We start from the raw sequence: 48,761 nt of genomic DNA on the forward strand, positions 1-48,761 counted from the left end.
GGGTCACATACTTGTGTATGCTCCCCGCGATATCTTCGTTTGCCGCCTAGCGACAACTCAAACTATTTAGAGTATTGAGATTGGTGTATTGGAATTACTCGTCATATTTTGCGCTGTCGCGGTGTTGGCTACACTCAGCTACGCGGGTCACATACTTGTGTATGCTCCCCGCGATATCTTCGTTTGCCGCCTAGCGACAACTCAAACTATTTAGAGTATTGGAATTAAATGATCCATAAAAATAAAAGAACTATCGAATGGAAATTGATATTTTTTAGCGTATAACAAAGAGAGAATATATTGAGCTGCCAACGTGCAGCTTAATTTTTGGCCAAATTAGAGAGAAACAAACGAGGGGATCATGAAAGCGGCAACCGCATTGATAAACCGCCGCGCTCTGCGACACAACTTGCTACGGGTGAAAGAAATTGCCCCAAATAGCCAACTGATTGCAGTTGTTAAAGCAAACGCTTATGGTCATGGGTTAGTTGGAGTGGGAAGTGCAGTGGAAGCGTTGGTGGATGGCTTTGGCGTGGCAAGGTTGAATGAGGCTTTGCTACTGCGCCAACATGGCATCACAAAACCCGTTGTCTTGCTGGAAGGTTTTTTTGAGCAAGCAGACCTCGAGTTGATGGCTGAGCACAAAATTGACACTGTTATCCATTGTGTTGAACAGCTTGAAATGCTTGAAGCGGCTAAGTTACCGCATTCCCTCAAAGTTTGGATGAAATTGGATACTGGGATGCACCGCCTTGGTGTATTGCCAAAAGACGCTGAGGATTTTTATCAACGCCTACAACGCTGCCAAAACGTTGAATTACCTATCAATATAGTGAGCCACTTCTGCCAAGCAGATGCACCACACTTACCAACCACTCAGCATCAAATCGACTGTTTTAAACAGTTTATTGCAGGCAAAGAGGGTGAAAAGTCCATTGCGGCATCCGCTGGTATCCTATTATGGCCTGAAGCTCACTATGACTGGGTTCGTCCCGGCATCATGATGTACGGCGCTTCTCCTCAAGAAGGAAAAAGTGCAGCAGATTTCGGCTTACAGCCAGTCATGACTTTAAAATCCACCTTAATCGCAGTGAGAGAACATTCAGCAGGCCAATGTGTTGGCTATGGTGAAACGTGGTGTAGTGAGAAAGATACTCGCCTTGGGGTTGTTGCCATTGGTTATGGGGATGGCTATCCACGTAATGTGCCCTCTGGGACGCCAGTATTAATTAATGGGCGAAAAGTGCCGATTATTGGCCGTATTTCGATGGATATGACTGTCGTGGATTTAGGGCTAAACGCCACCGATAAAGTGGGTGATGACGTGGTTTTATGGGGGAATGGACTGCCAGTTGAAGAAATTGCCGCACAAACGGGCATTATCAACTATGAGTTACTCACCAAATTGACCTCACGTGTTGCGATGGAATATGTAGACGAATAGTCAACAAAGGGTTATTTTCAAGTAACAACGTAATAATCACGCTGAATAACGCAATGTGCGCTGACATTATCAGCGCCAAATAATGATTAGGAGATGTCCTGTGTTTGAACATGTTGATGCTTATCCGGGCGACCCAATTTTGTCGTTAATGGATGAATTTAATAAAGACACTCGCAATAACAAAATTAATTTGAGTATTGGTCTTTACTACGATGGCGAAGGTAAAACGCCTGAGCTGGCAACGGTGGGTACCGCTAAAGCGTCACTTAACAAGTTACCAGCAAGTGCCTCTTTGTATTTGCCAATGGAAGGTTTAAAAGATTACCGTCTTGAACTGCAAAAACTGGTATTTGGTGAAGATTGCCCGCTGATTGCACAAGAGCGTATTGCAACAGTGCAAACCATTGGCGGCTCAGGTGCATTAAAAATCGGCGCAGATTTCTTACATCAATATTATCCTGACTCAGAAGTTTGGTGCAGTGACCCAACGTGGGAAAACCATGCCTCTATTTTCTCAGGTGCGGGCACAAAAGTTCATTATTACCCATACTTTGATGAAAAAACTAAAGGCGTTAAATTCGATGAAATGCTCGCAACGTTCAAGAAATTGCCAGCAAATAGTATCATTTTAATGCACCCATGCTGCCATAACCCAACCGGTTCTGACTTAACGCCAGCGCAGTGGGATGAAGTCACGAAAGTGGCGATTGAACACAAACTGATCCCATTCTTAGACATTGCTTACCAAGGTTTTGCTGAAGGTATCAATGAAGATGCTTATGCGATTAGAGCGATGGTCAAAGCGGGCTTAACCGTATTTGTCAGCAATTCATTCTCTAAAATCTTTGGTATCTACGGCGAGCGTGCGGGTGGGTTATCGGTTATTTGTGAAAATACCGATGAGCGCGATCGCGTATTAGGCCAGCTTAAAGCGGGTGTACGCCGTTTATATTCTAGCCCGCCATCTAATGGGGCAAAAATTGTGGCTGCGGTGCTGACCAACAGTGCAGAAAAAGCAAAATGGTTAGCAGAAGTAGAAGAAATGCGTTTACGTATTTTAGACATGCGTACTGTGCTGGTGGATGAGCTGAAAAAAGCGTTACCAACCAAAAACTTCGACCATTTATTGAAACAACGCGGAATGTTCAGTTATACCGGTTTCACTAAAGAACAGGTGGCTCGCCTAAAAGATGAGTTTGCAGTGTATTTAGTGGGCACAGGCCGTGTATGTATGGCAGGCGTCAACCGTCATAATGTAAAACGTATCGTTGAGGCATTTGCTGCGGTTAGCCAGTAATTATCTGTTAATTGAATATGTTGTTGATTATCGAAACGCAGGTTAAGGCCTGCGTTTTTTTATGTCTAAGATTGCATGTTGCGACAAAATGTTGCATTTTGGTTTGGGTGATGTATGATTGACCTACCTGCAAGCGACACGATCTGTTGTCTGATATTGTTCAGGATATGAAAAGGTTGCAATATCATCATGACGTGAAACCCATTATGTTCAGTATCTAGTAACATAATGATATTTATAAAATAAACCTTTTGTGAGTAGGTGAAAAATTATGGCGATTTCAGTTCGATTAGATGATGATTTCGTATCTGAAGCTAAAATTCATGCAGAAGCGAAAAGCAGAAGTGTTCCAAAACAAATTGAACATTGGGCAAAAATAGGCCGGATAGCTGAAGATAACCCTGATTTGTCTTACCGCTTTATTGAAGAGATGTTATTGGCTCAGGTTGAGGTCGAGAACAACAAGGTATCTCGATATGTTCGAAAAACAAAACGAGATTGAAGTTTATCAATCAGCTCGGTTCGAAAAAGTACTCAAGAAAATGCCAGAGAACGATTTAAAAGTCGTTGAGGATGAAATCGATCGTATTATTGACAATCCATTGATTGGCGAGCTAAAAAAAGGTGACCTTGATTATTTACGTGTTCACAAATTTAGGCTCAATGAATTGGTGGTATTATTAGGATATTCGTGGGTTTCATCGCGGTTGGCGCTATACCTTTTGAGTATTGGCTCACATGAAAATTATTATGAAAAACAAAAGAAGCAGACAAAAAGTGATTTAAAATTAATCAAGTAAAAAGGAAGCCACTAATGACTTCCTTTTTGTTATTTTGTTTTAATAGCCGCGTTCTAAAATGGTTTTTAAGAACCTTGAAGTATGGGATTTCTCACATTCAGCCACTTCTTCTGGTGTACCTGCAATGAGAATTTCACCACCGCCACTGCCCCCTTCTGGGCCTAAATCAACAATCCAGTCTGCTGTTTTAATCACATCAAGGTTATGTTCAATGACCACAATGGTGTTGCCTTGGTCACGTAACTGATGCAGTACGACTAAAAGCTGTTGGATATCCGCAAAGTGCAGGCCTGTCGTTGGCTCATCTAGAATATAAATAGTTTGCCCAGTACCGCGTTTGGAAAGCTCCTTCGCCAGCTTAACACGCTGTGCTTCACCACCTGATAACGTGGTCGCTGATTGACCAAGGCGAATATAGGATAAACCCACATCCATCAAGGTTTGCAGCTTACGAGCAAGAGCAGGAACCGCATCAAAGAATTCACGAGATTCTTCGATAGTCATATCGAGAACTTCATGAATGCTCTTACCTTTGTATTTGATTTCTAAGGTTTCGCGGTTATAACGCTTGCCTTTACATTGGTCACACGGTACGTAGACATCGGGTAAGAAGTGCATCTCAACCTTGATAACGCCATCACCCTGACAGGCCTCACAGCGCCCACCTTTCACGTTGAAGCTAAAACGACCCGGGTTATAACCTCGAGTACGGGATTCTGGTACCCCTGCAAATAATTCACGAACTGGCGTAAACACACCGGTATAAGTCGCAGGGTTAGAACGCGGTGTTCGCCCGATTGGGCTTTGGTCAATATCGATGACTTTATCGAAATGTTCCAAGCCTTCAACATCTAAATAAGGTGCAGGGGTAATGGTGGTTGCCCCATTGAGTTGGCGCTGGGCAATTGGGAATAATGTGTCGTTAATCAGTGTCGATTTCCCTGAGCCAGATACGCCCGTAATACAGGTAAATAACCCGACTGGCACTTTTAATGTCACATTTTTCAGGTTGTTACCTTTTGCGCCAAATACCGTCAGCATTTTGTCCTTATTGACAGGAACACGCTGCTTCGGAATTTCAATTCGTCGCTCGCCACTTAAGAACTTACCTGTTAAGGAATCTGGGTTAGCCACGATATCTTCTAATGTACCTTGGGCAACAATTTGACCACCATGCACACCGGCACCTGGGCCGATATCAATCACATGATCGGCAGCGCGAATGGCGTCTTCATCGTGCTCTACGACGATCACGGTATTGCCTAAATCACGCAAGTGGATCAAGGTTTCTAGCAGGCGATCGTTATCCCGTTGATGCAGACCAATAGAAGGCTCATCAAGCACATACATCACACCGACTAAACCTGCACCAATTTGGCTGGCAAGGCGAATACGCTGGGCTTCACCACCCGACAAGGTATCGGCAGAGCGTGACAAACTTAAGTAGTTTAAGCCAACGTTAACTAAGAATTTAAGGCGGTCACCAATTTCTTTCAGTACTTTTTCGGCGATTTGTGCGCGTTGCCCACTGAGTTTTAAGTTTTGGAAAAACTCCATGGCATGGCCGATGCTGTAATCCGCGATTTCAGGTAACGTGGTGTTTTCAACAAACACAAAGCGCGCTTCTTTACGTAAACGCGTTCCATTACAGGAAACACAAGGGCGGTTACTGATGTATTTCGCCAGTTCTTCACGAACGGCGGTGGATTCCGTTTCTTTATAACGGCGCTCCATATTATTGAGAACACCTTCGAATGGATGGCGGCGAACGGTAATATCACCGCGATCATTACGATATTTAAACTCAATGGTTTCTTTGCCTGAGCCGTACAAAATAATTTTTTGCACTGCTGGGCCGAGTGAATCATAAGGGGCTTCAACATCAAACTTATAGTGTTCAGCCAATGACATCAGCATCTGAAAATAATAAAAGTTACGGCGATCCCAACCGCGAATAGCGCCGCCAGCTAAAGAAATTTCGGTATTTTGCAGTACGCGTTCAGGGTCAAAAAATTGCTGAACCCCTAAGCCATCACAGCTTGGGCAAGCACCTGCGGGGTTATTAAAGGAAAACAGGCGCGGTTCTAATTCCACCATGCTATAGCCACAAACGGAGCACGCGAAATTAGCAGAGAAGACCAGTTCTTCTGCTTGTGGGTCGTCCATATCGGCAACAACGGCGGTACCACCAGAAAGCTCTAGCGCAGTTTCAAATGACTCAGCTAAACGTTGGGCAATGTCATCACGAATTTTGAAACGATCCACCACGACTTCAATGGTGTGCTTTTTCTGTAATTCAAGTTTAGGGGGATCAGAAAGATCGCAAACTTCCCCGTCAATTCTTGCACGGATATAGCCTTGGCTCGCTAAGTTATCGAGTAATTTAACGTGTTCCCCTTTACGCTCTTTAACGACAGGCGCAAGCAGCATCATGCGGCGATCCGTTGGCTGCGCTAAAACATTATCAACCATTTGGCTGACGGTTTGTGCCGCTAATGGAATGTCATGATCAGGGCAACGAGGCTCACCTACCCGCGCAAACAATAACCGCAAGTAGTCATGAATTTCAGTGATTGTTCCCACTGTAGAACGTGGGTTATGAGAAGTGGATTTTTGCTCAATCGAAATCGCAGGAGATAGCCCTTCAATATGGTCTACGTCAGGCTTTTCCATTAAGGAGAGGAACTGCCGAGCGTAGGCTGATAGGGACTCAACATACCGGCGCTGACCCTCAGCATATAGGGTGTCAAAGGCTAAAGATGATTTTCCTGAGCCAGACAAACCCGTGATAACAATCAGCTTGTCACGAGGGATAACGAGATTGATGTTCTTCAGATTATGCGTGCGTGCGCCGCGGACTTCGATATTATCCATTTACCACTTCCCGGATGATTTGATATTGAACAATCGCAAGCGATCATTATCACATAATTTTCCCTGAATGGATATACAGTGGTCGTTATATTTTCCTACTCGTCAGATTTCAACCCACAGCGGTGTTGGCTGCGCTCAGCTACGCAGGTCACATACTTATGTATGCTCCCTGCGATATCTTTGCTTGCCGCCTAGCTGTGAATTGAACTATTTAGAGTAGGACGTTTTAATGATGAAATTGGAAAACAAAAGCCAGAATTTATCGAAAAGATAGATGCGGTGTGTATTATTTTTTGTCTATACTGGCAAAAGCACTCTAGAATTTCACTTAACTCTGGAAAGCGTTTCGCAAGTTTAGAGACGCAATTTCAATTGTTGGTGCAAATCGGCTCGGTCGTTGGTAAACTTCAGGGCTAATCCAGAGATTAAAATTCAATGCATCAGGAGTAATAAATGGCCAGCAGAGGCGTAAATAAAGTAATTCTTATCGGTAACCTAGGGCAAGATCCTGAAATCCGTTATATGCCTAACGGCGGAGCGGTGGCAAACCTGACTCTGGCAACTTCTGAAAGCTGGCGCGACAAGCAAACTAACGAGATGCGCGAAAAAACAGAATGGCATCGCGTGGTAATTTTCGGCAAATTAGCTGAAGTTGCAGGTGAATACCTGAAAAAAGGTTCACAAGTCTATATCGAAGGTTCTTTGCAAACGCGTAAATGGCAAGATCAAAGCGGTCAAGATCGCTACACAACTGAAGTGGTTGTGAACATTGGCGGCTCAATGCAAATGTTAGGTGGTCGTGGCGGTGATGCACCATCACAAGGTCAAGGTGGTCAAGGTGGTTGGGGCCAACCTCAGCAGCCACAAGCGGCACAACAATTCAGTGGCGGCGGGGCACCAGCACGCTCACAAGCACCAGCTCCACAAACTAATGAACCACCAATGGATTTCGATGACGATATTCCATTCTAATTCGTTACTGTAATAAGCTAACAATATTAAAGGCTTCCTAGAGAGGCCTTTATTTTATCTAAAAATCACATTTAAAATATTAGCTGATAATAAAGTTTTTTATTAGAATATTAAAATAAAAAAAATTTAAAACCTTAAGGAATTATTAATTTTAAATTAAGAAATTTTTAATTGGTAATTTAAATAATAAAAAAGCCCCAGTAATTAACTTACGTGGGGCTTTGTATTGAAGGTGGAATAAAAAGGGTAAGTGCAAATTGTATTTTCATATTGCGTATCAGGCTACTTTGGGTTCCAGTAGTAAAGGGTCATTTTGACTTTCACCGGAAATTCGGTAGATTGACGGCGATGTGCCTAAATAAGCACGGAATCGCTTTGCAAAAGATTGTTGGGAGTCAAATTGGTATTTTAATGCAATATCAATTACTTGTAGTTCTGTGGTGCAGAGGTCTTTTGCTGCCTCACAAATCCGTCTTCGGCGAATATATTCACCTAAGGGCATACCAACAACCTTACGAAATACTCTTTGTAAATGCCATTTTGTATATCCAGATTTTAGTGCGATGTCATCCAGTAATAGGCGACTAGTTAAGTTCATTTCAATCCAAACGATTATTTCATTAACAACTGTAGATTGAAACTCTGTGTATTTCCCATTATAGGGAACAGGGATTTCTTTATACATAATGTTTTTCCTACGAGTTACTTTTTAATCATATCCCTCATTAAGTAAACCGCCAATAAATAAATACTAAACAAGTGCAAATACAGGCTGTTAATTTGTTAAATGGCATTAATAGCGAATTTAAATTAATCTTTAACCAGTAGTGTTTGCCTTAAGATAATATATTTATCAATAAACGCGTAAATGAGTAATAATTGAGCTTCTATCCTACGGTAAACAAGATAATGATAAGGATCGAAGCTGTTTATGTTGATCAGTGTGTTGGGATATATTTTTTGAGGCCCCAAAAACTGATAAAGATAGCGAGTGAAACCACGATGGATAACATATTCATTGCTTGCCATCCGAAGGTGAAAAAGAGTACGCCAGCCGCTAAACTACCGACACCACCAAAAAAGTAGATTAGAAAATCGGTCATTCCTTGCACTTTTGCTCTTTCATGCGCTTCATAGCTGTGTGGCAGTAAATTAGTCGTACTGATTAAAATTAAATTCCAAGCCACGCCAACAAAAATACCAGATAACAAATAGTGATAAAAATCATTACCCAATAAGTTCATCACCGCAGATAAAATTAATAAAATGATGCCACATAAAATAATGCGTTTTGCTCCTAAATGGTGAATTAATGTCCCTGTAAAAAATGAGGGAGCAAACATACCCAATACGTGAAGCTGAAACACAATTGCGATTGATGAAAAAGGAAAACCATGTTGCTTCATCGATAGCGGAATAGAGGCAAAAGTAAAGACAACAATGGCATAGCCAATGGCACTGACAATTGCGATTAATTTCAGTATTGGCTGTGAATACAATGCTTTATAACTTCGTTTTATTACGTTTTCATCGTGTGGTGCTTTCACCACTTTTTTCAGGGGCACGATGAGCAATAAAATAAATGCGATAACATAAATACCCGCTAATGTGATGAAAGGGCCTGCAAACGGATACTTTGCAAAAAATCCTTGGGTCGTAATAGCCAGTGTTGGGCCAATTAAGGCAGCGGCAATACCGCCACTCATCACAAGGCCAATCGCTTTCGCCCGTAAGGAAACAGGGGCTTCTTCTATAGCGGCAAAACGAAATTGTTGTGCAGTTCCAATCGCAATGCCGGTGAAAAATAAGCCGACAGAGAAATAGAATAAATTACTTTCTAAAACACCAATAATGGACAGGCCTGCACCAATTAGCCCGCCAATATTCCCGATAATAAACCCAATTCTTCTCGAATATTTTTGCATCAAAAAGGCAATGGGAATTGTTGCCAGTATTAAGCCAACATACTGACTTAATAGGGGAATGGTTGCATGTTTTGGGTCGATTGCGAGGTTTTCACCAATGACCACGGCAACGGAAAGAACAATGGCATTCCCTGTTATAAATAATGCAAGTGTGATGGCTAACCACCAGACAGACCTTGGCATAGAAACCTCTTTCTTATAAAAAATAATAAAATCAATTTATTAGGTATGATTTTTGTTTGAGTACTGATGCTCTGAGCTTCTATGCTACAACTTCAAGTTGACTTGAAGTCAAGTGATAAAGTAAGCCTTAATGCAATAGTCGATAAAACTTAATTTTGGCTAAAATTGAGTTAATAGTGTTGATTTTATTGAGTGTGATGATGCTCTCATTTAAGAGGGATGAGGGCTGGAAAACGAAAAAATGATTGTCAGGATAAAAAAATTATGTTTTCTTAAAGGGAGTTAAGAAAACAACGAACAATTAAACAGACAGACTAAAACAGGAAAAACCCGTGAACATGACTTTTAATCACTCAAACCTACTACTAACCGCGCCACGTGCTGCGGTGGTCGTGCGTGTGGTGGTGGTCGTGGGCTTAGCGCCGTAACGGGTACAAATCAACGCAGATTTAGAAACCCCGCCGGCGCAAACCGAGCGGGGTTTTTTATTCACTCTCGCTCAAATCCGCAGGCTAGCAAAGGATAATTATGATGAGCGAATCGGGCAACACATCACCACAGAAAACCCGTTATACGGGCGCAGAATTAATAGTATATTTACTGGAAAAACATGGCATTACCACTGTTTCGGGTATTCCTGGCGGGGCAGCTTTGCCTTTTTACGACGCACTAGGAAAAAGTAAAAAAATTCGCCATATTCTTGCTCGTCATGAGCAAGGGGCTGGGTTTATTGCTCAAGGCATTGCTCGTACAACGGGTAAAGCTGCGGTGTGTATTTCGTCGAGTGGCCCTGGGGCAACCAATTTAGTGACTGCCATTGCCGACGCAAAATTAGATTCTATCCCGTTGGTTTGTATTACGGCGCAGGTACCCTCTTCAATGATAGGAACTGATGCATTCCAAGAAGTTGATACTTATGGTATTTCTATTCCAGTTACCAAACATAACTACTTGGTTCGCAGCATAAATGATTTGCCGCAGGTGATTTGTGATGCTTTTCGTATTGCTGAATCAGGTCGCCCGGGACCAGTTTGGATTGATATACCGAAAGATGTTCAAACCGCGACCATAGAATTAACTGAGATACCTGAAGTTTTACCGAAAGATAAAGCGCCAACATTTGATATGGAAAAAGTGATCCAAGCGGCACAGATGATCAACGAAGCCAAACGTCCAGTGTTGTATTTTGGTGGTGGTGTAATCAGCTCTGCATCGACAGAAACGGCGATTGCATTTGCGGAAAAAGCCTCTTTGCCTACAACCATGACCTTGATGGCATTGGGTACTGTCCCCATGCGACATCCATTGTACTTAGGGATGCTTGGGATGCATGCCGCAGCAAGTACCAATATGGTGATGGAAGAATCGGATTTACTGATTGTTATTGGGGCTCGTTTTGACGATAGAGCCATCGGAAAAGCCGAAAAATTTTGCCCTAATGCCAAAATTATTCACGTTGATATCGATAAAGCGGAAATCAGTAAAATTAAGCGCCCAGACATTGCTATCCATGCAGACGCAGGGCAAATTTTAGAATTATTGCTGCCATTGGTTGAGCGAAATACGCGAAGTGAATGGATCAAACGAGTTGATGAGCTAAAAGAAAAATACCCATTAAACTTGAGTGAAGCAGATAACCCATTAAACCACTATGGGCTGGTGTTAGCAGCCGCCCGCGCTGCGGGTGAGGATGCCATTGTCACGACAGATGTTGGCCAGCATCAAATGTGGGCTGCGCAGGTATATCCGTTATCTCGTCCCCGCCAATGGCTGACTTCAGGTGGCTTAGGGACGATGGGCTTTGGTTTACCTGCTGCGATTGGTGCTGCCTTGGCTGAGCCTGAAAAAACCATCGTTTGTTTTTCTGGTGATGGTAGCCTAATGATGAATATTCAGGAATTAGCGACAGCAGCTGAGCACCAATTAAATATCAAAATTGTTTTGATGAATAACCAAGCGCTGGGCATGGTTCATCAACAACAAGATTTATTTTTTGAAAATCGCATATTTGCTGCAGCTTATCCGTACCAAACTGACTTTATTAAGATAGCGGCAGGGTTTGGTTTACAAACCTGTGATTTGAATAATGAGGCAGACCCTGCAATGGCGCTGGAAGCAGTAATGAATACCAAAGGCCCTTGTTTAATTCATGCCCTGATCGATGTGAATCAGAAGGTATATCCAATGGTTCCACCGGGTGCCGCTAATATTGATATGATTGGAGCGTAATTATGGTACTTGAACATCACCCAATTGCTTTAGAGTTAATTGTTCGTAACCATCCAGGGGTTATGTCACATATTTGTGGCCTGTTTGCGCGCCGAGCATTTAACGTAGATGGTATTCTTTGTATGCCAATTAAGGATAAAGACGAGAGTCGTATTTGGTTATTAGTCCAAAAAGACGAACGCTTATCGCAAATGATTAACCAAGTTGAAAAGCTTGAAGATGTTAGGGAAGTTCGCTTTAGCGATAACCTACAGCTGTTTGAAACAATGCAAAATTATTTGCAGTAATTCTTAAGCTTAGATTATTTAAAAAAGCTCATACTTTGGTATGGGCTTATTTTTTAGCCAAATAATATCAAATTCAGGGTTTCTTAAAACGAACATCGGTGATATAACATCGAAAGATAAATAAAAAGTTTCTCAGTTTACGTTGAAGAATAAAAGGAACAAAAAAAGATGCAAAACAATATCTATCTTTCTAATACCTATCTATATGAAATAGAGACAAAGCTAGTTAACCAAGGGATTGATGAAGAAGGGCACTGGGTTGCACTTGAAGAAAATATTTTCCATCCTCAAGGTGGTGGTCAACCTGCGGATACGGCTTGGATTAATGAACACAGCGTTCGGATTAGGAAACAACCGAGTGGGCTAATCGTTGCTTATTTACCTGAAAGTGTCGCTTTCAATACTGAATACAGGGTCATTGCGAAAGTGGATAGTGAGAAACGCCAACGTTATGCTGCACTTCATACCGCAGGGCATTTGCTGAATTGGGAATTACGCCGTTTTGGCTGGATGGCACAAAAAGGGCACCACTTCCCAGATGAATCCAGAGTGGAATTTACCATGATGGAAAATCAGGTAACGCCTTTTGAAGAGCTTGATAGCGCGCAAATTGAAGGCATCATTAATGAAAGCTTACAGAGTGCTCGCAAGGTTGATATAAAGCAAAATGGCGAAATGCGAATAAGTTATATCGACCAAACGGAAGAGATGCCATGCGGGGGAACACATGTTTCTTCATTAGATAGTATTTGCCATTTTTCTATTAAGTCGATGAAATTTAAAAAAGGCACTTTGCGTATCAGCTATGATGCACAGCATGTAACTGCTTAAACACCGTCACTGATATGAGAGTATGTCATTACGACAGTTGCTTGAAGTTCACCGTCCATACATAAGTAGGTATGGGGAAAATCGCCGCTAAATGCATAAAAATCCCCTGCTTCTAAGACAACATTTTGCTCGTTGTTTAAGCGTAACATGAGCGAACCTGAGTTAACCATAATATGTTCATGGGTTCCCGTCATGTGAGCAGGGCTGTTAATAATTGCCCCCCGTTTCATTGTTAATTGCCAGATTTCTGAGATATTACCCATGCTGATGCGGAATTTAAATTGTTGAGAATATTCATCTTCATCACTTGGCATTGATTTTACTAAATAAGGGTAGGTCTCATGTTGTCGTGTGAATAAATCACTTAAGGGAAATCGCAGTGCAATCGCGATAGCTTCTAGTGTATCAATGCGTGGGTTTGAGTCACCAGATTCGAGTTTCGATAGTGCTGCTTTCGATATACCGGAAAGACGAGAAAGTTCGTTAAGCGAAAGGTTTCTCGCTTGTCGGAGTAAACGAACTTTTTGGCCGATTTTTATATTAATTTTTTTTTCCATGTTGCGCCTTTCCCTGAACAGTGGTTTATCGTGTTAATTCTACATCACTCAGAGAATCAAATCACATATTCTTGGTTATCCATGTTATTTCAATACGCTATCTGATTTTTTGATAGAGATTTGAATTTTAAAAAATTAAAAAAATAAAACTATTTAATAAATACGATAAAAACTATAGTTTGAGTGTTAAAAACTTTCGGAGTTTAGTGCTATGCCGTTTGAATTATTCGCACCAGAAATGGCGATTTGTTTTGCGACATTGTTGTTTGCTTATATTGTTTTTGGAATGGCGGGGTTTGGTTCAGCACTCATTGCTACGCCTGTATTAGCAATGTATTTGCCATTGAATATGATTGTTCCAATTTTGGCTTTAATTGACTTAACAGCTGCTGTGTTAAATTTATTTAAAGATGGAAAAAACGCGGATTATCAGGAAATAAAATGGATAATTCCACTCATGGTAGTGGGAAGTTTAATAGGTGCTGCCATTTTATTAAAAACACGACCCGATATTTTAGTTTTTTTATTAGGGATTTTTGTTATTGGTTATGTATTAAATGCTTTTTTTTCAAAAAAAGCCCAAAAACCCTTTTCAAAAGCACTGGTTGTGCCTTTTAGCCTGATTGGGGGCGTTTTTAGCGCATTATTTGGAAGCGGTGGTTTTATTTATGCAATGTATTTATCAAGCCGTATTGAAGATAAACAGCGCTTTCGTATTACCCAAATGACGTTAATTGGTTTTAGTACACTAACCCGCGTGGTGATTTTCCTCGTTATGGGGGTGTATCTTAATCTTGATATTTTATTGATTGCATTAGCATTTTGCCCTGCTATGTTGATTGGAACTTGGGTAGGAAGGCATATTACATTAAGAATCTCTCGTGAAGCCTTTTTGAAAATTATTAATCTCGTTATTTTAGTTTCAGGTATTGCCTTGTTATATCGATATTTCTTTGTTCTTTAATTATAAATTTCGCCTAATAACACAAGTTTATTTTTAAAGATAAATAGCGGAATATAAGCAACATGCTACAATCACCGCTGGCATTATTGGGTTCATACGTAATGCGGCGGTTTTTTATATTATTAATAATTAATTTTATGGAGTTAAAATCTAATTCGTTAATTAAGGATTTAGATTAATACCAAAATGAGCTCTGATAATCAGTGTTTGCAAAATTTTCGACATTCCCCTTCATTTGCTATTTTTACCATTACTACCAGTATTGCCGTTATCGGTATCGTCATTGGGCTAAGTATTCCAATGGTGGCATTGAGATTAAACAATTATGGCGTTAACGAACTCACGATAGGCATTATTTCAGCGGCGCCAGCTTTAGGAATGTTTCTAATAGCTCCTGTTGTACAACGCATTGTGCAATGGTCAGGCAAGCGCAAGGCAATGTTAATTGCCACTATTATTTCAGGTATTAGTTTATTGCCGTTATTAAGCACATTGCCTCTTTGGTTATTATTTCCTTTAAGGTTAATCACAGGGTTAGCAAGTGGTGTCATGATTTGTTTAGGTGAAACATGGATTAATGAGTTATCACCTGAAAATAAGCGGGGCCGAATTTTAGCGATTTACACCACGGTATTCACTGTGAGCCAGCTACTCGGGCCTTCTTTTATTGCTTATTATGGTGTGGAAGATAAATCCCCTTTACTTATCTGTACCCTGATCCACCTTATTTCCGTTGTGTTATTTATCTTAATGGATCAAAAAGTGGGTGATCGTATTGCTGCCTCAGCAGAAAAATCAAATTTTTCCATTATTCAATTTGTGAGAGTTGCTCCGGGAATTTGTGGCGGAATTTTATTTTTCGCTTTTTTTGATGGCACAATTTTGTCCATGTTCCCTATCTATGGAATGGGAATGGGGCACACGGAAGCGGTAGCTGCCTTAATGATTAGTGCGATTTTAGCGGGTGATGCAATTATGCAACTGCCTTTTGGCTGGTTGGCCGACCATATGAATCGAGAGAAACTCTATCGAATTTGTGGTGTTGTGACATTGGCTGCCAGTATTTTACTGCCTTTCACCATCACTCAGCCTTATTTAATTTGGGTATTATTATTTGTGTTGGGTGCAACGGCAGGTGCAATTTATACCATTGCATTGGTGCAAATTGGCCAATATTTTAAAGGGAATGAGCTGATTATTGCGAATGCAGCAGCAGCGATGTTGTGGGGGATTGGCAACTTATCTGGGCCTCTGCTCGCAGGGGTGGCGACATCAATTTCGCCGTCAGGCTTACCTATTTTACTGATTTTGTCTGCCGCTATTTTCTTGTGGTTTACCCGTGAGAAATATAGTGCCCAAGTTACTGAACAAACGACATATTAGTTTTTAGCGGGTGTTTTTGCACCCGCTTCAATTTATTCTGTGACTTTATAAACCACTAAATTTTCACGGTATTCATCAGGCCTATGGTTGTGCCAAAATAATCTCATGCCTTGTGGCGCTGGTTTTACCTCTTTTGATAACACGATTAGCCAGCGGCACTGTTCGGGTTTTTCGAACCTATCTTGCCTTTGATGCAAAACTTTTGTGTAGTAGTACAACATTGGAGCTTCAGATTCACCAATGTTATCGGAAGCCATGCAATCATTAGCAGTATATTGCCCTGCTAAATGTTGTTTTAAATCGACAAAGACCCCTTCGAAACCTTTTGTGTAATCAATCCAACCCAAAAATAACGTTAAGATCACGCCCCAAACAGTGCAGAGACCAAGCACCCAGTTTTTCATCATTTGAAACGCAGGGGAAAGGTTTGGGATGATCCGGTTACGCAAGAACCAAACAAGTGTAATAAATACCCCGCAGAAAAAAGTGATAGCGGAAAAAGGCATTTGGTAACTCATAGGAAGCCAGCGGCTAAACAGTGTTAAATATTCTTGATGGTGGCCCGTTAGTACAATGAAATAGCTGATCCACAAAAACACGACCACTAATGACCAAAATACCGCACAGAAACGCGAAAGCCCATTTAAGACTTTTTCAGGGATCGCTAACAGCACAGGGGTGCCAATAATGGCCATCGGTGCGATAAAAGGGAGAAGGTACAATGCCCGACCGGATGCTGAGATTTGCAAAAAAACGATACCTAAGAGTGGGAATAGCGTCAGTAAGTAGGCGTTGGAATTAGTTAAGCGTTGAATTGGGTGGCGTAAGAAGTAAGCCACAGCCAGCAAACCGGATGGAAGGGCAAACAATGAAACGGCCGCAGGAATACGTGTTAAATTTGCTTTTGCACCTAGTTTTTCAACAGAAAACCCAAAAAAGCGCCCGATATTATTTTCCCAAAACCATACCATAAATAAATCAGGGTGTTGCAAGTAAAGTAAAATAGGCCAAGGGAGAATAGCAAGAAGGGCGAGCAACCCAGCAGCAAAACTGTAGAGCCAAAATTGTTTTGTTCGGCATTGGGCTAAAAATACAGGGGCTAATAACAGACAGATCCACAGAACACCGGGGATAAAGACGCCCTTTGAGAGCATCGTTACAACGGTGCCTAGGCAAAGCCAAATGGCAGACATGCCCATTTTTTGTTGTTGGATCAAGCCTAATAACCCATAAAGCCCGATTGTTGCACCTGCTATTAGGGCGACGTCAGTAAACATATCATGGCTATGGCGGAGGATCCCTGGCGCACAAGCATACAGTGCAAATGCAATCCAAATACGGGTATCGGTAAAGTCTTTTGCAATAAAAAAGCGGCGAGCCAATAGAATAAAAAATGAAAAATTAACCACCGAGAAAAACAAACTGGCGGTTCGTGCCGCATCATAAAGTGGCATAACCCCTGAAAATAAATGGGAGGTTAGGGTCGCGACCCAATAATAAAGCGGGGGTTTTTCCATAAAGGGCTCGCCCGCGTTGGTTGGAACGAGCCACTGCCCTGTTTCATACATGGTTTGAATAATACCAAAACTGTAATTTTCATCTTGTTTCCATGGGCTATGGCTATAAATACCAGGGAGTAAATATAGAGCAAGAAAACAGATAAAAAGCAGCAAAACACCCTGTTGTAACGTGATTGATGGTGTATTTTTATTTGACATATTCATTTAAGACTTTAATTCGTTGTGATAAAAATAAAACAATAACCATGGTAAATAATAATTTAGTTTATATTTTTAAAAATAATATTTACTGAGTAACGGATATATTTACTCTGTTAAAAAATATTATTTTATAATGCATGTTTAAACTATTTTACCATGAAATAATAATGAGTTAGCTAAACGTTTTGTAAGCAAATATTCGGTGATTATACCAAAGAAAATAATCGTGCTATCTAAACAAAGTCTATATGAAACTGAATTAGTTATTTCCACTTATTTTATTATTAATAAAAGGTGAGTAAAAATCGGTATTATTCACATAACTGAATTTTTCTTTGGCGGGTATTCTATTTTTCTAGGTTGAAAATGGAATGAGATGCATGCAAAAAACTAAAAACACTTGATCATTTGCCCGTTTTCGAACGATAATTGCTCTCCTCACAATACGCCTTACTCTTATTTTTAAGCCAAACGATTGCGCAATTGTTTTTATTGAGGTTTTTTCCCTTAATTCATTTGGTTTTTATAAAAACGTAATCGTTTACGTCAGCGAATGTGTGATAAGTCAGCAAGATGGGCATACAAACTTACTGGCTTTTAAAATGTTCGATTACCATTAACAGCAGAGGTATACCATGTCAGGCCAACAGGCTTCATCCAACTGCAAATTGGATTCATTTTTTAAGATCACCGCGCGCGGCTCTTCCGTTCGTCGTGAAATCATCGCAGGGCTAACGACATTCTTAGCGATGGTTTATTCTGTTATCGTTGTGCCTGGTATGTTGGGGCAGGCCGGTTTCCCGCCTACTGCCGTGTTTATTGCAACGTGTTTAGTGGCGGGTTTTGGTTCATTACTCATGGGGTTATGGGCAAACTTGCCGATGGCCATTGGTTGTGCCATTTCACTTACCGCCTTTACCGCTTTCAGCTTAGTTTTAGGTCAGCAAATTAGTATTCCTGTTGCGTTAGGTGCGGTGTTCCTAATGGGGTGTCTGTTTACGATTATTTCTGTCACAGGCATTCGTAGCTGGATTTTACGCAACATGCCAATGGGGATTGCTCATGGGACGGGAATTGGTATTGGCCTGTTTTTATTACTGATCGCGGCAAATGGTGTCGGTTTAGTGATTAAAAACCCAAATGCAGGTTTACCTGTCGCGTTAGGTGAATTTACCTCTTTCCCTGTTTTAATGTCACTCGCGGGTCTCGCTGTTATTTTCGGATTGGAAAAACGCCGTGTGCCAGGTGGCGTGTTATTAGTGATTATTGCGATTTCAATCATTGGTTTGATTTTCGACCCTTCGGTGAAATATCAAGGCCTATTTAAATTACCATCACTGGGTGATGATGGCCTTTCGTTGGTGTTCAACATGGATATCATGGGGGCATTACAGCCAATGGTATTACCAAGTTTATTGGCATTGGTAATGACGGCAGTATTTGATGCGACGGGCACTATCCGCGCAGTAGCTGGGCAAGCTAACTTATTAGATAAAGACGGGCAAATCATTGACGGCGGAAAGGCATTAACCGCTGACTCTGTAAGCAGCATTTTTGCAGGTGCAATTGGTGCTTCACCCGCGGCGGTTTATATTGAGTCCGCTGCTGGTACCGCCGCAGGTGGTCGTACTGGTTTAACCGCCGTTGTTGTCGGTGTTTTATTCTTGTTAATCCTATTCTTATCTCCATTGTCATACCTCGTACCGGCTTATGCGACAGCACCTGCACTGATGTACGTTGGTTTGTTAATGTTAAGCAACGTTTCAAAATTAGATTTTGATGACTTTGTTGATTCAATGTCTGGCCTGTTGTGTGCAGTGTTTATTGTCCTGACGTGCAATATCGTAACGGGTATTATGCTTGGCTTCGCCGCGTTAGTGATTGGTCGTATTTGTGCAGGTGAATGGCGTAAACTGAATATCGGAACTGTTGTGATTGCGGTCCTTTTGGTGGCATTTTATGCTGCTGACTTAGCAATCTAAAGTTAATTCTAGTTACAAGGCGGGGGTTGTTACCGTCTTGTAACGCATTATTTTGATTAATCGCAATGTATAAATTTTTTTCCCATAGAACGGTGGCTAGCGATAGAATAGACATAGAGCGGTGAATTAAGTGGATGTGCTGTTTTCCACTCGTAGCCGCTTGATTGTCATAATCGAGGTCTGGACGGTGCTATCTCTTACTATGCGGCGGCAGGCAATTTTGAGTTCTGGTCGTCTGGTTAATCAGTAAGGGCAACATGGAAATTTTCTTTACTATTCTTATTTTGATTTTAGCCGTCTCTGTTTCAGGGGTTGCCGCTAAAATTCTTCCTATCCGTATTCCGCTTCCACTTATTCAAATCGCGATTGGTGCATTGTTGGCTTGGCCGCAATTTGGCTTGCATGTCACCTTTGATCCTGAATTGTTTATGGTTCTATTGATCCCACCTTTGCTGTTTGTTGATGGTTGGAAAACACCCACTCGCGAATTTTTCCAAAATGGCCGAGAAATTTTTATTCTCGTACTGGTTTTGGTCTTAGTTACTGTTGTGGGAATGGGGTTCCTCATTCACTGGTTACTACCTAGCATTCCATTGATTCCTGCCTTTGCACTTGCTGCGGTACTTTCGCCAACAGATGCGGTTGCGTTGTCTTCTATCGTTGGAAAAGGGCGAATTCCGAAGCGCATGATGAGTGTCCTTGAAGGTGAAGCATTGATGAACGATGCTTCCGGTCTGGTGGCATTGAAATTTGCTGTTGCTATTGCGATGGGAACTATGGTGTTTAGCGCTTCAGGGGTGACTATTGAGTTCTTCAAAGTTGCTGTAGGGGGCTTATTAGCAGGGATTATTGTAACGTGGTTGTACAGTAAATCCTTACGGTTAATGAGCCGCTGGAGTGGGGATGACCCTGCGACGCAAATTGTCTTTATGTTATTGCTGCCATTTGCCTCATACATGATTGCTGAACATATTGGTTTTTCTGGTATTTTAGCTGCCGTTGCGGCAGGGATGACAATCACTAAATCTGGCGTGATCCGCAATGCACCTCTCGCGATGCGTTTGCGGGCGGATAGCGTTTGGTCGATGTTAGAGTTTGTATTTAACGGTTTAGTTTTCATCATGTTAGGGCTACAGTTGCCTGGTATATGGGAAACATCGGTTATTCAAGCAGATCTCGACCCAAGTGTTGAGACATGGATGTTATTTACCGCGGTTGCTGCGATTTATTTTGCCTTGTTATTACTGCGTTTTTGTTGGCTGTGGCTGATGAAAAGGTTTAGCCGTTTGTTCTTAAAGAAAAAACCGCTGCAATTTGCGAATTATACTGTGCGTGAACTGTGGTTGGCGTCATTTGCGGGTGTGCGCGGGGCAATTACCTTAGCGGGTGTGCTCTCTATACCGCTATTTTTAACGGATGGGTCACCGTTCCCTGCCCGCTATCAGCTTGTGTTTATCGCTGCGGGAGTTATTTTGTTTTCCATTTTTGCAGGGGTGATAGCACTGCCATTATTACTGCGAAACTTTAAAGTGGGCGACAAAGAAGCGGATGCCAGCGAAATTCGGATGGCGAAGGCTAAAATGGCTGAAGTGGCGATTGTCAGTTTGAATAAAATGGAGGAGCGTTTATCTGCGGACGTGGATGAAAAGCTCGACTCAGAAGATATCAGTGAAGTCGCTTCTCGTGTAACGGGTTATTTGAGACGCCGTACGGCGGGGCAAGATGAAATTGAACATAATTTGCAAATTGAAGACCTTGAACGACGTTTTCGCCTGACGGCATTGCGTGCTGAACGTGGTGAACTTTATCACTTACGTGCGACGAAAAAAATCAGCAATGAAACCCTGCAATCTTTATTGGTCGACTTGGATTTATTAGAAGCCGTGCTGATCGAAAAAGAGCATTAAAACGAAAAACCGAGTATTCTACTCAACATTCTTTAGTTTGAGACAGAATACAGCATTATGTGGTTACTCGTTATCACGACGCTGCTTTGGGCAGCGTCTTTTAGTTTGATTGGTGAATATTTAGCAGGCCAAGTCGACAGCTGGTTTTCAGTGTTAGTGCGTGTTGGCCTTGCTTCAATGGTATTCCTACCTTTCCTACGTTGGCGTCAATTTAGCGCTAAAGTGATTTCACTCTATATGTTAGTGGGCGCTTGCCAGCTTGGGATCATGTACCTATTTGTTTTCCATGCCTATCAATACCTAACTGTGGCGGAATTTTTGCTATTCACAGTATTAACGCCACTGTATGTCACACTAATTTATGATTTATTAGAGCGTCAGCCACTGCGTAAAGGGTATTTATTTAGCTCTTTGTTGGCGGTGATTGGTGCGGCAATTATTCGCTATGATCATTTGAGTGAATCGTTCTGGCTAGGGCTTTTGTTCGTGCAATTAGCCAATATCTTTTTTGCTATCGGGCAGGTAGGGTATAAGCGTTTGATGGAGGTACATCCCATTCCTCAACATCAGGCTTTCTCGTGGTTCTATCTGGGCGCAACCTTAGTGGCACTCATTGGCTGGTTACTGTTTGGTAATAAATCCATGATGCCAACCACAAACCTCCAATGGGGAGTGCTACTGTGGCTTGGTGTTGCTGCATCCGGTATTGGTTATTTTATGTGGAACTATGGGGCGACAAAAGTAGATGCTGGAACCCTAGCTATCATGAATAACATGATGGTTCCAGCTGGTTTATTAGTGAATTTCGCCATTTGGCAGCAACATCCTAATTGGTTGAGTTTTACCATTGGATCGAGCCTAATAATTGCGTCTCTTTGGGTGCATAAGCGCTGGATACTTTCGCGGGCTTCACATACGAAAGGTTCTCCACAGCGTGATCCGTCGCGGTCTCAGTAAATGCCTCAATAGCTGGCTGGCGCTGTTCTCCTTCAGGGCATGCAGCGTACAGTCGGCTCCACAACCCACTTCCCAACGTTTTAGTTTTAATCAATCCTTGTTTTTCAAAGGAATCAACTGCCCAATGGGGTAATGCAGCGATACCCATTTTGGCCGCGACCATTTGAATTAGAATCAGCGTATTATCTACATTTTTTACGTTCGGTGAAACGCCCGCAGGTTGCAGAAAATGACGCCAAACATCAAAGCGTTCCCGTTGCACAGGGTAGAGCAATAAGGTTTCATCCGCTAAATCGTGGGGTGCTATTTGCGGTTTTTTCGCGAGCGGGTGGTCACTTGCCACAATCAGTTTCACTTCATAATCGAACATAGGCGTGTAATGAATACCTTGGTCAGGCAGGATATCGGATGTCATCACAAGGTCGAGCTCTCTTGAAAGCAATTCAGGTTGTGGGTCGAAAGTTACACCTGATTTGAAATCGACACTCACTTGCGGCCAAGTCTGCCTAAACTGCTGCAACGCAGGTGTTAGCCATTGGATGCAGCTGTGGCATTCGATAGCAATACGCAGCGCACAAACCCCCGGCTCATTACAGACACGAATGGCATCTTTGACCAATGGCAGTACTTGCTGTGCCAATTGCAGTAACACTTCCCCTTGTGGCGTAAAACGTAATGGCTGGCTTTTTCGCACAAATAAGCGAAAGCCTAACCGGTGCTCTAAATCACTAAACTGATGTGACAGAGCCGATTGTGTTTGGTGCAAGTGTGTTGCTGTTGCCGCTAATGAACCGTATTGGCTGAGCGCTTGCAATGTTTTTAAATGTTTTAATTCGATCATGAGAAACCTTCACGGTGACAATGAAATATTTGCGCTTGTGCTTTATACAGTACCTGTTGATTATGGATGTGTAAACATCTAGACGGCTAAATATTTTAAGGGGTCAATATGTCTGTTATAAATCATACACTTGGTTTTCCACGCGTCGGTCTGAAAAGAGAGCTAAAACGAGCACAAGAAGATTATTGGGCAGGCAAGATTGACCAATCTGCGCTTTTAGCTGTGGGTCATGAGTTGCGTGTTCGTCATTGGGAACAGCAAAAAAATGCGGGTGTTGAACTATTACCCGTTGGTGATTTTGCTTGGTATGACCAAATTCTGACAACCAGTTTATTATTAGGCAATGTGCCACCACGCCATCAAAATAAAGATGGTTCTATTGATTTAGATACCTTATTCAGAGTTGCCCGTGGTCGTGCGCCAACAGGAACTCCCGCACCAGCAGGTGAAATGACAAAGTGGTTTAACACGAACTACCACTACATTGTGCCTGAGTTCCAAAAAGGGCAAAAATTCGCCCTATCTTGGAATCAATTGTTTGATGAAGTTGATGAGGCACTTGCATTAGGGCACAAAATTAAGCCAGTTATTGTAGGGCCAATCACCTACCTATGGTTAGGAAAGGTCAAAGGTGAATCATTCGATCGTTTATCTCTGCTAAATGAATTATTGCCAGTTTACCAACAAATATTGGCGCGTTTAGCTGAAAAAGGCATTGATTGGGTGCAAATTGACGAACCTGCATTAGTGCTGGATTTACCCGTTGAATGGCAACAGGCTTACCAATCAACCTATCAAGCGCTATCTGGTCAAGTAAAACTACTACTTACCACGTATTTTGATGGCATTAGTCATCATTTAGATATCATCAAACAATTACCTGTGCAGGGCTTGCATGTAGATGTTGTGGCGGGGTCAGATGATATTAAAAAGCTGCACCAAGCGCTGCCTGCTGACTGGGTTTTATCACTAGGCGTGATTAATGGTCGTAATGTCTGGAAAGCGGATCTGGGTGAAAAATTTGCCCAAGTAAAACCGCTGCTAGGCCAGCGCTCAGTGTGGGTGGGAACCTCTTGTTCACTGTTGCACAGCCCCATTGATTTGAATGATGAAACGCGTTTAGATGCGGAAGTGAAAAGCTGGTTTGCGTTTGCATTACAAAAATGTGAAGAGCTTGCCCTACTGAGTAAAGCACTCAATCAACCCACAGAGACAAACATCGCATCGTTAGAAACATACAGCGCACCAATCCGTGCCCGCAAAACATCAACGCGAGTGAATAATGCCACCGTCGCGCAACGTTTAGCGGCAATTCGTGAGGGGGATGCAGAACGTACTAGCCCATATCCTCAACGTGCGCAGCTTCAGCGTGAGCGTTTCAACTTACCGTTATGGCCAACGACCACGATCGGTTCTTTCCCACAAACCAGCGAAATCAGAACATTACGGTTAGATTTTAAAAAAGGTAATGTGGATAAAAACAATTACCGGACAAATATTAGCGAGCACATCAAACAGGCGATTAAAGAACAAGAAATTTTGGACATCGACGTGCTGGTACACGGCGAAGCTGAACGTAACGACATGGTCGAGTATTTCGGCGAACATTTTGATGGTTATGTATTTACACAAAATGGTTGGGTACAAAGCTATGGCTCACGTTGTGTGAAGCCCCCAGTGATTATCGGCGATATTAGCCGTCCAGAGGCCATTACCGTTGAATGGGCTAAATATGCGCAATCACTGACGGAAAAACCCGTCAAAGGCATGTTGACGGGGCCTGTCACTATCTTGTGCTGGTCATTCCCACGTGAAGATGTCAGCCGTGAAACCATCGCAAAACAAATCGCACTTGCGCTGCGTGATGAGGTGGATGATTTACAAAAAGCGGGTATTGGTATCATTCAAATTGATGAACCTGCGTTACGTGAAGGCTTACCACTGCGTAGGAATGAGTGGGCGGCATACTTAACATGGGCTGTCGATGCTTTTAAACTGAGCGCCGCGATTGCTGAAGATGACACGCAAATTCATACGCATATGTGTTATTGCGAGTTCAATGACATCATGGATTCGATTGCCGCGCTAGATGCAGACGTGATTACCATTGAAACCTCACGCTCAGATATGGATTTATTGGATGCATTTGAAGATTTTGACTATCCAAATGAAATTGGGCCGGGTGTGTACGACATTCACTCGCCAAATGTACCTAACGTAGAGTGGATTGTTGCACTGCTCCGAAAAGCGGCAAAACGTGTTCCTGTTGAGCGTTTATGGGTCAACCCAGATTGTGGATTAAAAACCCGTGGTTGGACGGAAACTCGCCAAGCTTTAGCCAACATGGTTGAAGCTGCGAAATTGCTAAGAAATGAGCATACATCTTAAGTTAATGATAAAAGGTAGGGCTTCCTACCTTTTATCTTTTAGTTAGTTGGCAACTAATTGTTTTCTATCTTTCATTTTCATCACAAAAAACAGTAATGAGAGCGAGATTAAAACGTTTACTGCTGCCAAAATAGGTAAAATATGAATTGCATTAAGGTCAATGACAAGACCTCCAGCAATTGCACCAAATGCCATGCCAAACTGAATAAATGCGGTGTACAAGCTAAAAATAATATTTGTTGATTCAGGGGCTAAACTGATTAATTTATATTGTAATGCAGGTCCAGAAGACCACGCCGCCATTGACCAGACAAACAGGAGTAGGTAAATCGTACTAATACTAAAGCCAAGTAAAGCTAAGAAAATCAATGCACCCGCATGAAGTAAAAATCCACCAATAATCGCAGTACTATAACTAAATTTATCGGTTGCCCATCCCCCCATCTTGGAGCCAATTAAACTGGCTAAGCCGCATACCAGCAATATTTGGCTAATCTCATCAGCATTAACATGGGAAACCATCAGCAAGTAGGGTGAAATGTAAGAGTAAATAATGGAAAATGCGCTAATCCACAAGAAAGTGATTGCAAATAAAATCGCAATGTTTTTGTTTTTTAAAACCGCAAACTGCTGGGTAAGTGGAACGGGTTTGTCACCATGAACTGCGGGGATGGCATACAGAATTGCTAGCAAAAACAAAATAGCTAAGACACCAATGCCAAGGAAAATAAAGCGCCAATTAACAACGCTAGAAATTAAGCGACCGAGTGGAACACCAACCACTAATGCCATGCTAAAGCCAATGATAATCATAGCTATCGCACTGCCTTTTTTCTCTGGTGCAGCTAACTTGGCGGCAATAACTAATGCGATGACTTCAATGACACCTGCACTGACGCCTGAAATAGCGCGTGTAATGTTGATTGCCAAAAAGCTTTCCATCCATAAAGTAACAACATTGGCTAATGCAAAGATAATTAATGCGATGATAAGTAGCTGCTTTCTATCCCATTTACCTGTAATTGCAATAATCGCAGGTGTACCAACGGCAAAAGCAATAGAAAAAATGGTGATCATTTGCCCGACCATTGAAACGGATAAATGTAAATCCACAGAAATTTGGTCTAAAATTCCCGCAATTATATATTCTGCGGTTCCGACCAAAAAACTGATTGCTGCAAGTAAATATATTTTCATAATAGACTGAATAATCAAATTGATAATACCAAGATGCACCTTGAATTAACCTCTGTTTTTTTGAGTGATAAAAAGGGCACTTGAACGTGTTATCGATAACAATTAGATTATTAGCTAATTGTATTAACGAGTCAAGCCTCTGGCGAATGGAAAAGGTTTGAATTAAAGTAACTAATTCATATTTTAGAAAATTATTGATTTTTATTAATTGGTATTGAAGTGATGAGCAATCAACTGCTTATTTAGAGAGATGAATAGGTTCCATGATGAAACAGGTCGAAAATACACCACATTTAGAATCCGTGCTGATCAAATCAACGGCACTCGCTAATGATAAACGTCTTCAAATCCTTGCGTTACTGAAGGAACCTTCATTGTATTTTTCTGATGAGCAATGGGATCAAAATGAAGGTGTGTGCGGGTTGTACATTGCTGAAAAATTATTGATTTCGAAGCCGACGGCGTCATCACACCTCAAAATATTAGGACAGGCAGGCTTTTTAATACCGACAAGAATAGGTAAATACACCTATTTCAAGAGAAATGAGTTAGCATTAAATGCATTTTCCGAACTTATTCAAGAATTGTAATCAGATCACAATGAAATAAAAGGTAGAGTTACCTACCTTTTACTGTGTATTTGGCTATTGAATTAACCAAATAATTTTGACTTCAACAGATTCATGCCAATAGAAGCAAGGTCAAGGCTCTCTGGAAGTTCACCATTTGGTGTTGCACTATCAACCAGTTGAGGGAGATATTTAGCAACTAAATCTGACGTTGATTGTGTATCTAAACCCACTGATTGCGCGAGCTCTTGAATATTAACGTTACCAAAAATTTGCATTAATTGGCTTCCATCAATCGGTAAATTTGCCCCTTCGCTAATCCACGAAGTAATAATGCCACCTAAGCCTTGCTCGTTAAATTTATCAACGACACCAGACAGACCACCTTGGTTTTCAATCCACTTAATAACGGATTGAAACTGTTGCATTTTATCGCCTGCAACCATGCCTAACATTTGATCTAATAGCCCCATTTTTGACTCCTAGGTAACATACCAATTGATGCTCTCATTCATAGTATGGAGCATTATTCGAAAAATTGTAGGTCGCTATTTTGATCAATTTATTTTTCAGGTCAATGAAAATGAGGCATTGTCGATAACTAAATGTATAAAAACATAATTTAAATGTTTTGAATGGAAGCTATTAGTCCAAAATTATCAGGTAACTTATCAGTAAGAGGGCAGATTAAGTTCTCTTTAATACATTTTCGATAATCGCCTACATTCATCTATACTGATTGCATCTTAGCCCGAGTTTGGCTGTAAGGTGTATTTAATGTGATCAAAATCACGTTTTATTGAAAATAAAATGATGATGTTTTCATTAAAAGAGATACTCATCACTAAATTGACCTGTGCTTATCGCTATATTAATAGCAGCTAATTAATTCAATGATGCCATTGTGTAAAGGAGTTTGATATGTCTGACGTTTTCCACTTAGGTTTAAAGAAAAGTGACTTACAGGGTGCAACCGTAGCGATTGTTCCTGGGGATCCTAACCGTGTTGAAAAAATTGCACGTCTGATGGATAACCCTGTGCATCTTGCGTCATTGCGTGAATATACCTCTTGGCGTGGTGAGCTCGACGGTAAAGCCGTCATTATTTGCTCAACGGGTATTGGTGGTCCATCTACCTCTATTGCAGTTGAAGAGTTAGCACAATTAGGGATCCGTACTTTCCTACGTATTGGTACAACAGGTGCAATCCAAGAAGATATTAATGTGGGTGATGTATTAGTCACTACAGGTGCAGTACGTTTAGATGGTGCGAGCCAGCACTTTGCACCACTTGAATACCCAGCTGTGGCTGATTTTGACTGTACTAATGCATTATTTGCTGCGGCAAAAGATGCGGGTGCAACGGTTCATGTGGGTGTGACAGCATCTTCAGATACCTTCTACCCAGGTCAAGAGCGCTATGATACCTATACTGGCCGTGTTATGCGCCATTTCAGAGGCTCAATGAAAGAGTGGCAAGATATGGGCGTCATGAACTATGAAATGGAATCAGCAACGTTACTGACCATGTGCTCAAGCAGTAAAGGTCTACGTGCAGGCATGGTTGCAGGAGTTATTGTTAACCGTACACAACAAGAAATTCCAAATGAAACATTACTGAAGAAAACAGAAGGTAATGTGCTAAGTATTGTTGTTGAAGCAGCACGTCGCTTATCGTAGTCAATGATTTACTGGCTCGCCTATTTAAAAATTCACTCGGTTGTGGAAAGACAATAGGCGGGCTTAGTCTCGCTTCTAAGTTATTCACTCTAGATATAACCCCGTCAAATTTTTAACAATTTGTAATGAATTTCCAGAAAATATCCTGATCCTCTTATGCGTTAGATCTGTTATTGTCATAAAAACAATTATCAATATTATGTGCCCTTTAATCGTTTGGGTTGCATCTTTTTTATTCGCAACTTGAACGTGTGCTGTGGGCAAAAGGAATGATTATGTCAACAACACCTTATCTTCACCCCTCCGTCCTTCCACTCAAAGGTGGTATTAACTTCCGTGATTTAGGCGGGAAAAAGCTATCAAATGGCAATAAAATCAAGCCAGGCGTGCTGTTTCGCTCTGGGGCATTAGACCGCTTAACGCAAGATGATGAAACTGTTTTACAATCACAAAATCTTTTTCAAATCATTGATTATCGCGATGAAGTTGAAATTATTGCTAAGCCGGATGTGGTGTGGCAAGGGGCGCATTATGTCCATGCTCCAGCAAATCCATTAGCAAAAGAAGTTACCGCAAACTTAGATAAACTCACGCCAGAGATATTAGAACAGTTTGACCCACAAGCCTTTATGTTCCGTTTGTATGAATTATTACCACTGAACAACCCTGCATACCATCAGCTGGTGAGTATGCTACAACAACCAGAAAAAGGCGGGATTGTTCAGCACTGTGCAGTCGGGAAAGACCGTACTGGTGTCGGTTCGGCGCTGGTTTTATTTGCGTTAGGTGCTGACCTAGACACAGTAATGGAAGACTATTTACTCACTAACGAAACATTAGCGCCTTATCGTAAGCACCTACTTGAAGAACACGCAAAAACTATGAGTGAAAGTGTGGTGAAAAAGTTTGAGTATGTGTATTCAGTTCGTGAAGAGTTCTTACAAACAGCTCTAAAAAGTATTGAAAAACAATATGGTAATGTGGATAAGTGGTTGGAAGCTGATTTTGGCCTAGGCTTAAAACAGCGTGAAGAATTACAGCAACACTTCCTCGAATAATATGCACTAATTTTGCTGAGGCTGTGTAACTAAGGATTTTGTCACATAGCCAAGCTGAATTTATTGTTTTGTTTAATCTTGATTTATCAGTTTTTCGCTACTGTAATACATCAAACCATTGATGAAAGGAATGTGCTGTGACGCTCAATGAAATAGTGACCGTTGTGACGGACTTTACTCGCGAACATGAAGTATGGGCGCTACCAATTATTTTCTTTCTTGCATTTGGTGAATCTCTCGCTTTTCTATCACTCCTTTTACCTGCAACGGTGATTTTGCTCGCGCTTGGGGCTTTAATTGGCGAGAGTAATATCGTCTTCTGGCCTATTTGGCTAGCCGCTGCATTAGGCGCCTTCTTTGGTGACTGGCTTTCTTATTGGTTTGGTTTCCATTACAAAGAAAATGTTCGCAAGATGTGGCCAATTTCCCGTAACCCGCAGATGATTGATAAAGGGCAACGGTTTTTTGATCGTTGGGGTATTTGGGGAATTTTCTTTGGACGTTTTTTTGGGCCATTAAGAGCTGTTGTGCCTTTGGTCGCAGGGATTTGTGCGATGCCACAACGGCATTTCCAGCTTGCCAACATTGCTTCTGCGATGATCTGGGCATTTGGCATCCTTGCGCCGGGTGCGCTAGGCCTTAAATGGTTTGCGAGCTGGATAGGCTAAGCTTGCGAAGCGGCTCGCAAATAAACGGCTGTAAACGAAATTACCTCTGGACACTTATACAGTATCCCATTACCTTACACTAGATTTTGTAAAGTAAGGATTTAATCGTGGATACCTCTCTTTTATATGCTGTTATTGGTGCGTTGAGTGGCATTTTGGTCGGTGGTTTAGTGACGTGGTTTTCTATTGCCCAAAAAATTACGCATAAAGATCAAGAACTGCAACAGGCTTACCGTCAACTTGCAGCCAGCGATGAAAAAAATGTGCATCTTGCTCAGTGGAAAGAGGAGTATGACAGGCTTGATCAAGAGCTTCGTACACAACGTGATATTAATCGAGAGCAAGAGGCTGAATTACGTGAAGTCATCACTCGATTAGAGCAAAATCAACTCGCTAATGAAGAAAAACAGCGCATTTTACAGAACAGCGAGCAGCGCTTAACGACTCAGTTTGAAAACTTAGCGAATCGTATTTTTGAGCAAAATGAACGTCGAGCCTCAGAACAGCAGCAAAAAAGCTTATTAGCCATGTTATCGCCATTTCGTGAACAATTAGACGGCTTTCGCCAACAAGTTCAACAAAGCTTTGGTGAAGAAGCAAAAGAAAGGCATACACTAGCTTATGAAATTAGGCAGTTGCAGCAACTCAACAATCAGATGACCAAAGAGGCCGTTAACCTAACGCGTGCGCTAAAAGGGGATAACAAAATACAGGGTAATTGGGGGGAAACTATCCTAACCCGTATCTTAGAAGTTTCTGGTTTGCGCGAAGGCAGTGAATTTGAAACCCAAGTTAGCATCAATACGGGGTATAATAGCCGCTATCAACCTGATGTCATTATCCATCTTCCAGAAGGCAAAGATGTGGTAGTTGATGCGAAAATGTCTTTGGTGTCTTACGAGCACTATTTCAATAGTGAAGATCCACATGAGCAACAACAAGCATTAAAAAACCATGTCGCTTCCATTCGTAATCATATGCGAATGCTGAGCCGAAAGGATTATCATCAGTTACCGGGAATCCGTTCGTTAGATTACGTTTTAATGTTTATTCCTATTGAACCAGCCTATTTGCTAGCGTTGAAAGAAGCACCTGAGTTACTTGATGAGGGGATAAGGCAAAATATCATGTTAGTTTGCCCATCCACCTTGCTAGTGGCGGTTCGAACAATTAATAATATATGGCGCTATGAGCGGCAAGGGCAAAATGCCCAAGAAATTGCGGATAAAGCAGCAAAAATGTACGACAAGCTGCGTTTATTTGTGGATGATATGCAAGTTTTAGGCTCCAGCCTTGATAAAGCGAATAATACTTACCATTCGGCGATGAAACGTCTTGCTCAAGGGCGAGGCAATTTAATTAGCCAAGCGGAAAGTTTTAAGGAGCTAGGGGTAGAGATAAAACAACCTATTGAGCCTCAACTTGTTGAGCGGTCGGATTCGCCTAATTGTGCGGAATCGTAGACTTCTGATAGGGTTTTACCTCAAAGGCTGTTACACTTCCTACAAAGTTTGAATTATAAGCAGGCATAAGAGAAATGACTGAACCAACTAAAGAAACCATCGATTTTGGTTTCCGCACTGTCGGCAAAGAGGATAAAGCTGGCTTAGTAGCGAATGTATTTCACTCTGTAGCATCAAAATATGACTTAATGAATGACCTGATGTCATTCGGTATTCATCGTATCTGGAAACGTTTCACGATTGAAGCAAGTGGTGTACGCCGTAATCAGCGTGTATTGGACCTTGCTGGTGGAACCGGTGACTTAACCGCGAAATTTTCACGTTTAGTCGGTGAAAAAGGGGAAGTCGTTCTGGCAGATATTAACGATTCTATGCTAAAAATGGGACGCGAAAAATTACGTGACCTAGGCATTGTCGGTAACGTTAATTATGTTCAGGCCAATGCGGAAGAACTCCCATTCCCAGACAACTATTTTGATTGCATTACCATTTCTTTTGGCCTGCGTAACGTGACGGATAAAGATAAAGCATTGCGTTCAATGTTCCGCGTGTTAAAGCCAGGTGGCCGTTTGTTGGTATTAGAATTTTCAAAACCTGTCATTGAACCACTGAATAAAGCCTATGATGCTTATTCTTTCCATATTTTACCGCGTATTGGTCAAGCTATCGTCAACGACCCAGATAGCTACCGCTATTTAGCTGAGTCAATCCGCATGCACCCTAATCAAGAAACCTTGAAAGGGATGATGGAAAATGCAGGGTTTGAACAGGTATCTTATACCAATATGACTGGTGGTATTGTTGCATTGCATAAAGGATTTAAATTCTAAGATGGAAGCACCATCAGCACATAGCGAAACTCAACATACTGTTTTGTATTCTTTAATAACAGCAATGATGGAAACCTCTCTTAATCATATGCTGTTTAAAGAAAAAGTGTTGCAGCCTGCAAGAATGCGTTTGGCAGGCAAAGTGATGTCCATTGAACTAAAAGAGCTCAATAAAACACTGACTCTGATTTTTGCTGAAAATCATGTTGATGTACTGAGTGAATGGACTGAAGCGGCAGATTGCACCATTAAAACGTCATTGTTTACGTTAGTGAAGCTTAAAGATAAGCAGCAGCTATCTCAACTCATCAATCGTGGTGATATCGTGATTGAAGGGGATATGCAGATTGTCCAACATTGGTCCTCTTTGTTAGATTTGGCGATTTGGAACCCTGCTCATTATCTATCCCCTTATATTGGTGATGTTGCCGCTGAAGGGCTAAGTAAGCTGCTGAATAAAGGTGTTTGCCTTGCATCTCATTTGGTCAAGCGCCAAAAGACTTATGTAAAAGACGCACTGATTGAAGAGTGGAAAATGGCACCGAGCCAACTCGAACTTGCCCACTTTAGTGATGAAGTTGAGCAAATTGATAGCGCGATGAGTATGCTGGAACAACGTCTAAGCCAGCTGGAGGAGAAGAATGACACCCGGTGAATTAAAACGACTTTACTTCATTGTTCGGGTTTTTCTCTCTTACGGATTAGATGAGTTAATCCCCAAAATTAAACTTACGCTACCGCTTCGAATTGGCCGCTTAGGTTTTTTTTGGATCAGAAATAAACATAAAGACAAAAGTTTAGGTGAAAGGCTGCGCCTTGCATTGCAAGAATTAGGTCCTGTCTGGATCAAATTTGGGCAAATGTTATCGACGCGTCGAGATCTCTTCCCTCCTGCAATCGCAGACCAACTTTCTCTATTACAAGACAAAGTTGCTAGTTTTGATGGTAAATTAGCGCGTGGTTATATTGAAGAGTCTTTAGGTGGGCCGCTTGAGCAATGGTTCGATGATTTTGATGAGCAAGCACTTGCCTCAGCCTCTATTGCTCAAGTTCATACAGCTACGTTAAAAGAAAATGGCAAAGACATTGTTATCAAAGTTATTCGTCCAGATATTCTACCCATAATCAAAGCTGACATTAAATTAATGTACCGCATCGCGAACTGGGTACCATTGTTACCTGATGGGCGTCGTTTGCGACCAAAAGAAGTTGTTCGTGAATATGAAAAAACATTGATTGATGAACTGAATCTTTTGCGCGAATCGGCGAATGCTATCCAGCTGCGCCGCAACTTTGAAAACAGCTCTATGCTATATATCCCAGAAGTTTACCCTGATTATTGCCGTGAAAATGTCATGGTAATGGAACGTATTTATGGGATCCCAGTTTCAGATATTACTGCACTAAAAGCGCAGGGAACTAATATGAAACTGTTAGCTGAGCGTGGCGTTAAAGTCTTCTTCACTCAAGTATTTCGCGATAGCTTCTTCCATGCGGATATGCACCCGGGGAATATTTTTGTTAGTTATGAACACCCTGAAGATCCGCTGTACATCGGTATTGACTGCGGCATCGTCGGTTCATTAAATAAAGAAGACAAGCGTTATTTGGCTGAAAACTTTATCGCATTTTTCAATCGAGATTATCGTAAAGTCGCTGAGCTTCATGTGGATTCTGGTTGGGTTCCACAAGATACGAATGTGGAAGATTTTGAATTTGCCATTCGAACTGTGTGTGAGCCTATCTTTGAAAAACCACTGGCAGAAATTTCTTTTGGTCATGTACTACTGAATTTATTTAACACAGCACGCCGTTTTAATATGGAAGTACAGCCTCAGTTAGTACTATTGCAAAAAACACTACTGTATGTAGAAGGCCTAGGCCGGCAGCTCTATCCTCAACTGGATTTATGGAAAACAGCAAAACCATTTTTAGAGGATTGGGTGCATAGCCAAGTTGGCTTACCTGCAATTACACAGGCACTAAAAGAAAAAGCACCTTATTGGGCAGAAAAAATGCCTGAGCTACCCGATTTAATTTATGGTGCGTTGAAACAACACAAATACTTGCAGTCAAATATTGAACAACTAGCACAGCAATTGAAAGATCAGCGAAGCAAACAACGCAAGTCGCAATATCTATTAGGAATAGGGGCTACATTTATCCTTTGTGGTAGTTTATTCTTTATTTCTGATTTAACACGCCTTTCTGCAGTATTTATGGCTGCGGGCGCTTTATCTTGGTTGTTTGGTTGGTGTAAAGCAGGCGAAAATTAAGTAAACTTTGTTTTGCGACAAGTTTATGAGGCTGTGAACATTTCCGTATTTTGTGTTGGTTGTATATAATAGACCTAATAACACTTGATCCCAAAACTATAGAGGTATTAACAATGGAATCAACTATTGCAATGGCTGCTTTTGGTAGTCCTTGGCAACTAATTATTATTGCTTTGCTTATTATTTTAATTTTCGGCACCAAAAAATTACGTTCTTTAGGTTCTGATTTAGGTGAATCACTCAAAGGCTTTAAAAAAGCGATGAGCGATGACGAAAAAGCGAAAGCAGAACAAGAAAAGCAAGATGCTGATTTTGCTACCAAAAATATTACTGAACAACAGGCTGCTGAGAAAAAAGAAAGCCCAGTTGAGAGCAAAAACAAAGAGCAGGGTTAAACCGTGTTTGACATAGGTTTTAGTGAACTGTTGCTTGTTGCTGTAATTGGTCTTGTTGTTTTAGGCCCCGAGCGCTTACCTGTGGCAGTGAGAACTGTCGCTGGGTGGATCCGTGCCATGCGCTCGATGGCTGCTAATGTACAAAATGAGTTATCGCAAGAGCTGAAATTGCAGGAACTGCAAGAGACGCTGAAAAAGGTTGAGGAGAAAGCTAATTTAGAAGCGCTTTCACCGGAACTAAAGCAGTCTATGGAAGAACTGCGCACAGCGGCTCAGTCGTTAAAAAGCGGTTATCAAGCAACAACAAATGATATTGAAACAGAGTTAAACAAAGCTAAAGAAATCACTGATAGCTATGATACAGCTGTCAAAGATGCGAAAAACAGCCCTGAACAGGCGCAGGAATCGGATCCAGATCCAGAGTATGCGGCTAAAATGGCTGCTGTTGTTGAGGAAGTAAAAACTGAGGAATCAGCAAAAACTGAAGAGCCAGTCGTTTTAGAAACAACAGATCCGCAAGATACTAAAGCAAAAAACTCTAATCAAACCGAAAGTGAAAAATAACACATGGCTGTAAATGATACACAACCACTTATTAGCCACCTCATTGAACTTCGCAAACGGCTATTAAACTGTTTAATTACAGTTTTAATTGTCTTTGCAGCACTCGCTTATTTTTCAAATGATATTTATCGGCTCGTTGCGGCCCCTTTGATTGATAAGCTGCCTGTGGGTTCGCAAATGAGTGCGACTGATGTGGCATCAACATTTTTTACCCCGATTAAATTAACAATGATGGTTTCGGTTTTTGTATCGATTCCTGTTATTCTTTATCAAATCTGGGCATTTATTGCACCTGCACTATATAAGCACGAGCGTAAGTTGATGTTACCTCTGCTGGTTTCAAGTAGCTTCTTGTTTTATCTTGGAATGGCATTTGCTTATTTTGTCGTCTTCCCATTAGCATTTGGCTTCTTTGTTAAAACAACGCCAGATAGCGTTAACTTTATTCCTGACATCAGTAAGTATCTCAGCTTCGTTATGACCTTATTTATGGCTTTTGGTGCTGCTTTTGAAGTACCTATCGCCATTATTTTACTGTGTTGGACTGGGGTCACGACTCCTGAGTCACTTAAACGTAAGCGCCCATATATTCTTGTAGGGGCATTTATCGTCGGGATGTTCTTAACGCCTCCAGATGTTTTATCTCAAACGCTACTCGCGGTTCCGATGTACTTACTCTTTGAGTTAGGTGTTTTACTGTCTAATTTCTATGTAGGTAAAGGAAGGAAACGACAGGAAGAAGGCGAAGAGGACGAAGAAAAAGAAGAGTCTTAAGCTTAATAAAAGTATTGAGGTTCTGATTTTACTGACAATAAAAAGCCCATTATATATGGGCTTTTTATTGTCTCGAACTACAGCTCTGATGATTTCTTGAATTGCGTATTTTCAACCACTTTTGGAACGCTTTTGTTGAGAATATTCAACAGAAGAATTGAACGATACTCTCCATTAGGTTCATCAAAAATTGCTTGAACCCCTGCAAAAATACCTTCAGTAATTGTGACTATATCACCTGATTTTGGGAGATCTGGCGCGGCAGCATGGCCAATAGGTGCTTGCTGCAATAATTCAATAACTTCTTCAGGTACTTCAGTTGGTAATTGACCAAAACGAATGAAATGACTAACACCACGAGTAGACTGAATCGTTGTGGTATGAATTTCGTTATGATCAAACTTCACAAACAGATAGTTAGGGAATAATGCTTCCTGCACGGTTATTCTTTTGCCCTTAACAATTTTTTCCATCTCAGTCATGGGTGTCATGCAAATCACACTTTGCCTATTTAAATGCTCAATAGCACGTTCAATTTGGCCTCGTTTGCAATAAACCAGATACCATTTTTCCATTTTTTTGAATCTCACATGACAATAATATGTTTATGATAACAAATTACAACAGAACAATGTGACTAATGAACCTCTGCACAATATTATTCATACTTGTAGTCTAAAGTCATTAAGCTGCGGTGTGTATAATTGTAATTTAGAACCTAAGTATGTAGGAGACACAATGGATATCTTTTTGTTGAGCAATGGTAAGTTGCCAGGAAACCCTGTTTGGCTAAGCTATGCTTTACCTCGTATTCAAGAAACACTTGCTCGTAAAAATATTAAATCGGCCGTTCTTGTCCCGTATGCTGTTTTACGGGGCTCTCATGATGAGCGTGCAGAACAACTCTCAGAAGCGCTAGGCATAAAGGTGACAACAATAGAGCACTTTTCTAGCCCAGTAGAGGCCATTGAACAAGCAGAGTGCATTCTTGTTAGCGGTGGTAATACGTGGTGGTTAAACAAGTGCTTACATGAAAATGGTTTAATTGTTGCAATTCAACGCGCTGTTAGAGAACGTGGCGTGCCATATATTGGTTGGAGTGCGGGTTGTAATGTGGCAACTCCAAGTATTCGTACAACAAATGATATGCCAGTGAGTAATGCAGCGATCATGCCATCACTGGGGCTATTTCCATTACAAATTAACCCTCATTATATTGATGCGCATATCTCTGGACATATGGGGGAAACCCGTGACGAAAGATTACAAGAATTTTGTGTGATTAATCCTCACGAAGTGGTTGTTGCACTTAGAGAAGGCAGTGGCTTACAAATTAAAGGTAACGAAATTCATTACTTCAGTGGAAAAAATGAAGGCTTTAAATTATTTCAGCACAACAAAACATTCCCTGAACAATACGATACATTATTATTAGAAAAGTTAGTCCCTTTTGATTGCCAGTAAAATGGTATACTAAACCAGAAAAAGATTGATTTTTAAGTAATTTAAGCAGTAACTTGTAACCTTGGCCGGACGTCTTATAATGAGACTCCCTCTGTAATAGTAAAGAAGATAATGAAATATCGTGACCTTAGAGATTTTATCGCGCAGCTGGAAAAGCAAGGCGAGTTAAAACGCATAACAATGGAAGTCGATCCTTATTTGGAAATGACTGAAATTGCAGATCGCACCCTAAGAGCAGGGGGACCGGCCTTATTATTTGAAAACCCAAAAGGTTACGACATGCCTGTTCTGTGTAATTTGTTTGGGACAACCAAACGAGTTGCGATGGGAATGGGGCAAGAAGATATCAAAGCCCTCCATGATGTTGGCAAATTATTGGCATTTCTGAAAGAGCCAGATCCTCCGAAAGGTTTTCGTGATTTATTCGATAAATTACCTAAATTTAAGCAAGTGCTGAATATGCCCGCTAAACGCTTAAGTTCTGCGCCTTGCCAAGAACAAATTTGGGCTGGTGAAGATGTCGATCTGACTAAAATTCCTGTAATGCACTGCTGGCCAGAAGATGCTGCGCCACTCATTACGTGGGGGCTGACTGTCACCAGAGGGCCTCACAAAGAGCGTCAAAACCTTGGCATTTATCGCCAGCAAGTTCTGGGTAAAAATAAAGTTATTATGCGCTGGCTATCTCATCGAGGTGGTGCGCTAGATTTCCAAGAATGGTGCCAAGCGCACCCAGGTGAAAAATTCCCTGTGGCTGTAGCATTAGGTGCTGACCCTGCAACAATTTTAGGTGCGGTTACTCCCGTCCCGGACACCTTATCTGAATATGCTTTTGCTGGTTTATTGCGCGGTAATAAAACGGAAGTTGTTAAATGTATTTCTAATGATCTTGAAGTGCCTGCGGGTGCAGAAATTATCCTCGAAGGCTATATTGAGCCCGGTGAGATGGCACCTGAAGGGCCTTATGGTGACCACACTGGTTATTATAATGAAATCGATAACTTCCCTGTGTTCACCGTCACTCACGTGACTCAACGCCGTGATGCAATTTATCATTCGACATATACAGGCCGTCCGCCTGATGAACCTGCGGTACTTGGTGAAGCATTAAATGAAGTTCTAGTGCCAATTTTACAAAAACAATTCCCAGAAATTGTCGACTTTTACTTACCACCTGAAGGTTGCTCATATCGCTTAGCTGTTGTGACAATGAAAAAGCAATATGCAGGACATGCAAAAAGAGTCATGATGGGAGTCTGGTCATACCTGCGCCAATTCATGTACACTAAATTTGTTATTGTTTGCGATGATGATATCAATGCACGCGACTGGAAAGATGTGATTTGGGCGATCACGACACGAATGGATCCCGCGCGGGATACGGTTATGATGGAAAACACCCCAATTGACTACCTTGATTTCGCTTCCCCAGTATCGGGTTTAGGTTCAAAAATGGGGCTAGATGCAACAAATAAGTGGCCGGGTGAAACTGACCGAGAGTGGGGGCGCCCAATTGTCATGACTGAAAGTGTTAAATCTCGCATTGATGATATCTGGGAACAATTGAAAATTTTTGAAAAATAAGAGGGAAAGCATGGCAACTTTAAGCTGTAAAGTCACATCTGTCGAATCTATCACGGATACGGTTTATCGGGTTATCTTGTTGCCAGATGGTCCCTTTCATTTTAAAGCAGGGCAATATTTAATGGTCGTGATGGATGAGCGTGATAAGCGACCATTTTCAATGGCATCCACTCTCTGCACTAAAGGTACCATCGAATTGCATATTGGCGCTTCTGAAATTAATTTATATGCAATGGCGGTAATGGATAGAATTTTAGATCAGCAACGCATTGATATCGACATTCCTCATGGTAAAGCGTGGTTTCGTGAAGACAGCCACAATCCAATGATTTTAATTGCAGGGGGGACGGGGTTCTCTTACACCCATTCAATATTGCTTGCAGCTTTAGCAGAAAACCCTCAACGGGATATCACATTTTATTGGGGGGGGCGCCAGTTAGAACATTTATATGATCTTGGTGAACTTCAAGCTCTTAGTGAAAAATATCCAAGTTTAAAAGTGGTTCCTGTTGTTGAACAGCCAGATGAATTGTGGCGAGGTAGAACTGGAACGGTTCTTAGTGCAGTATTAGAAGACTTTGGCGATCTTTCAGAGCACGATATTTATATTGCAGGTCGTTTTGAGATGGCGAAAAGTGCGAGAGATCGTTTTTGTAATGAGCGGGGAGCTAAAGCTGAACGGTTGTTTGGTGATGCTTATGAATTCATTTAATCTGCGCTAGTACAAATTGTAGGGGGCTTCACTCTGCTCCCTTTGTTATCCTATATTACATAACTCCTAGGGATCTTCGCACTTTCTGTTGTTTATAACCCTAAAACTTGTCGAGGTCATCAGGTTAGAGAAAGGTAAAAAAACCCGCCCCTGACTAGGCGGGAACATCGACAAAAACGCAACGTTTTACGAAAAGCGACATTAAACTCGTTCAATAATTGTGGCGATCCCCTGACCAAAACCAATACACATTGTAGCTAAACCAAATTGCTTATCTTTGTGCTCTAGCTGATTCAGTAGCGCAGTTGTGATCCGTGCGCCAGAACAACCAAGTGGATGACCCAGCGCAATAGCCCCCCCGTTTAGGTTTACTTTCTCATCAATAAGGCTTTCAGCGATATTTAACCCTTTTAAACATGCGATGGATTGAGCCGCGAATGCTTCATTTAACTCAATAATATCAATATCATTTAAAGATAAACCTGCTCGTTTTAGCGCCATTTCAGTCGCAGGCACTGGGCCAAAGCCCATAATAGAAGGATCACAACCGACAACCGCCATTGCTCTAACTTTCGCTCTCGGTTTAATACCATGTTGCTTAGCATAGCTTTCGCTACTGAGTAACATGGCGGATGCACCATCTGATAACGCAGATGAATTCCCAGCGGTTACTGTGCCACTCACAGGATCAAAAGCAGGGCGAAGGGCAGCTAAGCCTTGGAGACTTGCATCTAAACGAATGACTTCGTCATAATTTACGGAAATAAGATTCCCATCAGCATCATGCCCTTCAGTAGCAACGATCTCATTAGCGAACTTGCCATTTTTTGTGGCAGCAGCAGCAAGTTGGTGAGACCTAAGCGCAAAGGCGTCTTGTTCTTCGCGGCTAATTTTGTACATTTTGGCTAGCATTTCTGCGGTTAGCCCCATAGCTCCAGCGGCTTTAGCCACTCTCAGTGTGAGTTTTGGGTTAAAGTCGATGCCATGTGTCATAGGAACGTGACCCATATGTTCCACACCACCAATTAAAACTGAATTAGCATCACCCGTCATAATTAATCGGCTCGCATCATGTACCGCCTGCATTGATGAACCACAAAGGCGGTTGACCGTGACTGCGGGTACGGTATGGGGAATATCAGTTAATAAAGCGGCATTTTTTGCAATATTAAAACCTTGTTCTAATGTTTGCTGCACACATCCCCAGATAATGTCATTCAAATCTTTTTTACTTGCATTAGGGTTACGTTCAAAAATTGCATTCATAAGGTGCGCAGAAAGGTCTTCAGCTCTAACATGGCGAAATACTCCACCCTTTGAACGGCCCATTGGTGTGCGTATTCCATCAATAATGACGACGTTTTCCATAGAATTAACCCCTCGCAACTTTTTTGAGATCAATAGCCACAACAGGAGGTTGTGGGTAATAGGTAGCATTGGTAGCCGCTTTTGCTTTTAAGCCTTCAGGTGCTTGGTACAGCGGACTTAATGATGCATATGTATCCGTCATTTTTACGTATGATTGGCTACCGAGAGTGTCTAAATAGCAGAACACCCCCCCTCTAAATGGTGGGAAACCTAAACCATAAACCAGAGCAATATCAGCATCAGATGGACTTTGAATAATGCCTTCCTCCAGACAACGAACAACTTCGTTTATCATGGGAGCCATCATTCGAGTGATAATCTCTTCTTTCGTAAATGAACGCTTAACTTTGCAGATAGAATTCAGTAGCTCATCGGTTTGCGGGTCATTAATTTTTTTAGGCTTTCCTTTTTTATCTTTTTCATATTGATAAAAACCTTTTCCATTCTTTTGGCCAAAGCGTTGCTGTTCATACATCACATCAATTGCATTTTTACCCATTTTACTCATCCGCTCAGGGAAACCTTGAGCCATCACTTGTTCGGCATGGAAGGCAGTATCGATACCAACAACATCAAGTAAGTAAGCTGGGCCCATTGGCCAGCCAAATTCTTTCTCCATGATTTTATCGATTTCTCTGAAATCAGCACCGTCTTGGAGTAACAAATTGAAACCTGCAAAATAAGGAAATAGAACGCGATTCACAAAGAAACCAGGGCAATCATTCACCACGATTGGTGTTTTACCCATTTTATTTGCGTAAGCAACGACTTGTGCGACTGTATCGTCAGATGTTTGTGCACCACGAATCACTTCCACTAATGGCATGCGGTGTACAGGGTTGAAGAAATGCATTCCACAGAATTTTTCAGGACGTTTTAGTGACTTGGCCAATATGGAAATTGGAATTGTTGAAGTGTTAGAGGCCAATATCGTCTCAGGTGAAACAAGTGATTCCACTTCAGATAAAACTGCGGCTTTTATTTTAGGATTTTCAACGACTGCTTCGACAATGATTTGGCTATTCTCAATGCCACTATAAGAAAGTGATGGATGAATCGCAGCTAAAGTTGTTGCCATTTTAGCTGCGCTAATCCGCCCTCGCTCAAATTGGTTATTCAGCAGTTTTTGTGCTTCTTCGATACCGAGGTCTAAAGATTTCTCATTGATATCTTTCATCAAAACAGGGACGCCTTTACTGGCTGATTGGTAGGCAATACCGCCTCCCATAATACCAGCACCTAAAACGGCAGCTTGTGTTGGTGTTTTAACATTTTGAGCAAGCTTTTTGCTATTAGATTTAATATGTTGATCATTAAGAAAAATACTTACTAATGCGCGGGCAACATCACTGTGGGCGAGAGGAACAAAAGCGGCTGTTTCATGCTTTAATGCTTCATCACGAGTACAATTTGCCGCTTTTTCGATGGTATTGACTGCCACCATGGGGGCTGGGTAATGTTTTCCTGCGACTTGATATACCATGCCTTTTGCCACATTAAAGCTCATGGTTTGCTCAAGTGGGCCTAATTGAAGAGGGGCTAGTTTAGGCTGGCGTTTCTTCTGCCAGTTAATATTCCCAGCTATAGCTGATTCGATAACGGCTAAAGCCGATTGCGGTAGTTTTTCAGTTTCAACTACGGCATCAACTAAACCTAATTTGAGAGCTTGGGGCCCGCTGACATCTTTACCCGCCGTAATAATTTCCAGCGCGCTATCTAAGCCAATTAGCCTTGGTAAACGAACGGAGCCCCCAAATCCTGGCATGATACCGAGTTTTGTTTCGGGTAGGCCTATACGTGCATCAGGGGATGCAATACGAAAATCTGTCGATAAAATACACTCACAGCCTCCGCCAAGCGCATAGCCATTGATTGCACAAATCGTCGGAACGGGGAGATCTTCAATGCGATTAAATATGCTATTAGCGTATTGTAGCCATTCACTGAGGGTTTCTTTTGGTGCTTCAAATAATGAGAGAAATTCTTTGATATCGGCGCCAACGATAAAAGCTGGTTTATCAGAGCGGAAAATAACACCTTGCAGATCAGATTGTTGCTCAAGAACAGACACAGCTTCATCCAGTGAAGCAACGGTGTGGGTATCCAATTTATTGATTGGCCCTAGCGAGTTAAAAACCAGTTCTGCAATACCGTTTTTCAACCATTGAATATAGATTGTTTCACTTTGATAAAGCATTCTGTTCTCCTTTATATGATAAAGTTATCTGGTATGACCAGATGATTTGAGTGTGACTAGAATGTTAATTAATTGCAAACGGTTAATAACAAAACTGGAATCTTGGTCACAGCAATTAAGTGAAATAATGTTGCTTTGAAATGATATTTTAATTATTAATCAATAGATTAATGTGGGTTTGCAACAGAGTGCATATCCGTTAAGAACAGAACGTGATAAGCTTGGATTTTCTAATTAATGCTGAAAGGTTGAAGGAAATGGAAAAACTGACTGCACTCTACGCTGATCATATTAAAACGTTACAAAACAGAACTCAGCAAGTCTTACAGCGCAGCAAATTAGATGCCATATTGATTCATTCGGGTGAACCACTTCGCGTCTTTCTTGATGATAGTGACTACCCATTTAAGGTTAATCCACACTTTAAAGCTTGGGTTCCTGTTACCGATGTTCCCCATTCTTGGTTATTAGTCGATGGCGTTAATAAGCCTAAATTATGGTTTTACTCACCCGTTGATTATTGGCACAGTGTTGAGCCATTACCAAATGGCTTTTGGACGAAAGATGTCGAACTGATTCATTTAAAAAATGCTGATGATATCAAAGGGTTTCTTGCTAGCTTACCAAAAGAGAATGTTGCTTATATTGGTTCAGCAGCGGCAAGGGCCGAATCTTTAGGCATCTCATTAAATAATATCAATCCGAAGCCAGTTCTAGACTATTACCATTTCCATCGCGCCTATAAAACGGACTATGAGCTGTATTGTATGCGTGAAGCGCAAAAAATGGCGGTAAATGGCCACCTTGCCGCATTGGAAGCATTCCGTGCAGGAATGAGTGAGTTTGATATTAATGTCAGCTATTTACAATCAACAGGCCACCGCGATACTAACGTACCGTATGGCAATATTGTTGCGTTAAATGAAAATGCAGCGGTGCTCCATTACACTAAATTACAGCAATCCGTTCCTGCTGAATTGCGGAGTTTCTTGATTGATGCAGGGGCTGAATATAACGGTTACGCTGCTGATATCACGAGAACATATGCAGCAAAAGGCAAAGATGAATTTGCTGAATTGGTCGCAGATGTAAACAAAGAACAGCTTTCTCTCATTGATACCATTAAACCGGGTGTCCGTTATACTGATTACCACGTAGATATGCATCACCGTATAGCCAAAATTCTTGCGAAACATGACATTATTAATGGTATTAGCGAAGAATCAATGGTCGAGAATGGTTTAACAACACCATTTTTACCTCATGGTTTAGGGCATCCATTAGGTCTGCAAGTTCATGATGCGGCTGGCTTTATGCAAGATGATAGCGGAACACACCTTGCGGCACCAAAAATGTATCCTTTCTTGCGTTGCACTCGGGTTCTAGAGCCTAAAATGGTGTTAACTATTGAGCCGGGCCTTTACTTCATTGAATCACTGCTTTCATCGTGGAGAACGGGTGAGTTTAGTCAGCATTTTAATTGGGATAAAATTGAGTTCTTTAAGCCATACGGCGGTATTCGCATCGAAGACAATATCGTGATCCATGCGAATCGTATTGAAAATATGACTCGAGACCTGCATTTACGTTAATGAAACCTTATTTAATACCGGCAGAAACGATTTCTTTTACCGAAGAAATAAAGAAAAGCCGATTTATTACTTATTTAGCTCATACCGAGGGTATTGATGCGGCAAAAGATTATATTCAATCGATTAAAGCGCAATACCCCGATGCCCGGCACCATTGCTGGGCATTTGTCGCTGGCCGCCCTGATGATTCTCAGCAATTGGGCTTTTCTGATGACGGAGAACCAACAGGAACGGCAGGCAAACCTATTATGGCGCAACTGTTAGGAAGCCAATTAGGTGAGGTCACCTGCGTTGTTGTGCGCTATTTTGGTGGGATCAAATTGGGAACAGGCGGATTGGTAAAAGCCTATGGTAACGGTGCGCAACAAGCGTTGAAAATATTACCGACTCAAACCAAAGTCCCACAAAAAGTGTTTAATTTAGTGTGTGATTATTCGCTGATTAATGCAATAGAGCTGCTACTTGCTCAGGTCAATGGCGTGATTTTGCACAGTGATTATAATGAAGCTGTCGCTTTGCAAATTGCAATTCCTGCTACCCTTGAGCAGGAGGTCAATGATAGATTACGCGATATAAGCCGTGGTGCTTTAACGCTCACACCAGAATCTGAATAGTCAACCGCTTTAGCAAGGAACCTGCCGAATGCATTTTCGTGCAATAACCCGTATTGTCGGGCTGCTTGTCATCATTTTTTCTTTTACCATGGTTATTCCAGGTATTGTCGCGTTAATTTACCGTGATGGAGCGGGGCGCGCCTTCAGTCAGACATTTGTGACGGCGCTATTAATTGGCTTGTTTTTATGGCTACCTACGCGCAACAGTAAACACGAATTAAAAGCAAAAGAAGGCTTCCTGATTGTTGTCTTATTTTGGACTGTACTTGGTAGCGTAGGAGCATTACCGTTTATCTTTTCTGAAAAGCCGAATCTTTCTGTTACAGATGCCTTTTTTGAATCCTTTTCTGGCTTAACCACGACAGGCGCAACAACGCTAACGGGGCTTGATTCTTTACCTAAAGCGATTTTGTTTTATCGGCAAATGCTACAGTGGCTTGGGGGGATGGGGATCATTGTGTTGGCAGTTGCTATCCTTCCGCTGTTAGGTGTTGGGGGAATGCAGCTCTACCGTGCGGAAATGCCGGGGCCATTGAAAGACAACAAAATGCGCCCCAGAATTGCAGAAACAGCAAAAACCTTGTGGCTTATTTATGTGTTATTGACTATTGCCTGTGCAATAGCATTATGGATAGCCGGGATGGATGTGTTTGATGCCATTTCTCACAGTTTTTCGACGATAGCCATTGGCGGGTTTTCTACCCATGACGCGAGCGTCGGTTATTTTAATAGTCCAGCAATTAATACCATTATCGGGGTATTCCTCATCATATCAGGGTGTAACTTTGGTTTGCACTTTGCGGTTTTAACTGGGCGAAGCCTTGGGATTTATTGGCGCGACCCTGAATTTAGAATGTTTATCAGCTTCCAATTTGTTTTAGTGGTGGTTTGTACTGCGGTATTGATGTACCACTCTGTATATGGTGGTTTTGGTCAAACGCTTGATCAAGCCTTTTTCCAAGTCGTATCGATGGCCACAACGGCTGGGTTTACGACAGATAGTTTCTCTGGCTGGCCGCTATTTTTACCGATGCTTTTATTGTGTGCGGCGTTTGTTGGTGGATGTGCTGGTTCAACTGGGGGCGGGTTAAAAGTTATCCGTATCTTATTATTGTTCTTACAAGGTTCCCGAGAATTAAAACGGCTTGTTCACCCAAATGCAGTTTACACTATCAAGCTAGGGCAGAGGGCACTTCCAGAGCGCATCATTGAAGCGGTTTGGGGGTTCTTTTCTGCATATGCGTTAGTTTTTGTGGTTAGTTTATTATTGTTAATCGCAACGGGCGTTGATGAGTTTTCAGCGTTTTCGGCGATTGCCACTACATTGAACAATTTAGGGCCAGGGTTAGGGACTGTAGCGGACAACTTCACGAGCATGAATCCTGCTGGTAAATGGATTTTAGTTGTTACCATGTTATTTGGCCGTTTAGAAGTGTTTACCTTATTAGTGTTACTGACCCCAACGTTTTGGCGTGAGTAATTCAGTACAATTTTGTTATATATAGAAATGATAAAAATCTAGGAACGATAATGAGCTATTTACTTCTACACTCCAGCACTGATGGGCAGACTAAAAAAATTGTTTTGAAAATGGCGGAGCAATTGCGGAGCTTAGGCAGAGAGTGCGATATTCGTGACTTAAATACAGAGCAAAGTTTTAATTTAGCTGCTTATGATAAGGTTTTGGTGGGAGCTTCTATCCGTTATGGGCATTTCAATAAAAAACTTCAGCGTTTCGTTGTTTCCCATCAAAGCCAATTGAATTCAATGGCGAGTGCTTTTTTTGCTGTAAACCTTACGGCAAGAAAAGAAGGTAAGAATACCGTAGAGACAAATGCTTACACACGTAAATTCTTAGAAGCCTGTCCTTGGAAGCCAACATTGAAGTCTGTTTTTGCTGGTGCATTGTTTTATCCACGTTATAAATGGTTTGATAGAATGATGATCCGTCTAATTATGAAAATGACGGATGGGCCAACTGATCCTAATACAGAGATTGAATACACTAATTGGGCAAATGTTTCACAATTCGCAGTTGAATTTGATAACTTATAGTCCCTTTTTTCAACAGAACATACTTTTTTTACACGATTTGTTTAATAATTCAGCTGTTGAATAAAAAAATGCAAAAAAGGGGTTGCCAGATTTTTCTGACTCCCTATAATGCGCATCCACTGACCGGGAACAAGACAACGCAAAGCGCGATGAACACTG

44 protein-coding genes are annotated in these 48,761 nt (G+C 41.6%); 33 read left to right on the top strand and 11 right to left on the bottom strand.

Features of this window, described 5'->3' with window-relative positions; genetic code table 11:
* The first annotated feature begins 361 nt into the window (after positions 1-361).
* The 4 genes from alr (at position 362) to AC4IFO_RS18945 (ending at position 3,541) form a co-directional block, all read left to right on the top strand.
* The gene (alr, locus tag AC4IFO_RS18930) at positions 362-1,444 is read left to right on the top strand and encodes an alanine racemase (RefSeq protein WP_490736747.1); all 1,083 of its coding nucleotides are present in this window, start codon (positions 362-364) and stop codon (positions 1,442-1,444) included.
* Between the two features lie 100 nt (positions 1,445-1,544).
* Positions 1,545-2,741, top strand: coding sequence for an amino acid aminotransferase (locus AC4IFO_RS18935; RefSeq protein ID WP_490736749.1), 1,197 nt, complete (start codon positions 1,545-1,547; stop codon positions 2,739-2,741).
* 271 nt (positions 2,742-3,012) lie between these two features.
* Entirely contained in the window at positions 3,013-3,243 is a 231-nt protein-coding gene (locus AC4IFO_RS18940; protein ID WP_225820729.1) for a ParD-like family protein, read from the top strand.
* On the top strand, positions 3,218-3,541 hold the full coding sequence (locus tag AC4IFO_RS18945; RefSeq protein ID WP_490736751.1) for a type II toxin-antitoxin system RelE/ParE family toxin: 324 nt from the start codon (positions 3,218-3,220) through the stop codon (positions 3,539-3,541). Before AC4IFO_RS18940 ends, AC4IFO_RS18945 begins: the two co-directional genes overlap by 26 nt.
* Positions 3,542-3,580: 39 nt before the next feature.
* Here the strand turns inward: AC4IFO_RS18945 and uvrA are convergent, their stop codons facing one another.
* A complete protein-coding gene (gene uvrA / locus AC4IFO_RS18950) occupies positions 3,581-6,415 on the bottom strand; it encodes an excinuclease ABC subunit UvrA (protein WP_490736753.1) in 2,835 nt (944 codons plus the stop codon).
* A 453-nt stretch (positions 6,416-6,868) separates the two neighbouring features.
* Between uvrA and AC4IFO_RS18955 the strand changes: the two genes are divergently transcribed.
* A complete protein-coding gene (locus tag AC4IFO_RS18955) occupies positions 6,869-7,387 on the top strand; it encodes a single-stranded DNA-binding protein (RefSeq protein ID WP_490736755.1) in 519 nt (172 codons plus the stop codon).
* A gap of 277 nt (positions 7,388-7,664) precedes the next feature.
* On the opposite strand, the gene AC4IFO_RS18960 is transcribed toward AC4IFO_RS18955, so the two are convergent.
* Entirely contained in the window at positions 7,665-8,072 is a 408-nt protein-coding gene (locus tag AC4IFO_RS18960; protein ID WP_219245580.1) for a helix-turn-helix domain-containing protein, read from the bottom strand.
* Positions 8,073-8,325: 253 nt separating this feature from the next.
* Entirely contained in the window at positions 8,326-9,495 is a 1,170-nt protein-coding gene (locus AC4IFO_RS18965; RefSeq protein ID WP_490736757.1) for an MFS transporter, read from the bottom strand.
* 338 nt (positions 9,496-9,833) lie between these two features.
* On the opposite strand from AC4IFO_RS18965, the gene ivbL reads away from it, so the two are divergent.
* From ivbL to AC4IFO_RS18985, 4 genes are all read left to right on the top strand, one after another.
* Entirely contained in the window at positions 9,834-9,923 is a 90-nt protein-coding gene (ivbL, locus tag AC4IFO_RS18970) for an ilvB operon leader peptide IvbL (protein ID WP_219249565.1), read from the top strand.
* A 103-nt stretch (positions 9,924-10,026) separates the two neighbouring features.
* A complete protein-coding gene (gene ilvB / locus AC4IFO_RS18975) occupies positions 10,027-11,724 on the top strand; it encodes an acetolactate synthase large subunit (protein ID WP_275076685.1) in 1,698 nt (565 codons plus the stop codon).
* Between the two features lie 2 nt (positions 11,725-11,726).
* Entirely contained in the window at positions 11,727-12,011 is a 285-nt protein-coding gene (gene ilvN / locus AC4IFO_RS18980) for an acetolactate synthase small subunit (RefSeq protein ID WP_047756595.1), read from the top strand.
* Between the two features lie 168 nt (positions 12,012-12,179).
* The gene (locus AC4IFO_RS18985; RefSeq protein WP_490736759.1) at positions 12,180-12,842 is read left to right on the top strand and encodes an alanyl-tRNA editing protein; all 663 of its coding nucleotides are present in this window, start codon (positions 12,180-12,182) and stop codon (positions 12,840-12,842) included.
* Here AC4IFO_RS18985 and AC4IFO_RS18990 read toward each other — a convergent pair.
* Positions 12,839-13,399, bottom strand: coding sequence for a helix-turn-helix domain-containing protein (locus AC4IFO_RS18990; RefSeq protein ID WP_490736761.1), 561 nt, complete (start codon positions 13,397-13,399; stop codon positions 12,839-12,841). The genes AC4IFO_RS18985 and AC4IFO_RS18990 overlap by 4 nt on opposite strands.
* Positions 13,400-13,610: 211 nt before the next feature.
* On the opposite strand from AC4IFO_RS18990, the gene AC4IFO_RS18995 reads away from it, so the two are divergent.
* Both AC4IFO_RS18995 and AC4IFO_RS19000 read left to right on the top strand, forming a co-directional pair.
* Positions 13,611-14,363: a sulfite exporter TauE/SafE family protein gene (locus tag AC4IFO_RS18995; RefSeq protein ID WP_490736763.1), complete on the top strand. Its 753-nt coding sequence runs from the start codon at positions 13,611-13,613 to the stop codon at positions 14,361-14,363.
* 186 nt (positions 14,364-14,549) lie between these two features.
* Positions 14,550-15,746 carry an MFS transporter gene (locus AC4IFO_RS19000; protein ID WP_490736765.1) on the top strand — a complete coding sequence of 399 codons (1,197 nt, stop codon included), beginning with the start codon at positions 14,550-14,552 and terminating at the stop codon, positions 15,744-15,746.
* A 32-nt stretch (positions 15,747-15,778) separates the two neighbouring features.
* Here AC4IFO_RS19000 and AC4IFO_RS19005 read toward each other — a convergent pair whose 3' ends face one another.
* Positions 15,779-17,464 carry an ArnT family glycosyltransferase gene (locus tag AC4IFO_RS19005; protein ID WP_490736816.1) on the bottom strand — a complete coding sequence of 562 codons (1,686 nt, stop codon included), beginning with the start codon at positions 17,462-17,464 and terminating at the stop codon, positions 15,779-15,781.
* Between the two features lie 638 nt (positions 17,465-18,102).
* Here AC4IFO_RS19005 and AC4IFO_RS19010 point away from each other — a divergent pair.
* The 3 genes from AC4IFO_RS19010 (at position 18,103) to AC4IFO_RS19020 (ending at position 22,313) form a co-directional block, all read left to right on the top strand.
* Positions 18,103-19,449: an NCS2 family permease gene (locus AC4IFO_RS19010; protein ID WP_490736767.1), complete on the top strand. Its 1,347-nt coding sequence runs from the start codon at positions 18,103-18,105 to the stop codon at positions 19,447-19,449.
* Positions 19,450-19,706: 257 nt separating this feature from the next.
* Positions 19,707-21,356, top strand: coding sequence for a Na+/H+ antiporter (locus tag AC4IFO_RS19015; protein ID WP_490736769.1), 1,650 nt, complete (start codon positions 19,707-19,709; stop codon positions 21,354-21,356).
* Between the two features lie 57 nt (positions 21,357-21,413).
* A complete protein-coding gene (locus AC4IFO_RS19020) occupies positions 21,414-22,313 on the top strand; it encodes a carboxylate/amino acid/amine transporter (RefSeq protein WP_490736771.1) in 900 nt (299 codons plus the stop codon).
* On the opposite strand, the gene metR is transcribed toward AC4IFO_RS19020, so the two are convergent.
* Positions 22,198-23,154, bottom strand: coding sequence for an HTH-type transcriptional regulator MetR (metR, locus tag AC4IFO_RS19025; RefSeq protein ID WP_490736773.1), 957 nt, complete (start codon positions 23,152-23,154; stop codon positions 22,198-22,200). The two genes, AC4IFO_RS19020 and metR, sit on opposite strands and share 116 nt — an antisense overlap.
* A gap of 108 nt (positions 23,155-23,262) precedes the next feature.
* Here metR and metE point away from each other — a divergent pair, with 108 nt between their 5' ends.
* Positions 23,263-25,542: a 5-methyltetrahydropteroyltriglutamate--homocysteine S-methyltransferase gene (metE, locus tag AC4IFO_RS19030; RefSeq protein WP_490736775.1), complete on the top strand. Its 2,280-nt coding sequence runs from the start codon at positions 23,263-23,265 to the stop codon at positions 25,540-25,542.
* 42 nt (positions 25,543-25,584) lie between these two features.
* On the opposite strand, the gene AC4IFO_RS19035 is transcribed toward metE, so the two are convergent.
* Positions 25,585-26,739, bottom strand: a complete 1,155-nt coding sequence (locus tag AC4IFO_RS19035; RefSeq protein WP_490736777.1) for an MFS transporter — start codon at positions 26,737-26,739, stop codon at positions 25,585-25,587.
* Between the two features lie 263 nt (positions 26,740-27,002).
* On the opposite strand from AC4IFO_RS19035, the gene AC4IFO_RS19040 reads away from it, so the two are divergent.
* Positions 27,003-27,329, top strand: coding sequence for an ArsR/SmtB family transcription factor (locus tag AC4IFO_RS19040; RefSeq protein ID WP_490736779.1), 327 nt, complete (start codon positions 27,003-27,005; stop codon positions 27,327-27,329).
* A 62-nt stretch (positions 27,330-27,391) separates the two neighbouring features.
* Here AC4IFO_RS19040 and AC4IFO_RS19045 read toward each other — a convergent pair whose 3' ends face one another.
* Entirely contained in the window at positions 27,392-27,781 is a 390-nt protein-coding gene (locus AC4IFO_RS19045; RefSeq protein WP_490736781.1) for a YidB family protein, read from the bottom strand.
* A 448-nt stretch (positions 27,782-28,229) separates the two neighbouring features.
* Here AC4IFO_RS19045 and udp point away from each other — a divergent pair, with 448 nt between their 5' ends.
* From udp to tatC, 10 genes are all read left to right on the top strand, one after another.
* Positions 28,230-28,988, top strand: a complete 759-nt coding sequence (gene udp, locus AC4IFO_RS19050) for a uridine phosphorylase (RefSeq protein WP_353244238.1) — start codon at positions 28,230-28,232, stop codon at positions 28,986-28,988.
* 275 nt (positions 28,989-29,263) lie between these two features.
* The gene (locus AC4IFO_RS19055) at positions 29,264-30,046 is read left to right on the top strand and encodes a tyrosine-protein phosphatase (RefSeq protein WP_490736783.1); all 783 of its coding nucleotides are present in this window, start codon (positions 29,264-29,266) and stop codon (positions 30,044-30,046) included.
* Between the two features lie 137 nt (positions 30,047-30,183).
* Complete coding sequence (locus AC4IFO_RS19060; RefSeq protein ID WP_353244240.1) at positions 30,184-30,714, top strand: DedA family protein; 531 nt, start codon at positions 30,184-30,186, stop codon at positions 30,712-30,714.
* A 107-nt stretch (positions 30,715-30,821) separates the two neighbouring features.
* Complete coding sequence (gene rmuC, locus AC4IFO_RS19065; RefSeq protein ID WP_490736785.1) at positions 30,822-32,177, top strand: DNA recombination protein RmuC; 1,356 nt, start codon at positions 30,822-30,824, stop codon at positions 32,175-32,177.
* A gap of 74 nt (positions 32,178-32,251) precedes the next feature.
* Positions 32,252-33,007, top strand: coding sequence for a bifunctional demethylmenaquinone methyltransferase/2-methoxy-6-polyprenyl-1,4-benzoquinol methylase UbiE (gene ubiE, locus AC4IFO_RS19070; RefSeq protein ID WP_490736787.1), 756 nt, complete (start codon positions 32,252-32,254; stop codon positions 33,005-33,007).
* A gap of 1 nt (position 33,008) precedes the next feature.
* The gene (locus AC4IFO_RS19075) at positions 33,009-33,662 is read left to right on the top strand and encodes a ubiquinone biosynthesis accessory factor UbiJ (protein WP_490736789.1); all 654 of its coding nucleotides are present in this window, start codon (positions 33,009-33,011) and stop codon (positions 33,660-33,662) included.
* Positions 33,649-35,283: a ubiquinone biosynthesis regulatory protein kinase UbiB gene (gene ubiB, locus AC4IFO_RS19080; protein WP_490736791.1), complete on the top strand. Its 1,635-nt coding sequence runs from the start codon at positions 33,649-33,651 to the stop codon at positions 35,281-35,283. The genes AC4IFO_RS19075 and ubiB overlap by 14 nt, the downstream gene beginning before the upstream one ends.
* Before the next feature lie 113 nt (positions 35,284-35,396).
* The gene (gene tatA / locus AC4IFO_RS19085; protein WP_219245599.1) at positions 35,397-35,678 is read left to right on the top strand and encodes a twin-arginine translocase TatA/TatE family subunit; all 282 of its coding nucleotides are present in this window, start codon (positions 35,397-35,399) and stop codon (positions 35,676-35,678) included.
* 3 nt (positions 35,679-35,681) lie between these two features.
* Positions 35,682-36,242 carry a Sec-independent protein translocase protein TatB gene (tatB, locus tag AC4IFO_RS19090; RefSeq protein ID WP_490736793.1) on the top strand — a complete coding sequence of 187 codons (561 nt, stop codon included), beginning with the start codon at positions 35,682-35,684 and terminating at the stop codon, positions 36,240-36,242.
* Between the two features lie 3 nt (positions 36,243-36,245).
* Positions 36,246-37,016: a Sec-independent protein translocase subunit TatC gene (gene tatC, locus AC4IFO_RS19095; protein WP_219245601.1), complete on the top strand. Its 771-nt coding sequence runs from the start codon at positions 36,246-36,248 to the stop codon at positions 37,014-37,016.
* 77 nt (positions 37,017-37,093) lie between these two features.
* On the opposite strand, the gene rfaH is transcribed toward tatC, so the two are convergent.
* Complete coding sequence (rfaH, locus tag AC4IFO_RS19100) at positions 37,094-37,591, bottom strand: transcription/translation regulatory transformer protein RfaH (protein WP_490736796.1); 498 nt, start codon at positions 37,589-37,591, stop codon at positions 37,094-37,096.
* A 163-nt stretch (positions 37,592-37,754) separates the two neighbouring features.
* Between rfaH and pepE the strand changes: the two genes are divergently transcribed.
* The 3 genes from pepE (at position 37,755) to fre (ending at position 40,776) form a co-directional block, all read left to right on the top strand.
* Complete coding sequence (gene pepE / locus AC4IFO_RS19105; protein WP_490736798.1) at positions 37,755-38,480, top strand: dipeptidase PepE; 726 nt, start codon at positions 37,755-37,757, stop codon at positions 38,478-38,480.
* 111 nt (positions 38,481-38,591) lie between these two features.
* Positions 38,592-40,064 (top strand): 4-hydroxy-3-polyprenylbenzoate decarboxylase, encoded by a 1,473-nt coding sequence (gene ubiD, locus AC4IFO_RS19110; protein ID WP_490736800.1) that lies wholly within the window; start codon positions 38,592-38,594, stop codon positions 40,062-40,064.
* A 10-nt stretch (positions 40,065-40,074) separates the two neighbouring features.
* Positions 40,075-40,776: an NAD(P)H-flavin reductase gene (fre, locus tag AC4IFO_RS19115; RefSeq protein WP_490736802.1), complete on the top strand. Its 702-nt coding sequence runs from the start codon at positions 40,075-40,077 to the stop codon at positions 40,774-40,776.
* 201 nt (positions 40,777-40,977) lie between these two features.
* Here the strand turns inward: fre and fadA are convergent, their stop codons facing one another.
* Both fadA and fadB read right to left on the bottom strand, forming a co-directional pair.
* Positions 40,978-42,144 carry an acetyl-CoA C-acyltransferase FadA gene (fadA, locus tag AC4IFO_RS19120; protein WP_490736804.1) on the bottom strand — a complete coding sequence of 389 codons (1,167 nt, stop codon included), beginning with the start codon at positions 42,142-42,144 and terminating at the stop codon, positions 40,978-40,980.
* A gap of 4 nt (positions 42,145-42,148) precedes the next feature.
* The gene (gene fadB, locus AC4IFO_RS19125; protein WP_490736806.1) at positions 42,149-44,341 is read right to left on the bottom strand and encodes a fatty acid oxidation complex subunit alpha FadB; all 2,193 of its coding nucleotides are present in this window, start codon (positions 44,339-44,341) and stop codon (positions 42,149-42,151) included.
* Positions 44,342-44,598: 257 nt separating this feature from the next.
* Between fadB and pepQ the strand changes: the two genes are divergently transcribed.
* From pepQ to hemG, 4 genes are read left to right on the top strand one after another with little or no spacing between them, the layout of a single operon-like run.
* The gene (gene pepQ / locus AC4IFO_RS19130; RefSeq protein WP_490736808.1) at positions 44,599-45,933 is read left to right on the top strand and encodes a Xaa-Pro dipeptidase; all 1,335 of its coding nucleotides are present in this window, start codon (positions 44,599-44,601) and stop codon (positions 45,931-45,933) included.
* A complete protein-coding gene (locus tag AC4IFO_RS19135; RefSeq protein ID WP_490736810.1) occupies positions 45,933-46,547 on the top strand; it encodes an IMPACT family protein in 615 nt (204 codons plus the stop codon). The genes pepQ and AC4IFO_RS19135 overlap by 1 nt, the downstream gene beginning before the upstream one ends.
* Before the next feature lie 28 nt (positions 46,548-46,575).
* Positions 46,576-48,027, top strand: coding sequence for a Trk system potassium transporter TrkH (gene trkH, locus AC4IFO_RS19140; RefSeq protein WP_490736812.1), 1,452 nt, complete (start codon positions 46,576-46,578; stop codon positions 48,025-48,027).
* 50 nt (positions 48,028-48,077) lie between these two features.
* Positions 48,078-48,602 carry a menaquinone-dependent protoporphyrinogen IX dehydrogenase gene (gene hemG / locus AC4IFO_RS19145; RefSeq protein WP_490736814.1) on the top strand — a complete coding sequence of 175 codons (525 nt, stop codon included), beginning with the start codon at positions 48,078-48,080 and terminating at the stop codon, positions 48,600-48,602.
* The last annotated feature ends 159 nt before the right edge of the window (positions 48,603-48,761 follow it).

Source organism: Providencia sp. UF-224 (genome assembly GCF_058245955.1).

Excerpts from the sequence above, each read along its gene's own strand:
- hemG (WP_490736814.1), top strand. The coding sequence starts at position 48,078 with ATGAGCTATTTACTTCTACACTCCAGCACTGATGGGCAGACTAAAAAA.
- AC4IFO_RS19040 (WP_490736779.1), top strand. The coding sequence starts at position 27,003 with ATGATGAAACAGGTCGAAAATACACCACATTTAGAATCCGTGCTGATC.
- fadA (WP_490736804.1), bottom strand. The coding sequence starts at position 42,144 with ATGGAAAACGTCGTCATTATTGATGGAATACGCACACCAATGGGCCGT.
- AC4IFO_RS19000 (WP_490736765.1), top strand. The coding sequence starts at position 14,550 with ATGAGCTCTGATAATCAGTGTTTGCAAAATTTTCGACATTCCCCTTCA.
- AC4IFO_RS19075 (WP_490736789.1), top strand. The coding sequence starts at position 33,009 with ATGGAAGCACCATCAGCACATAGCGAAACTCAACATACTGTTTTGTAT.
- AC4IFO_RS18965 (WP_490736757.1), bottom strand. The coding sequence starts at position 9,495 with ATGCCAAGGTCTGTCTGGTGGTTAGCCATCACACTTGCATTATTTATA.
- AC4IFO_RS19005 (WP_490736816.1), bottom strand. The coding sequence starts at position 17,464 with ATGTCAAATAAAAATACACCATCAATCACGTTACAACAGGGTGTTTTG.
- AC4IFO_RS18990 (WP_490736761.1), bottom strand. The coding sequence starts at position 13,399 with ATGGAAAAAAAAATTAATATAAAAATCGGCCAAAAAGTTCGTTTACTC.
- AC4IFO_RS19055 (WP_490736783.1), top strand. The coding sequence starts at position 29,264 with ATGTCAACAACACCTTATCTTCACCCCTCCGTCCTTCCACTCAAAGGT.
- ubiD (WP_490736800.1), top strand. The coding sequence starts at position 38,592 with ATGAAATATCGTGACCTTAGAGATTTTATCGCGCAGCTGGAAAAGCAA.
- tatA (WP_219245599.1), top strand. The coding sequence starts at position 35,397 with ATGGAATCAACTATTGCAATGGCTGCTTTTGGTAGTCCTTGGCAACTA.
- udp (WP_353244238.1), top strand. The coding sequence starts at position 28,230 with ATGTCTGACGTTTTCCACTTAGGTTTAAAGAAAAGTGACTTACAGGGT.
- ilvN (WP_047756595.1), top strand. The coding sequence starts at position 11,727 with ATGGTACTTGAACATCACCCAATTGCTTTAGAGTTAATTGTTCGTAAC.
- AC4IFO_RS18995 (WP_490736763.1), top strand. The coding sequence starts at position 13,611 with ATGCCGTTTGAATTATTCGCACCAGAAATGGCGATTTGTTTTGCGACA.
- pepQ (WP_490736808.1), top strand. The coding sequence starts at position 44,599 with ATGGAAAAACTGACTGCACTCTACGCTGATCATATTAAAACGTTACAA.
- fre (WP_490736802.1), top strand. The coding sequence starts at position 40,075 with ATGGCAACTTTAAGCTGTAAAGTCACATCTGTCGAATCTATCACGGAT.
- tatC (WP_219245601.1), top strand. The coding sequence starts at position 36,246 with ATGGCTGTAAATGATACACAACCACTTATTAGCCACCTCATTGAACTT.
- AC4IFO_RS19035 (WP_490736777.1), bottom strand. The coding sequence starts at position 26,739 with ATGAAAATATATTTACTTGCAGCAATCAGTTTTTTGGTCGGAACCGCA.
- AC4IFO_RS18955 (WP_490736755.1), top strand. The coding sequence starts at position 6,869 with ATGGCCAGCAGAGGCGTAAATAAAGTAATTCTTATCGGTAACCTAGGG.
- ilvB (WP_275076685.1), top strand. The coding sequence starts at position 10,027 with ATGAGCGAATCGGGCAACACATCACCACAGAAAACCCGTTATACGGGC.
- AC4IFO_RS18960 (WP_219245580.1), bottom strand. The coding sequence starts at position 8,072 with ATGTATAAAGAAATCCCTGTTCCCTATAATGGGAAATACACAGAGTTT.
- pepE (WP_490736798.1), top strand. The coding sequence starts at position 37,755 with ATGGATATCTTTTTGTTGAGCAATGGTAAGTTGCCAGGAAACCCTGTT.
- AC4IFO_RS19045 (WP_490736781.1), bottom strand. The coding sequence starts at position 27,781 with ATGGGGCTATTAGATCAAATGTTAGGCATGGTTGCAGGCGATAAAATG.
- AC4IFO_RS18985 (WP_490736759.1), top strand. The coding sequence starts at position 12,180 with ATGCAAAACAATATCTATCTTTCTAATACCTATCTATATGAAATAGAG.
- metE (WP_490736775.1), top strand. The coding sequence starts at position 23,263 with ATGTCTGTTATAAATCATACACTTGGTTTTCCACGCGTCGGTCTGAAA.
- AC4IFO_RS19010 (WP_490736767.1), top strand. The coding sequence starts at position 18,103 with ATGTCAGGCCAACAGGCTTCATCCAACTGCAAATTGGATTCATTTTTT.
- alr (WP_490736747.1), top strand. The coding sequence starts at position 362 with ATGAAAGCGGCAACCGCATTGATAAACCGCCGCGCTCTGCGACACAAC.
- ivbL (WP_219249565.1), top strand. The coding sequence starts at position 9,834 with ATGACTTTTAATCACTCAAACCTACTACTAACCGCGCCACGTGCTGCG.
- AC4IFO_RS18940 (WP_225820729.1), top strand. The coding sequence starts at position 3,013 with ATGGCGATTTCAGTTCGATTAGATGATGATTTCGTATCTGAAGCTAAA.
- AC4IFO_RS19015 (WP_490736769.1), top strand. The coding sequence starts at position 19,707 with ATGGAAATTTTCTTTACTATTCTTATTTTGATTTTAGCCGTCTCTGTT.
- metR (WP_490736773.1), bottom strand. The coding sequence starts at position 23,154 with ATGATCGAATTAAAACATTTAAAAACATTGCAAGCGCTCAGCCAATAC.
- ubiB (WP_490736791.1), top strand. The coding sequence starts at position 33,649 with ATGACACCCGGTGAATTAAAACGACTTTACTTCATTGTTCGGGTTTTT.
- rfaH (WP_490736796.1), bottom strand. The coding sequence starts at position 37,591 with ATGGAAAAATGGTATCTGGTTTATTGCAAACGAGGCCAAATTGAACGT.
- uvrA (WP_490736753.1), bottom strand. The coding sequence starts at position 6,415 with ATGGATAATATCGAAGTCCGCGGCGCACGCACGCATAATCTGAAGAAC.
- AC4IFO_RS19135 (WP_490736810.1), top strand. The coding sequence starts at position 45,933 with ATGAAACCTTATTTAATACCGGCAGAAACGATTTCTTTTACCGAAGAA.
- AC4IFO_RS18945 (WP_490736751.1), top strand. The coding sequence starts at position 3,218 with ATGTTCGAAAAACAAAACGAGATTGAAGTTTATCAATCAGCTCGGTTC.
- trkH (WP_490736812.1), top strand. The coding sequence starts at position 46,576 with ATGCATTTTCGTGCAATAACCCGTATTGTCGGGCTGCTTGTCATCATT.
- fadB (WP_490736806.1), bottom strand. The coding sequence starts at position 44,341 with ATGCTTTATCAAAGTGAAACAATCTATATTCAATGGTTGAAAAACGGT.
- ubiE (WP_490736787.1), top strand. The coding sequence starts at position 32,252 with ATGACTGAACCAACTAAAGAAACCATCGATTTTGGTTTCCGCACTGTC.
- AC4IFO_RS19020 (WP_490736771.1), top strand. The coding sequence starts at position 21,414 with ATGTGGTTACTCGTTATCACGACGCTGCTTTGGGCAGCGTCTTTTAGT.